We start from the raw sequence: 55,574 nt of genomic DNA, 5'->3' as shown, positions 1-55,574 counted from the left end.
GGCGGAGGACTTCCGCCCGCGCCATCTCAATGGCGCTGCGCTGGTGTTTTCCGCCCGCGAGGATGAGGTGCTGGACCGTGCCGTGGTGCAGGCGGCCCGCATTCTCGGCGTGCCTGCCAATGCGGTGGACAAGCCGGAACTCTGCGATTTCTACACGGGCGCACTGGTGAACCGTGCGCCGATTGCCGTTGCCATCACCTCCACCGGTGTCGGCCCGGTGCTGGCGCGCCACATCCGCGCCCGCATCGAAGGCATGCTGCCGCGTGCCACGGGCGACCTTGCCCGTCTGGCCGAAAGCCTGCGCGACACGGCAGCGAAGGTGCTGACCGATGGCGCGCTGCGCCGCCGCTTCTGGGCGCGGTTCTTTTCCGGTTCCGTCGCCACCAATCTCTACGCCGGGCGCGCTGATGCCGCCCGTGCCGAGGCGCAGCGCCTGCTCAACAGCGCCACGGATGACTGCGGCTTCGTCTGGCTGGTGGGGGCTGGCCCCGGCGCCGAGGATCTTCTGACCCTGCGCGCCCAGCGGCTGCTGCAGGAAGCGGACGTGATCGTGCATGATGCGCTGGTGCCGGACCCGGTGGTTGCCATGGGCCGGCGCGATGCGCAGCGCATTTCCGTCGGCAAGCGGAAGGGCGCCCATTCGGTGCCGCAGGGCGAAATCAACAAGGTGCTGGTGCAACTGGCTGAAGCCGGGCACAAGGTGGTGCGGCTGAAGGCGGGTGATCCGCTGGTGTTCGGCCGTGCGGGCGAGGAAATGGCAGCGCTGCGCGAGGCCGGGATCGGCTTCGAGGTGGTGCCGGGCGTGACGGCGGCCTTCGCGGCGGCTGCCTCAGCGCAGATCCCGCTGACCCTGCGCGGTGTTGCATCCACGCTGGTGTTTGCGACAGGACACAATGCCGAGAGCGAAACTCTGCCAGACTGGGCCAATCTTGCCCTGCGCGGCTCCACCGTTGCGGTCTATATGGGGCGCAGCGTGGCGGCGGCCGTGTCGGTGCGGCTGATGGCGGCGGGGCTGAAGCCCACAACGCCGGTGGCGATCATCGAGAACGCCGCTCACCCTGACGAGCGCCAGTTCGCCGGAACGCTGGCCGACCTGCCGCAGCTTGCCGGGCGCAAGGATGTGAATGGCGCTGTGCTGATGGTAATCGGCGAGGCTGTGGGCCATGGCGTGATGGAAAAGGCCGAGCCGATTGCGGCGGCGGCACGAGAGGTCAAGGCGGCCTGACGCGGGCCTGCCGGAATTTTGCAGGCAGCGGGCCCGCCCGCGCCTGATGAGGAGAGAGGCATGAAGGTGATCACCGCCAACCGTCTGATCGACGGCGAGGTCGTGTTTCAGGGCGAAAACGGCGCCTGGGTCGAGCTGATCGGCGAGGCGCGCCTGCTCGAGGGCAAGGACGCGGTGGCCGAGGCGCTGGCGCTGGCGGCAAAATCGGTCGCCTCGCGCGAGATCGTTGACCCGTACGACATCGAGATCAAGGACGAGGACGGCAAGCGGGTGCCGGAGCGCCTGCGCGAGAAGATCCGCGCCGCCGGCCCCACCACCCATCCCGCCCTCGGCAAGCAGGCCCGCGCCTGAATAGAACGGCCTGACCAGAGTTAAGGGGCCGGTGCACCGGCATCCGCCTTGCCAGATGACAGATTTTCGGCGCAGCCCGGCTGCCGCCCTGGAGACGCAACATGTACCGCTACGATGAATTTGATCAGGCTTTCGTCAAGGAGCGCACCGCACAGTTTGCCGATCAGGTGCGCCGCCGTCTGTCCGGTGAGCTGACCGAGGACGAGTTCAAACCGCTGCGCCTGATGAACGGGCTGTATCTGCAGCTTCACGCCTACATGCTGCGCGTCGCCATTCCCTATGGCACGCTCAACAGCCGCCAGATGCGCCGGCTGGCACACATCGCCCGCACCTATGACAAGGGCTATGGCCACTTCACCACGCGCCAGAACATCCAGTTCAACTGGCCGAGCCTGAAGGACACGCCGCGCATTCTGGAAGAGCTGGCGGAAGTGGAGATGCACGCCATCCAGACCTCCGGCAACTGCATCCGCAATGTCACGGCCGATCATTTCGCCGGTGCAGCCGCCGACGAGATTGCCGATCCGCGCCCCTATGCGGAGATCCTGCGCCAGTGGTCGTCGCTCCATCCGGAGTTCTCGTTCCTGCCGCGCAAGTTCAAGGTGGCCATCACCGGCGCCCCGCATGACCGTGCGGCGGTGCAGGTGCATGACATCGGCCTGCAGCTGACTCGCAATGACAAGGGTGAGATTGGCTTCACCGTCTTCGTCGGTGGCGGGCTGGGCCGCACGCCGATGATCGGCCGCAAGGTGCGTGACTTCCTGCCCGAAGAGGATCTGCTGGCCTATTCGGAAGCGATCCTGCGCGTCTACAATCTCTATGGCCGCCGCGACAACAAGTACAAGGCGCGCATCAAGATCCTCGTGCACGAGACCGGCCTTGAAGAGCTGAAGGCCGATATCGAGGCTGAGTTCGAGAAGATCCGTTATGGCGTGCTGCGCCTGCCCGATGAGGAAGTGCGCCGCATCGAGACCTATTTCGCCCCTCCTGCACTGGAGCCGCGCAGCGCGGTCAGCGCCAAGGTGGAAGCCCGCGTGGCGGGCGATGCTGCCTTCGCACGCTTTGTTGCGCATAACCTCAACCCGCACCGTGTGCCGGGCTACACCAGCATCACCATCTCCATGAAGCCGATTGGCGGCATTCCGGGTGATGCGACGGACGCGCAGATGGATGTGGTGGCGAACCTTGCCGAGGCCTATGCCTTTGACGAGATCCGCATCAGCCACGAGCAGAACGTCATCCTGCCGCATGTGGCGCTGGATGATCTGCCGGAAATCTTCGACGTGCTGGTGAAGAACGGCTTGGCCGAAGGCAATGCCGGGCTCATCACCGACATCATCGCCTGCCCGGGCATGGATTACTGCGCGCTGGCAACGGCCCGGTCGATCCCGGTGGCGCAGCGCATTTCCGAGCGCTTCGGCGCGCCGGAGCGGCAGAGCGAGATTGGCGAGCTGAAGATCAAGATCTCCGGCTGCATCAACGCCTGCGGCCACCACCACGTGGGCCACATCGGCATTCTCGGCCTTGAAAAGAAGGGCGAGGAATTCTATCAGATCACCCTCGGCGGTTCGGCCAATGAAAGCTCGTCGATTGGCGAGATCATCGGCCGCGGCTTCTCCTCCGACGAGGTGGTCGATGCCATCGAGACGCTGGTGGATGCCTATCTCGGCCTGCGCCAGTCGCCGCAGGAGACCTTCCTGGAGGTCTACCGCCGCGTTGGCGAGGATCCGTTCAAGGAGGCCCTTTATGGCTCTGACTGAGTTGAGCGGCCTTGCCTTCGATCCGGAGCTGGGGCTGGGTGCGGAAGCGCTGGCCTTTGCCCGGCAGTATGAAGGCGAGAGCCCGCAGACGGTCCTGCGCGATGCCATCCGCAATCACTATGCGGGGCGCATTGCGCTTGTCTCCAGCTTCGGGGCGGATTCGGCTGTGCTCTTGCACATGGTGTCGGAGATCGATCCGTCAGCGCCGGTGATCTTCGTCGATACGGGCAAGCACTTCCCGCAGACCCTGCGCTACCGCGACCTGCTGGTGGACCTGCTCGGCCTCACCGGCGTGCTTGATGTCCGCCCGGATCCCGAGGCATTGTCGGCGGCAGATCCCGGCGGCATGCTGTGGATGGTGGATACGGATGCCTGCTGCCACGCCCGCAAGGTCGTGCCGCTGGCCACCGCGCTGAAGGGCTTTGATGCCTGGATTTCCGGCCGCAAGCGCTTCCAGAGCAGCACCCGTGCCGCGCTGCCGGTGTTCGAGGTGGAAGAGGGCCGGGTGAAGGTCAATCCGCTGGCCAGCTGGACGGCTTCGGATATTCTGGCCTATGCCAAGGAACATGATCTGCCGCCGCATCCGCTGGTGGCCGAGGGTTACCCTTCCATCGGCTGCCTGCCCTGCACCAGCAAGGTGGCGCCGGGCGAGGACCCGCGCTCCGGCCGCTGGCGCGGCATGGACAAGACCGAATGCGGCATCCACCTGTCTCTGGGCTCCTCCGGCCTCTGAAGTCGGCAGGAGTACCAAGGGCCGGATGCCTGATGAATTTTGCGAAGGACGCAATTGATGACCTCGATCTACGCCAACGGCGGCTTCACGCAGGAAAGCTGGGAACGCCTCGACAAGGACGCCGGGCTGCCGGCCCATCCCTTTGCGGAGGGCGTGAAGCTGCTGGTGCCGCATGCGCGCTTTCTGGCCGGTCCCGATGCCTTTCTGGCGCTGGCCGGTGATATCGCCGTTCTGGTGAGCCCGGGTGATGACGTTGAGGCGCTGGCGCCCTTCGCCGCGCGCCTGCCGCGCATTGCCGTGGAGTTCCCCAAGTTCAGCGATGGCCGGGGCTTTTCCTCCGCCCGCATCCTGCGCGAGCAGATGGGATACGAGGGCGACATCCGCGCCATCGGCGACTTCATCCTCGACCAGATCCCCCTGATGCTCCGCTGCGGCGTCTCCAGCTTCGAGATCACCAAGCCGCATGTGGAAGCCGCGCTCAAGGCAGGCATCTGGCCGGAAGTGACGCACTACCTGCAGCCGGTCTGCACCGTCACCGAAATCCCCGCAGGCACCCGCCCCTGGGCCCGCCGCCCCAACAGCGAGCGCAAACTCACCACGGGCGCCGTGGTGGAATAAGGGCTTTTAGCCCCGCATCCCAACCTCTCCGATGTCATCCCGGATCTCCGCTCCGCTGCGTCCGGGATGACCAGATTGAGGTTTTCCCGTTCCCTCACCCCGGCCTATCCATCGTCGCAGCTGCCGATTTGACGGAGAGGGTGACAAGGGCGATGGCAGGGTCGTCGGGGGAGGTGGACATGGTGAAGCCGAGGTCTTCGCACATGGTCAGCATGCTGGTGTTTTCCTTCAGCACCTCGCCCTTGATGGTGTCGATGCCATCCACCTCCGCATAGCGGATGATCAGCTTCATCAGCGCCCAGCCAAGTCCCCGGCCCTTCAGGTCCGAGCGCACCATCACCGCATATTCGCCGGTCTTGTGGTCCGGGTCCGCATGCAGGCGCACGACGCCGAGAAGATCGCCCGTCTCCGGATCAATCGCCGCCAGCGCCATGGCACGGGCATAGTCGAGCTGGGTCAGCCGCGACAGGAAGCGGTGGTCGAAGTCCTTCACCGGCGCAAAGAAGCGCAGGCGCAGATCTTCCGGCGACACCTGCTCGAAGAAGGCGCGGAACAGATCCTCGTCTTCCGGGCGGACGGGGCGGACGAAAACCTTCTCGCCCTCTCTAAGCGTCAGCGTCTGTTCCCACTCCTGCGGATAGGGCGCGATGGCAAGGCGGGAAGAGCCTGTGCGTCCGGCCTTCACCGGCGCTTCACCCACCACGATGCGCGCATCCAGCGCCAGCACGCCCTGCGGCAGGGCGACCAGCGGATTGATATCCAGCTCCCGCACCTGCGGCAGGTCGATGGTGATCTGCGACAGCTTCATCAGGGTGTGTGCAACGGCCTGCATGTCCCGCTCCGGATGGCCACGGAAGGCCGGGAACAGGCGCGAGACGCGGGTGCGGCGGATGAGCTGGTTGGCAAGATTGAGGTCCAGCGGCGGCAGTTCCAGCGACACATCGCCGGAGACTTCCACGGATGTTCCGCCCTGTCCGAAGGCGATGACCGGCCCGAAGGAAGGATCATCGCCAAGGCCTGCAAAAAGCTCCAGCCCGTGTTTTGCCTCCAGCATCGGTTGCAGGGTGATGCCCTCGATCAGCGCCTTGGGATGGGTGCGGCCGACCAGATCAATCAGTTCCTGTGCCGATTGCGCAGCGGCATCGGCGCTTTCGATGCCAAGACGCACGCCGTCGATATCGGATTTGAAGGGCAGGGCAGTGGACCAGGCCTTGACCACGCAGGCGGGATACCGCTCCAGCAGACTGCCCGCCATCTGCCGCACCTGATCGATGGTGCGGGCGAGATGGGTTTCGATCATCGGCACACGGTAGGCAAAGAGCAGGGCCGCCGTTTCCGCCGGGTCCAGCATGCTGCGGCCTTCCGTCAGGGCGGCGGTGACGATGGCGCGGGCATCCTCCACATCGGGCGAGAAGTCGGACGGCAGGCTCGGCGGGGCGGCCATCAGGGCTTCCTGTGCCTCCGCGCTGCGCTTCAGGTAAAGGATGCTGCGCACGGCTTCCGCCGGGCTGCCATAAACCGGCACCCGGGCGAAATCGAGGGCGGCACGCGGCAGCGGATCTTCGCCCACCATGGCGGCGACAACGGCCTTGCGGCGGCCAAGGCGGCGCTTGTCCTTGTCAGCGGCATTGGCAATGGCGCGGGCCACATCCTCCCCCGGCACAAAGGGATTGGGCGCCGCCAGAACCAGAACGCCGTCCACCGCCGTGCTTGCCAGCATGGCCGTGACCGCCTGTTCCACGGCCTCGGGCGCGGCGCCTTCGGGCAGGGTCAGCGGGTTGCCGGGCTGGGTGCCCGGACGGATCAGCGGCTGCAGGCTGGCCAGGGTTTCGCCGTCCAGTTCGGCCAGTTCCGCCCGGCCATCGTGCAGCCGGTCTGCCGCAAGCGTTGCAAGGCTACGGCCATTGGCGATGACGCCGAGCCTCTGGCATTTCGGCACCTTCAGCCGGGTCAGGGTTTCGACCGCTTCGAACAACTCATCAAGGTCTGCAATGCGCAGGATGCCGGCACGGCGCAGGGCGCTTTCATAAACCGCATCGGCGCGCGTCAGCCTTCCTGCATGGGTGTTGCCGCTGGCCGCCGCATCGCGGCTGCGCCCTGAACGGATGAGGATGATCGGCTTGCTGCGCGCTGCGGCCCTTGCGGCAGAGAGAAACTTGCGCGGATTGTGCACCGCTTCCACATGCAGCAGAATGGCGCGGGTGCGGTAGTCGGAGGCGAAATAGTCGATCAGGTCGCCGCCATCCACATCGCTGCGCTGGCCGAGCGAGGCAACCCCGGAAAATCCGATCTTGCGGGACGAGGCCCAGGACAGGATGCTGTTGACCACGGCACCGGATCGGGCGATGAGCGCCAGGTCCCCGGCTTGCGGGGCCTCGCGGGTGGCCAGAAGATTGAGCCCGGAGTGAGGGGCAGCAACGCCGAGGCTGCCGGGGCCGATGAGACGCACCGCGTGGCTGCGGGCTGCCTGCATGGCTGCGGAAACCGTTGTTTCGGGCCAGGATTCATAGCCTGCCGACTGCAGCGCCACGGCCTTTATCCCGCGCGCCGCCGCTTCGGCGATCGTGGCCGGGGCTGCTTCGGCTGACCCGAGATAGATCAGCAGGTCCGGCGTGAATGTCAGGTCTGCAATGCTGGCAAACATGGGCCAGCTGTCGGCCTCATCCGGGGCTTCCAGATTGATCAGCGCGGTGCGGCCCCGGAAGCCTGAGGCCTGCAAGCGGCTGATGATCAGGCCGGGCAATCCGGCGGCCTGGGCATTGGGCCCGTGGATGGCAAGACTGCCGGGTGCGAAGAGGCCTTCCAGATTACGGATGGTCATGGTCTGAACACTCCGGCAGGACGTGTGATCGGGCTGCGCGGCCGAAGGGTGCCGGGTGCAGCCTCAACAGTCAACAGGGCCCGGCGCAGGCACGGCCTTTCAGTTCCGCTTCCACTTGAGCTATTGCATGCACGCGTCGTGCTTGAAGCCGGAGGCGGCTTGAGGAAAGCCTGCAATCTGGCCACTCCGGCACAGCGGTTCAGCTCCCCTCCCCCTCGTGGGGAGGGGCAAGGGGGTGGGGGGAAAGCCTCTCCGTCTGGCAGGGTATCCATTGATCACAGACAGCTCCCCTCCTGATGTCTCTCCAGGAAAAGGTCCACTTTTCAAATCCTTGCAGGCTCAGAGCCCCCCACCCCTTACCCCTCCCCACGAGGGGGAGGGGGGCGGAGATCTCTTGCCGGACAGCAACTACATCATTGCGGATGATGTCCGAACTTGATGTGTGAATCCGGTATTCCTCAAAGGGGGAGAGGGGGCTGCGGTCAAGCGGAAGCCCTTCAGCCAGAGGCCCCCGCCCCCTCAATGCGCCATCAGCACCGGCACGGTCATGGCGGCGAGGATGTCGCGGGTGGCGCCGCCGAAGAGGAATTCGCGCACGCGGCTGTGGCCGTAGCCGCCCATCACCACCAGATCCTTGCCGTTGTCGCTGACATAGTTGAGCAGCGTTTCGGCGACGGTGGTCTGGGTGTTGGTGATCACGTCCACGGTGACGTTGAGACCGTGGCGGGCCAGATACGTGGCCATGTCGGCGCCCGGCTCACCGGCCATCTTCGAGCCCTTGTTGATGATCAGCACGGTCACCTTCTTGGCGAGCGCGAGGATCGGCAGGGCCGCTTGAACGGCGCGGGTGGCGGTGGAGCTGCCATCCCAGGCAACCAGCACATTTTCGAATTTCGGTGCCGGGGCGCCGATGTAGGGGATGATCAGCACCGGCACGCCGCTTTCAAACAGGGCCGTTTCGATCAGCAGTTCGCGCATGGGTTCCGGCTGGTCCGGGTTGTCCTGGCCGACGACGATCAGGTCCGTCAGGCGGCAGTGGCGCAGCACCGGTTCCATCGGGCCGCCGGTGATGACTTCGGCCAGCCGGCCTTCCGACTTCACCCCGCCAAGGCGGGCCAGCTCGTTGAAGGTTTCCAGAGACTTCTGGGCAGCGGCGAGCGCGTGCTGGCGGCTCTGCTCGATGAAGTCGACCGGAACGGGCGCTGCGGCAAAGGCAGGCACCACGGGTTCATAGGAAAGGGCAAGGCCGGTCGCATGGGCGTCGCAGCGGGCAGCAAGCTCGATGCCGTATTTCACGGCCTGCTGTTCGCCCGACAGATCGGTCACCATCAGAATGTCTCTCAAAGCCATTTCAAGTCTCCCGTCGCTTGGCCCCTCATGAGCCCTTCAGCTCACAAGCTAGGCCGGCAAGCATGACCGGACATTGACACGGGTCAATTCCGGTCTTGTCAACGCCTGGTCAGGTGTTGCTGCCCCAAAATGAAAATGCCGTTCAACGGGCGATTGTTCCATGGTGCGGCAATACGCAGAGACGAAATGTCTCAGCCCTTTGCGGCCTCTGCGGCGGCGCGGATCTGGCTGAGCGAGGCCGCTGGCGTCAGGGCTTCAGGATCAAGTTTCAGATGCAGCAGCGACAGCCTGCCGCTGGCCCGTGCCCGCTCGAAGGCCGGGCCGAACTCCTCCGTTGCCGTCACGGTTTCCGCATGGGCGCCATAGGCGTGGGCGAGGGCGGCGAAGTCCGGGTTCTCCAGCTTCGTGGCCGAGATGCGGCCGGGATAGTGCCGCTCCTGATGCATGCGGATGGTGCCATACATGCCGTTGTCGATGACGAGAACGATAACAGCCGCCCCTTCCTGCGCGGCGGTGCCCAGTTCCTGAATGGTCATCTGCAGGCAGCCGTCACCGGCAAAACAGACCACATCCTGCTGCGGGAAGGCGAGCTTGGCAGCAATTGCCCCCGGCAGGCCATAGCCCATGGAGCCGGAGGTGGGAGCGGCCTGCGTGCCGAACTGGCGGAAACGGTGGAAACGGTGCAGCCAGGTGGCATAATTGCCCGCGCCATTGGTGAAGATGGTGCCCGGCGCGGAGTTGGCCTCCAGATAGTCCATGACACCAGCCATCTGCAGCGCACCCGGCGTCTGCGGCCTCGCGCCCGACCATGCGAGATAATCCGCGTGAGCCTCGGAAGCGGTGCCCGCGCATTTGTTGCTCACCGGCGGCTGCAGCCCTTCGGCCGCCTTGCAGAAGGCGGTGGGGGAGGCGTTGATGGCAAGGCTGGGGCGGTAGACGCGGCCCAGCTCGTCAGGGTCCGGATAGACGTGGATGAACTGCTGCGAGGGCTGGGGAATGTCCAGCAGCGTGTAGGACTGGCTCGGCATTTCGGACAGGCGCCCGCCCACCAGAAGCACGAGGTCGCTGGCCTTGATGCGGGCCAGCAGCTTCGGATTGGCGCCAATGCCGACGTCACCGGCGTAATTGGGATGCAGGTTGTCGAACAGCATCTGGCGGCGGAAGGAACAGGCGACCGGCAGCTCGAAGCGCTCTGCAAAGCGGGTGAAGGCGGCGACTGCCTCCGCCGTCCAGCGGCTGCCGCCGAGAATGGCGATGGGGCGCTCTGCCGCCCACAGGCGCTTTTGCAGATCGGCCATCTGGGTCAGGCCCGGATGGGTCTCCACCTGCTTCCACGGCTCGGGCTGTGTCACATCGGCCAGTTCCACCAGCGTGTCTTCCGGCAGGGCGAGAACCACGGGGCCGGGGCGGCCGGAGGTGGCCACGTGATAGGCGCGAGAGATGAACTCCGGCACCCGGTCCGCGTGGTCAATCTCAGCCACCCACTTGGCGATGCCGCCGAACATCTGCCGGTAATCGACTTCCTGAAACGCCTCACGCTCGCGCATGCCGCGTTCGATCTGGCCGATGAAGAGGATCATCGGGGTGGAATCCTGCGCCGCCACATGCACGCCCGCCGAAGCATTGGTGGCGCCGGGGCCTCGGGTGACCATGCAGATGCCGGGCCGGCCCGTCAGCTTGCCATGGGCCTCGGCCATCATCGCCGCACCGCCCTCCTGACGGCAGACGGTGACCGGGATATCAGCGTCATGCAGGGCATCGAGAACGGCGAGATAGCTCTCTCCCGGCACACAGAACACCCGCTCCGCGCCATGGGTTTCCAGAGCTTCCACGAGGAGCTGACCGCCGGTCTTCTGTGCCATATCCGTTTTCCCGCTGTTGGTGCAGATGCGCAAGTCTGCCTGCTCTATAGCGCAGGTGAGCAGTGATTGGCACCGGACATGACACCAGCCCCGCACGGCTTTTTGCAATGACTTCATTCTGTTTAGGAATGAAGAACCGCGCGGAGCCGGAATTTCATCAAGGATCAGACGGGAAGAACGGTGACCACCTGGAATGTGTGCAATTCACCATCCTCGTCGCGGATCGACACATATTCTCCGGGCTCGAAGGCATGGGAGCCGAAGCGGTAACCGGCCTCATCGTCATCATCGCCGTCAATGTCATAGCGGAAAGCCCAGGAGCCGCCGGGGCGGTGGACCAGATGGCCGATCTCGTCTTCCTCGCTGCCCCAGAAGCGGCGGACACGGCAATGGTCGCGCGCGGCTTTCCATGCCACGGCATCGATATGGCCCGTGCCGTCCAGCGGCGCGGTGAATTCATAGCCATGATGTGCCGAGCCATTGGGGAACTCTTTGGTCCGGGCGAGGTTCAGTCTTATCTTCTTCAGGCCGTGGCTTGCGGTCATGGGCGGGTCCCTCCTTGCTTCCCCCGGCGTTCTGCCGGTTCTTCTGGCCCCAGACTGGCACAGGACGGCGGCGGGTCATTGAGCAGGATCAATTCGGCAGACCGGTATCTGCCGCATGGTGAAAGCTGCTGCCGCAGCGGAAAATGGGAGATGCACATGCCCCCGTCCGAAAGCCATCACCCCGGTGATCAGAGCGAAGCCTACGCCTTTCTCGATGCGCTGGCGCGGTTGGAGCCCGGGTCGCGGCGGATCGACACCCACGCCAACACCGTGTTTCTGATCGGTGGTGACGCCTACAAGATGAAGCGGGCCGTGCGCTTTCCCTTTCTGGATTATTCAACGCTTCCCCTGCGCCGCCGTGCGGTGACGGCGGAACTGAGCCGCAACCGCCTGTTTGCGCCGGAGCTTTATCCGGGCGAGACAGCGGTGGTGCGGCGCGCGGACGGAACGCTGGCGCTGGGCGGAGATGGCGAGCTTGTGGAGCCGCTGGTGCACATGCGCCGCTTTGATGAAAGCGCCACGCTGGACCATGTGGCGGCCAGAGGGCTGCTGCCGCAAGGCCTCACCTCGGCACTGGCGAAAACCTTTGCCGCTGCCCATGCGGTGGCGCCGGTGCGGGACGCGGCGGAGTGGTTTGCCGGGCTTTCCAGCTACGCCGTGCAGAACGAGGCCGCCTTCCGCGCCGCGCCGGAACTGTTTCCTGCCCATGAGGCCGGGGCGCTGGTCTCCGCCACCCGTGCCGCGCTGGCCCGTATCGAGGATCTGGTGCTCCAGCGCGGGCGCAAGGGGCTGGTGCGGCTGGCGCATGGGGATGCGCATCTCGCCAATGTGGTGCTGATTGACGGCGCGCCGGTGCTCTTCGATGCGGTGGAATTTGATGACGGCATTGCCACAGGCGACGTGCTCTATGATCTGGGGTTTGCGCTGATGGACCTGATCGAACGCGGCCAATCACCTGCCGCCTGCCATCTGCTCAACCGCTATCTCGATCTGACGCCGCTGCCGGAGAAGGGCGAGGGGCTGGCGGCGCTGCCGCTTTACATCTCCATGCGCGCTGCCATCCGGGCCAAGATCGCGGCGGCCAGCATCGCCACCCAGCAGGATGCGGCACTGGCTGAGGTGCAGCGCGAGGCGGCGCGGGCCTATTTTGCGCTGGCCTGCCGGGCGCTGGAACCGGCAACGCCCCGCCTTGTTGCCATCGGCGGGCTCTCCGGCACGGGCAAGTCCACGCTGGCGGGGCTGATTGCGCCGCATCTGCTGCCGCTGCCGGGGGCACGGGTGCTGCGCAGCGATGTGCTGCGCAAGCGCATGCTGGGCCTAGAGGAAACGAGCCGCGCCCCCGCCTGCGCCTACACGCCGGAGGCGAGCGATGCGGTCTATGCGGCGATGATGGCGGAGGCGCGGGCAGCGCTTGCCGCCGGGCATAGCGTCATTCTCGATGCCGTCCACGCCAGGCCGGGCGAGCGGCAGGCGGTGGCGGATCTGGCGGCGGTGATGGAACTGCCTTTCACCGGGCTCTGGCTGGAGGCTGAGGAAGCCACGCTCAAGGCCCGCGTCAGCGCCCGAAAGGGGGATGCGTCGGATGCAACTGTTGAGGTTGTGTCCCGCCAGCTTGCCTATGATCTGGGGCCGGTGGACTGGCAGGTGATCGGGGCCGGCGCAGCCATCGAGGACACAGTGGCCGGTGCGCTCAAGGCGCTGGGTTTAGAGCCCTAGGGCACGTGCGCCAGCTGCTGCGGCGATAGCCAGCACGACGGCGGCAATATCCTTGCGCAGCACTGCCATGACGGCGGCGGCCACCAGAAGGCAGAGGGCGGCGGGTATGCCGCCTTTCAGCGCGATGGGCAGGATGGTGGAAACGATGATCGCCCCCGGCAAGGCCTCCAGCCCCCGGCGGATGCGCGGGGTCAACGGCACCTGGCCCATGATCCAGTATCCTGCGGCGCGCATCAGATAGGTCACGCCGGTCATGGCCATGACCGTCAGGAAAAACAGGAGATCGACGGAGAAGGGGCTCTCAGCCATTCGGCTTCTCCGGTGCGGCTTCAGCGGCATTCGGGTCGCTGGCATAGGCCCCGGCGATGGCGCCCGCAATGGCACCCGTCAGCACGAACCAGTAGCCGCCGATCAACTGCCAGCTGGCGAGGGCCACAACAGCGGCAACGCCCCAGCTCAGTGTCTGGCGGCGGCCCTTCCACAAGGGCACCAGCATGGTGATGAAGAGGGCTGGCATCACCAGATCAAGGCCCCAGCGCTGTGGCTCGGCAAACAGTTGGCCGAGGAAATAGCCCGGAATGACGGCCACCGCCCACAGCACCCAGAGCAGCAGCCCGCTGCCGAGATAAATGCCCCAGTCTCTGCCCCCGCCGGCGCGGTAGCGCAGGGCGAGCAGCCAGTTCATGTCGGTGAGGAAATAGAGTGAGGGATAGACCTGCCAGCCGGGCGCTGCCCCCAGCCAGGGCCGCAGCGAGGCGCCCAGCAGCAGCATGCGCAGATTGACCGCAGCGGCAATGCCCGTCATCGCCAGCAGCACGGCAGGGGTGACCGGATCGCGGTAAAGCTCCATCGCCACGAACTGCGAGGCGCCAGCGAAGACGAAGGCGTTGATCAGCAGCGTTTCAGCCAGCGTCAGCCCCTTCTGGGCGCAGACCGTGCCGAACACGGCGGCAAATGTGACGACGCCCGGAACGAGCGGCAATGTCTGCCGCACGCCGAGCATCATGCCGCTTTGGGTAATGGGGGCGCTGTTGTCCGTCATCCTGCCAGTACGCTGTAGATCATCCTGGCTCCGGTGAAGGCAAGAAATGCGGCGAAGACAAGCCTCAGCTTGGCTGGCGGCAAGGTGTGCGCCAGCTTCGCGCCCACGGGGGCCATGAGAAGCGAGCCAGGGATGATCAGAATAAAGCCAAGCAGATTGATATAGCCGAGTGAAAACGGCGGCAAGTCCGGATTGCCATAGCCGAAATAGATGGAGCTGAGCGTGCCGGGCACCGCGATGATGAGGCCGATGGCCGCCGCCGTGCCGACAGCCTTGCGGATCGGATAGGAGAACAGCGTCAGGATCGGCACACCCAGCGTGCCGCCGCCGATGCCCATCATCACGGAGACGCCGCCGATGAGGGCGCCCAGCATCTCGCGCACAGGCGCGCCGGGCAGCTTGTCTGCAATGCCGCTGCCTTCCTTGCGCAGCACCATGTTGGCCGAAACCAGCAGCGCCACCGTGCCGAAGACGAGCGACAGCGCGCCGCCGCTGAGATTGCCGGCCAGCGTTGCTCCAGCGATCACGCCGGCCGAAATCGGCAGCCACCAGCGCTTCAGCAGGTCCATGTCAACGCTGCCGCGCAGCCAGTGCGCCCGTGCGGAGGAGTAGCCGGTGGCAACGATGGTGGCGAGCGAGGTGCCCACCGCCAGATGCATCACGACTTCCCGCTCCACGCCCACCAGCGGGAAGACATAGTAGAGCACCGGCACGATGACGATGCCGCCGCCGACACCCAGCAAGCCTGCCGCAATGCCGGCGATGGCGCCGGTGGCCAGCAGGGCGGCGGCCAGGGACGCCAGTTCCATGATGTTCGCATTGTCCATGAGTGTTCTGTCCGATTGAAAAAAAAAGCGTGCCTGGCCGCGTCCGTCTTGTCGGCAATTCTATTTGAGAGAAGTTTATTGTATACAATATTGGGGCGCCGTCATCCCTTTTTTCCATGGCCTCGAAATGTGGCTGGGAATGTCCGGCGCGATCTCCCCGGACTGCTGAAAATCGCACGCGCGCCAGAAGGTCTCCGGTCAGATGACCGGATTTCAATCCGCAGCCAGCGGAGCTGTGATGGAGAAGCAGAATGCTGCCACCCTGGAGATTGCGCGCGATGTGCAGCAGGTTTTGGCCGGTACAGCCGAAGTCTCCGCCAGCATCACCGGCTTCCCCCGGGCGGCGGAAGCGACAGAGGGGCTGCCGCGCGGGCTCTGGTGTTGGCGGGCGGTTCTGCCCGCGATGCGGAGATGCTGAGGATGGAAGTGGCCCGCTTCACCGTGCGGGTGCGGGCGGTTTAAGGCTCACGGACCGCAGGATACGCCGCAAGGGCCGCCGCAGCAGCCTTGGGGCCTTTGCGTGCGGCCGGACGCTGTCCCGGCCGCTCAGGCGTTCAGCAGGAAGTCGTGCCGCCGGGAGGGCTGGGTAACCACCGCCAGCAGAGTTTCCAGTTCGCGGGTGTGAAGATGGAGCAGGGCCAGCGTGTCAACGGCGTGGCTGAGTTCCTGCAGCACTTCGGAGGCGAGCTGAAGACAGCAGTCAGGGGCGGTGACGGTTGTTCCGGCGAAGGCTCTTTCCGGAATATAACCCTCGCTCAGAACGCGCAGGTTCTTGTGCCGGCTGTCCCTGGAAATACGGCCGAACGTATCCTCAACGTCTTCCGTTTCACCTTCGAGGGTCTGGAAGAATTTCCCACCTGTGAAGAACAAGCATCCTGTGAGCCCAAGCCTTGCGTTGTTTCTGAGGCATTGCTGCCCGATCGCACGAATGCTTCCGCATACATCGGGACCGAGTGCTTGAGGCTTGGCGTCACTCATGTAAGAGATGTGATAAAGCTGCGGCATGCTATTTCCTCCGCTCAATCGCGAGCGAAACTTACGCAGGGGAAATTCAGCCTGAGTTAACTGTGGAACTAAAACTTAAATTTTCGCGAAAGATGTATTTCGGAATAATACAACCTATATACAGCTAAGACTAGAAGGTACTGTAAAGCGCAGAGTTCTGCTAGGGCGCCGTCCCGGACGGAGCCCCGCCTGCGGAGAGGCGGGGTCGCCTCCCGGTTTACCCCGCCAGAAGCGCGTCCTGCTTGCGGCTCGTCTGGGTGATGACGGACAGCAGCGTGCGGATCTCGCGGATATGGAGCTGATGCTGGGGGAAATCCAGCACGGCACTGATTTCCGTAAGCGCCTCAGCCGTCAGGCTCTGGCCGCCATCGCAGCTGACGGCCATCTCGGGGAACTCGCGCGCCTCAATGGGCCCCTCGCTGAGAACACGGACATCCGTATGCCGGGTATCGCGCGAAATCCGGCCGAATGTGTCTTCCACGTCGTCCTGCAATCCTTCGAGAACCTGAAGGAAATGCTGCCCCGTAAAGATGATGCAACCTGTCAGTCCCGAAGCGGCATTGGCCTTGAGCGCTGCTGCCGTGATGGCCTCGAAGCCCTGTTCAGGCGTGGGCTGAAGGGCAGACAGCTTTGCAACGCTCAGATAGCAGATGTGATAGAGCCCCGGCATGGAAACCTCCGTGTTCCCGTCGATATCAGGAGCTTACACGCAGGTCTCTCTTCTTCGATTAAGCTTTCAGATAAAATTTAAGGAATTTTCTTTGTGGAAGATTTCAGAATTCGCGCGCCTCGCCGGTCCAGCGGAAGAAGCGTCCCGTTCGTGTAATATCAAAATTCTCGATGAGGCCAACAATGCCGCTGGCCACTTCTTCCGCCGTCAGGTCAGCCTCGCCGCCGCCCATGTCCGTACGCACCCAGCCCGGATCGATCAGGCCGACGGCGATGTTCTCGGGCTCCAGATCGGTGGCAAGGCATTGCATCACCTTGTTCACCGCTGCCTTGGACGCCCGGTAGGCAACCCGGTCGGACTTGGCATAGCCCATCCAGGACATCTGGCTGGAGATGGTCAGGATCCGCGGCTGGGCCGCCTTGCGCAGGCGTGGCAGAAAAGCCTGCGCCACGGCGAGAGGGGCGAGGGTGTTGATCTCCAGCGTGCGCAGGAAACCGTCAAAATCCATGTGGAGGGAGCTTTGATCCTGCCCGTCCGGCCCTATGATCCCGGCGTTGTTGAGCAGAACGTCAATCGCCTGCGGGCTGGAGGCGGCCGATGCGGCAAGGGCGTCCCGGTCCGCCACATCAAACAGTTGAGGGCGGAACAGAGGCCCGAGTTCTGCGGCAAGCCGGTCGGCATCCTCTTCCCGCCGCATGCTGCCGAGCACCGTCCAGCCGCGCGCGAGGGCAACCCGTGCAACAGCCAGGCCGATCCCTCTGTTGGCACCTGTGATGAGCATGACCGGCATGGGCAAAACATCTCCTGCACGTGAAAGAAAACGCCGCCGGAAATGACCGGCGGCGATCCGTTGCATGTCAACCTAGGGCGGCCCAGGCCACCCGGCAACGGCACAGATCAAATCTGGATCTGTCAGCTCTGCCGCTGAGATGGCCGGCGTCAGTCTCCGGGAAACAGGATGTCCTCATAGTCCTGCGCTCCGTTGAGGATGTGAAGAACATCGATCCGCTCTGCCGCAACCCGGTAGAAAATCAGGTAACGCCCATGCGGGCGGCGGCGTATGCCGCTTGCGGCATGGCGCGGCACGAGCGGAAAGGCGTGCGGCATGGCGGAGAGAGAGCGGCAGCCTTCCAGAAGCTCCTGTACGAAGCTGACAGCGCGGACCGGGTTGTCCTGCGCGATGTAGCCCGCGATCCGGTCAAGGTCTTCCCGTGCCTCATTGGTGATGAGGACGATCACTTGCCCCGGTCTTCTGCCCGGTCTTCGGCTTGGTCTTCTGCCTGGACTTCCGTCATGCGCTGATATTTCGCCAGAAGGTCACGCTCGACCTCGTCCACCGGCTGGCTGCGCCCGGCATCGGCATCGGAAAGACCGCGGTTGAGGGCGGCATCAAGGGCGGCCAGTCTCTTTTCCCGCTCTTCAACGAGGCGCACGCCTTCACGCAGAACCTCGCTGCGCGAGTTGTAGCGGCCCTGCTTCACGAGGCTCGTGACATAGGCTTCCAGCCTGTCACCAAGATTTGCGCTGCTTGCCATGCCGGTTCCTTCACATGATCCCGGACCATATCATGGGCTGATAACAGTTATCAACGCAGCGGAGGAAGCCCGGACGGCAAGGGGCGCGATACACCTTGCCGTCCGGAGTGATGCGGATTTCTTGCCGCCGCTCAGAGCGTGATGCGGTAGCGGGCGAAGCCGTCGGCGCCGTCGCCTGCCGGTTCGATCTTCACGCCCTTGACGGAAGCCGCATGGGCCTTGCCGCCGGGGCCGGTGTCGAACAGGACCGTGGTGCCGGGCATGGGCTTGAAGGTCCAGTTGTCATCGGCGCTCGGGCTGATCGTGCCCTTCTCGACGATGTAGCGGACCAGCGCATCGCGGTTGGTGTCGGGACCGGCGAAGATGACGACGCTGTCGTTGATGCCCGGGAAGCTGCCGCCGCCGCTGGCACGGTAGTTGTTGGTCACGACAACGAACTTCTGCTCCGGATCAACCGGTGCGCCGTTGTAGGCGAGGTTGACGATGCGGTTCGCTTCCGCATTGAGCACCTCGCCCTTTTCGCCATACTTCGACGGCTGCGACAGGTCGACCTGATAGGTGACGCCATCGATGATGTCGAAGTTGTAGCTCGGGAAGGTGGGCTCGATCAGCATCTCGTCGCTCGCGCCCGGCGTGATCTGGCGGAAGATGCCGGCAGAGCGCTCCAGCCACTCCTTCACATCCTTGCCGGTGATCGCCACGGCCTGAACCGTGTTGGGATAGAGGTAGAGATCGGCAACGTTCTTGATGGCCACATCGCCCACCGGCACATCGGTGTAATACTCGGGGCCGCCGCGTCCGCCTGCCTTGAAGGGGGCGGCTGCGGAGAGGACCGGCAGGCTTTCCCACTCGGTGCCCTTGAGCATTTCGGTGATGTACCAGATCTGCGCCTGCGAGACGATCTGCACGCTGGGATCATCGGCCACCAGCGCGAAATAGGAATGCAGCGGCGCGTCGGTCTTGCCGACCGGGCGGCGCACATAGGCAAGCGTCGCCTCATGCTCGGCCTTCACGGCGTCCAGCACGTCGTCCTGGCTGTCCACGGTTGGGGTGACCGTGCGGCCTTCCTTCGTGTAGATCGGCCGCGCTTCGGTGCTGAAGCCGGTGATGCGCCAGCTGTTGCCGTCCCGCGCCAGCATCAGGTCGATGACGCCCAGATGCGAGCCCCAGAAGCCGCCCATGGCAGCGGGCTTGCCGAAGAGCGTGCCCTTGGCCGTGTCCACACCTTCCTGGCCGTCAAAGGCGGTGCCGGGGAAGACGAGATGCTGGTGGCCGGTGAAGATGGCATCGATGCCCTCGACAGCGGCCAGGTGCAGCGAGGCGTTTTCCATGCCGCCGGCATAGGTCTCGGCCGAGATGCCGGAGTGGGAGAGGGCGATCACGATGTCGCAGCCCTGCTCGCGCATTTCCGGCACGAAGGCCTTGGCCGTCTCCACGATGTCGCGGGCGTTGACATTGCCTTCCAGATGCTTGCGGTCCCAGTTCATGACCTGGGGCGGCACGAAGCCGATGAAGCCGATGCGGATCGGATAGTCCTTGCCCGAGCCGTCCCGGATGGTCTTGTCGACGATGACATAGGGCTTCAGCAGCGTGGTGTCGCTGCGTGGACCGGCGGAAAGCTGACCCTTGGCAAGGTTGGCGCAGACGACCGGGAAATTGGCACCGGCCAGAACCTTGTCGAGGAACTCGAGGCCGTAGTTGAACTCGTGGTTGCCCAAGGTCGCCGCGTCATAATCCAGCACATTCATGCCCTGGATCACCGGATGCAGATCACCGGCCTTCATGCCGCGCTCATAGGCAATGTAGTCGCCCATCGGATTGCCCTGCAGGAAGTCGCCATTGTCGACCAGTACAGAGTTGGTGGCTTCATTGCGGATGGCGCGGATCAGAGAGGCCGTGCGGGCAAGGCCTGCGGTGTCCACCGGCTTGTCGGCGTAATAGTCGTAAGGAAAGACGTGGACATGCAGGTCGGTCGTCTCCATCAGGCGCAGGTGCGCCGTGCCTTCCTGCGCACGCAGGGAATAGGGATGAAGGGCGGCGGCAAAGCCGGTGGCAGCTGCACCCAGCAGCAGGCCGCGCCGGGTGAGACGGGGGGAAAGCAACTCGTTCATGCCGTAATCTCTTCGCAAGGCCGAAGCCTGTGGAACGGGGAAGGGCAGGCCGCTCAGTGCCTGCAGGGCCAAGTTGTAGGCCCGCAATCTTGTCGGTGCAATGACGGTAGCGGCATCGGGCGCGATTGACGGGGGCGGGTGAGAGGCTAAGTTACGGCACAAGGAGAGCGGGGTGCTTCGCACAAGCCCGCAAGCAGACAGGACGCCTTCAGCATGAGCGAACAGATCAAGGCGGCAGTGCATCAGGCGCTGTCGCGCATTCCCGGCCCGGACGGAACCAGTGACATCGTATCGCTTGGCCTCGTGTCCGATGTGTTTGTGTCCGATGGCCGCGTGGCCTTTTCCATCACGGTGCCGGCCGAAAAGGCCCGCCAGCTGGAGCCGCTGCGCCAGGCGGCCGAGACTGCGGTGAAGGCCGTGCCCGGCGTTGAAAAGGCGATGGTGGCGCTGACGGCAGAGCGCACCTCCGGTTCAGCTTCTGCCTCTGCTCCGGCGCCGCAGCCGCACAGCCATGCTCACGGTCACTCTCATGGCCACTCCCATGCCCAGCCGGCTGCTCAGCCGCGCGCGCCGCAGCCGCAAGGCGCAGGGCCTGCCAAGGCAGGCGTGCCGGGCGTGGCGCATATTATTGCCGTGGCTTCCGGCAAGGGCGGCGTCGGCAAGTCCACCACCACGGCCAACCTTGCGCTGGCGATGAAGGCCAATGGCCTGAAGGTTGGCGTGCTGGATGCGGATATTTACGGCCCTTCCGTGCCGCGTCTCTTTGGCGTTTCCGGCCGGCCGGAGCCGGTGAGCGGGCGCATCATCAAGCCGCTGGAGGGTCATGGGCTCAAGGTCATGTCCATCGGCTTCATGGTCGAGGAAGATACGCCGATGATCTGGCGCGGGCCGATGGTCATGTCGGCGCTGACGCAGATGCTGCGGGAAGTGGCCTGGGGCGAGCTGGATGTGCTGGTGGTCGACATGCCCCCCGGTACTGGCGATGCCCAGCTGACCATGGCCCAGCAGGTGCCGCTGTCGGGCGCGGTCATCGTTTCCACGCCGCAGGATCTGGCGCTGATCGACGCGCGCAAGGGGCTGAACATGTTCCGCCGCGTCGATGTGCCGGTGCTCGGCATCATCGAGAACATGAGCTATTTCGTCGCCCCGGATACAGGCAAGCGCTACGACATCTTCGGCCATGGCGGCGCCAAGGCGGAGGCGGAGCGGCTGAACCTGCCGTTCCTTGGCGAAGTGCCGCTCGACATGGACATCCGCATCAACTCCGACGCAGGCACGCCGATTGTTGTGGCAGACCCGCAAGGTGCACATGCCGCCGTCTACCGGGACATTGCCGCGAAGGTCTGGGCCAGTGTGACGGGAGAAACAGGCGAGGTCCGCCGCGCCCCGCCGCGCATCGTCATCGACTGACGCCGTTTTCCGCCTGTGCTGCCGTGCTTCCCGCACTGCGGCACAGGTGGATGGTTGACCTTTGCATATAAAGGCGGGAAAGATTTCCCACGTCTTCCGCTTGTGGCACCTGTTCCGTGCCCGGCGCTCCCGGATCAGGATTGTCACGTGGATCTTCGAGAAAACAGCAAGGCCATCACGGCAATGTTGCTGGCTATGGCTGCATTCCTCACCAATGACGCCGTCGTCAAATTCGTTCATGACGAACTGCCGCTCGGCCAGATCATCGTCATGCGCAGCGTCTTTGCCTGCGTACTGATTTATGCCGCATCGGTTGCCACTGGGGTGCACCGGGAATTCCGGCATCTGGCGCATCCCACCGTGGGCTGGCGGACACTGGGCGAGCTGGGGGCAACCTTCTTCTATCTGCTGGCTCTCATCCATCTGCCGATTGCCAACATCACCGCTGTTCTGCAGTCCCTGCCGCTGCTGGTGACGGCGGCCGCCGCCATCTTCCTCGGTGCGGCGGTCGGCTGGCGGCGCTGGACGGCCATCGGCATCGGCTTTGCCGGTGTGCTGATCATCATCCGGCCCGGTGTCTCCGGCTTCAACGAATGGTCGCTCGTCGCCCTGTGCGGCGTGTTCTGCATGGTGCTGCGCGATCTTTCGACACGGCGGATGCCGCAGGCCATTCCCACCTTCGGCGTCACGCTCGTCACCTGCTTCGGTGTCATGGCGCTGGGCGGGGTAATGGTGCTGTTCGAGGGCTGGCAGCCGATGACGGTCCGCCAGCTCGGCATCATTGCCGCTGGCTCCCTGTTCCTGCTCGCGGGCTATATCTTCATCATCATCGCCATGCGGCTGGGGGATATCGCTGTCGTGTCCCCCTTCCGTTACTCCAGCATTCTCTGGGCCATTCTGATTGGCTACATGGTCTGGAGCGAAGTGCCGGATGCGCTGACGCTGTTTGGCACATCCATCGTGGTGGCAACGGGCGTCTACACCTTCATCCGCGAGCGCAAGCTGGCGCAGCAGGGGCAGGGCTGAACCATGGATGCGGCCGCGAACGCGCAGGTGCAAGGTGCCGGGCAGACGCCCTCCGGCGGGCGCCGTCCTCCGGTGGCAATCCTGATTGCCATCTCCACGATCAGCCCGCTGGCGATGAACATCTATCTGCCGTCCCTGCCGGGCATGATCAAGGCGCTGGAGAGCACGGCCGCAGAGGTGCAGCTCACCATGTCGCTTTATCTGGCGGCGGTGGGCCTGTCGCAGCTTGTGCTGGGGCCCATATCCGACCGCTATGGCCGCCGTCCGGTGGTGGTGACCGGCATGGCCGTCTTTGTGATCGGCACGCTCATCTGCCTGGCGGCGACGACGGTCGAAACCGTCATTTTCGGCCGCATCGTGCAGGCTGCGGGCGGCTGTGCCGGGCTGGTGCTCGGGCGGGCTATCGTGCGCGATCTTTATGAGCGCGAACAGGCCGCCAGCATGATCGGCTACGTCACCATGGGCCTTGCGGTGGGCCCCATGCTCGCCCCCGCCATGGGCGGGGCGCTGGATGGTGTCGCCGGGTGGAAGGGTGGCTTCTATCTGATGCTGGCCATCGGCATCGCGGTCACGCTCGCGGCCTGGGCCTGCCTGCATGAAACTCATCACGACCGCAGCCAGTCCGCCAGCATCACCAGCCTTCTGGCCAGCTACAGGGCGCTGAGCCGGGAGCGGCTGTTCTGGGCCTTCGCCTGCACCTCCATGTTCACCTCGGCGGTCTATTTCGCCTTCCTCGGTGGGGCTCCTTTCATCGCCTCGGAAGTGCTGGAGATGACACCGCTGACCATGGGCCTCTATTTCATGATGGTGGCAGGCGGCTATATCGCGGGCAACGGCCTGTCAGGCCGCTTCGCGGCGCGCATTGGTGTGCTGCGCATGATCACCATCGGCTCGCTGATGCCCGTCGCCACGGTGGTGCTGGCTGCTGCCCTCTTCAGCGCAGGCATCTATCATCCGTTCTCGCTGTTCCTGCCCATGTGCATTCTGGGCCTCGGCAACGGCATCTGCCTGCCCAGTGCCCTGTCCGGCGCCGTCAGTGTGCGCCCGGATCTGGCTGGTGCCGCATCAGGCCTTGCCGGCAGCATGCAGATCGGCCTTGGCGCCGGTGTTTCGGCGCTGGTGGCCTGGATGCTGTCTCAGAGCATGTATCCCGGCACGGTCTGGCCGCTGCTGGTGGTCATGGGCGGCTGTGTGACGCTGACACTCGTGTCCGTCGTCGCCTGCTACCGCAGCGAAGGGGGATAGGGCGGGGACAGACCCCGCTCAGCCGCCGGTGACGCTCATGTGCCGGGAAACAGACGGGCGGTTGGTGCGCCGGTCGATGACGAAATCATGCCCCTTCGGCTTGCGGCCGATGGCCTCATCAATGGTGCGCGACAGAAGCTCATCCCCTTCCGAGGCACGTAAGGGCGCGCGCAGGTCGGCACTGTCGTCCTGTCCGAGGCACATGTAGAGCATGCCCGTGCAGGTGATGCGCACCCGGTTGCAGCTTTCGCAGAAATTATGCGTCATCGGCGTGATGAAGCCGATGCGCCCGCCGGTTTCCTCGATCCGCATGTAGCGGGCCGGGCCGCCGGTCTTGTAGGGAATGCCGGTGAGCGTGAAGCGCTCCGAGAGCCGCGCCCGCACTTCGCTCAAGGGTAGATACTGGTCCGTGCGGTCGCCGTCGATCTCGCCCATGGGCATAGTCTCGATCAGCGTCAGGTCATGGCCTTCGCCATGGGCCCATTCCAGCATCGGGACAATTTCGTCCTCGTTGATGCCCTTCAGCGCCACCATGTTGATCTTGACGGACAGGCCAGCGGCCTTGGCGGCCTTGATGCCTTCCATCACCTTCGGCAGATCGCCCCAGCGGGTGATGGCGCGGAAACGGTCCGTATCCAGCGTATCGACGGAGACATTGAGACGCCGCACGCCTGCGTCCGCCAGTTCGGCGGCATAGCGGGCGAGCTGCGAGCCATTGGTTGTCAGCGTCAGCTCGTCCAGCGCGCCCGACTGCAGATGCCGGGAGAGGGAGCGGATCAGCCCCATGATGCCCTTGCGCACCAGCGGCTCGCCGCCGGTCAGCCGCAGGCGGCGCACGCCCTTGCCGATGAAGGCGCTGCACAGGCGGTCCAGTTCCTCCAGCGACAGCACCTCGCGCTTGGGCAGAAAGGTCATGTCCTCCGCCATGCAATAGACACAGCGGAAATCGCAGCGGTCCGTCACCGAGACGCGCAGATAGGAAATGTCGCGGCCGAACGGGTCGGTCATGCGCGGGAAGGCCGCGGCGTCATTCATCTGTCTCTCCCTCATCAGCAATCTCTGGCCGTGTCTGTGACGATGTTTCGTTCTGTTCGTTGGGGAATAACGTAGTCGGTTTTTTCGCGAGGGCAAGATGGCATCCGGCAATGTGATCTCACAGACGGGGAATGACGTACAAACAACCACTTGATATTTATCCCGGACAGCCTTGCCATGCCCTCTCAGCCACGTGACCGCACGACGATCGTCTGGTTCCGCCAGGACCTGCGCCTTGCCGACAATCCGGCCCTGTTCGAGGCTGCAAAGGCAGGCGCCGTGGTGCCGGTGTTCATTCTGGAAGAACCGAAGGACTGCGGCGAAACCCACCCGATGGGCGGGGCAAGCCGCTGGTGGCTGCATCACGCGCTGGCGGCACTGGGCGAAAGCCTGGGTGGCAGGCTGGTGCTGATGCGCGGATCCGCCGGCAAGGCGCTGGATGCGCTGGTCAAGGAAACGGGGGCTTCTGCCGTTCACTGGAACCGCTGCTACGAGCCGCATGCGATTGCCCGCGACAAGCGGCTGAAGGCGGATCTCATGGCCGCCGGTGTCGAGGTGCGCAGTTTCAACGGCGCGCTGCTGCATGAGCCCTGGGAGCTGGAGACGAAGACCGGCGGCCCCTTCAAGGTCTATTCGCCCTTCTGGCGTGCAGCGCTGGCCAAGCCCGTGGCAGCGCCTTTGCCGGTGCCGGAGGCGCTGGACATTCCGCAGGTCAGCCTGTCTCTCCCGCTTTCAGACTTCGCGCTGCTGCCGGTGAAGCCGGACTGGGCGGCGGGCTGGCTCGATCTCTGGCAGCCGGGCGAAAGGGGCGCGGCAGCGCGGCTTGCGGCTTTTCTGGAGGAAGGGCTCGATGGCTATGGCGAGCTGCGCAACCGGCCGGACCTGCCCAATGTCTCGCGCCTGTCGCCGCATCTGCATTTCGGCGAAATCTCCCCCCGGCAGATCTGGACGGCCACCCGCTTTCACACGGAGCAGCACGGCCACCTGCAGAAGGATGGCGACAAGTTCCTGTCGGAAATCGGCTGGCGGGAGTTCTCCTATCATCTGCTCTACCATTTCCCGCATCTGCCCGAGCGCAACTGGAAGCCCGCCTTCGATGCCTATCCCTGGGCTGAGGATGCTGCGGCGCTGAAGGCCTGGCAGAAGGGGCTGACCGGCTACCCCATGGTGGATGCGGGCATGCGCGAGCTGTGGGCCACCGGCTACATGCACAACCGGGTGCGGATGCTGGTGGCGTCCTTCCTCGTCAAGCATCTGCGCCTGCACTGGCACCATGGCGAGGCCTGGTTCCGTGACACGCTGCTGGATGCGGATCTCGCCAACAACTCCGCCAGCTGGCAGTGGGTGACGGGCAGCGGCGCCGATGCCGCGCCCTATTTCCGCATCTTCAATCCGGTGGGGCAGGGGCAGAAATTCGATCCCGATGGTGCCTATGTGTGCCGCTGGTGCCCGGAGCTGGCCAAGCTGCCGGACGAATTCCTCCACTGCCCGCACGAAGCGCCCGAGCGCATCCTGAAGGCGGCAGGTGTCGTTCTGGGGCGCACCTATCCCCGTCCCATCGTCGACCACACGGCTGCCCGCAATGCGGCACTTTCCGGCTATGATGCTGTGAAGCAGGCGGGGCTTGAAGCGGCGGGGTGAGGCGGTTCAGCAAGTCCGTCCTTCTCCGCAGTCATCCCGGCCAAGCGCAGCGCGTGCCGGGACCGGAGGGCCAGGGTGTACGTTGGGTGAAAGAGGGAAGCGGGCCGAAAGTCCTTGGCTCACCGGTACCGGATCTCGGCTTCGCTCTCGTCCGGTATGACGAAGGAGGGGTTCCATGCGGTCATGCCGCAGCAGGTGCCCCGCCACCAGCCTTGACCTTTATAGCCACAGGGCTATCGTCCGGCGCGAACCGTCATCCATCAGGACAAGCTCGAATGACCGCCGCATGGCCCACCGAACTGCGCCTTTCCAGCGACAAGCGCACCCTTACCGTCAGTTTCGATAATGGCGAGACGCATGCCTTTCCGGCGGAATACCTGCGCGTCTGCTCGCCTTCGGCGGAGGTGCAGGGCCATGGTCCGGGGCAGAAGAAGACCGTGCCGGGCAAGCGCAATGTGCTGATCTATCAGGTGGAGCCGGTCGGCAACTACGCCGTCCGCCTGCATTTCGACGACATGCATGACACCGGCATCTTCACCTGGCCCTACTTCCTTGAGCTCGCCCATGAGGAAGACCGCCACTGGGGCAAATACCTGCGCGAACTCGAAGAAAAAGGCCTCAGCCGCGACCGGTGAGGCCAATCCCCCCTCAGCGCTTCACGACCACCGTCGCGCCGACGCCGACGTTGTCATAGAGGTGCTTCACATCCTCATTGGCCATGCGGATGCAGCCGGAGGAGACGGCGGTGCCGATGGTCCAGGGCTGGTTGGTGCCGTGGATGCGGTAGAGCGTCGAGCCGATGTAGAGCGCCCTTGCGCCCAGCGGGTTGTTCGGCCCGCCTTCCATATGCACCGGCAGGATGCGGCCCTTGGCGCGCTCGCGGGCGCGCATCTGCGGCGGCGGTGTCCAGCCCGGCCATTCGGCCTTGCGGGTGATGCGGTGGGTACCGGCCCACTGCATGCCTTCCAGCCCCACGCCGACGCCATATTTCATGGCCTTGCCGCCTTCCTGCACATGATAGAGGCGGCGCTCGGTGGTATCGACGATGATCGTGCCCGGCTTGTGCGGGCCGTCGTAACGCACGGTTTCACGCTTGATCGGGGACTTGTCGGAACTGTGCAGGCCCGGTCCGTATTCAACCCAGCTCTTGGTTGCCGGGTCAAAAAAACGCCCTGCCTGAGCCGCAGCAGAACTCGCAGCTGCGACGATCATAAAGGCCGCCAGAGCGCCCGTAAATCTTCTCATTTCTGTCCCCTCCGTGCCGGGTTGGCTGGTTCATCACTCCACTCCAGTGATGACGCTATGTCACATCACATTTCCGCGCGCTTAATGCCGCGGCGAAGACATGAGAAAAACATAGAGAAGACTTCAAAGGCATCTGTGCCGCCCGTCACATGCTGGACGGTTGTGCGGACGGGGCTCTCCCGGAACTGAAAAAGGGGCCGCAGGGGCCCCTTTCCCGGTGTCTGTGTGGACGCGCGGCAGGCTCAGGAGTAGAATTCCGGGGCCTTCTTGAAGTTGGCCCAGGCGTCCGGGTCATGGCCGGTGACGACCAGGGCGCCGGTGCGCTCCGCCAGGGTGCGCAGCTTCTGCACCGAACGCACCGTGTCGACGGTGGAGGCAAGGAAGCCCGGCAGCGCCTTCTCTTCCCAGTGATCCACCGTATAGGCGGCGTCAATGGTCAAGAGGATCGGCTTGCTGTTCGGCAAGCGCACGAGGAAGGACTGATGCCCCGGCGCATGGCCCGGCGTGAACACCGTGGTCAGCGTGCCGTCGCCGTAGATGTCGTAATAGTCGTCCTGGGTGCCATTGAGGAACTGCCACTTCAGGCCCGGGCGGTCGAAGTCCTTGCGGATGTAGCCGCCGCCGGCAAACCAGTCCGGCGTGAAGGCATATTCATACTCGCAGCGCTGCACGATGTGCGTGGCGTTGGGGAAGCGGCCGATGGCACCGGTGTGGTCGAGATGCAGGTGCGACTGCACCACGTATTTCACATCTGCCGGATCGAAGCCGAGCGCCTTCACCTGATCGACGCAGCCCTTGTCCTTGTCCAGAACCGGCATGTAGACGTCGCAGATCGAGCCCCAGTGGCCGTAAGGATCGGTCGCCACCTCGATGGCATTGCCGCCGTCAATGATGGTGTGGCCCTGCGGATGGGTGATCAGGAAGAAGGGCACGGGGATCTCGTAATCCGCGCCATTGCCCTGGTTCATCTTGATGTTGTGCACCTTGCATTTCAGGGTGCCGGACTGGAGCATGTACAGTCTGATATCGGTCACGTGGATCCTCCCATGGGTTGTGACTGATTGACAGGAAACGATCAGCGCGGATCAGTAGGCCTCGCGGTAGAGGGCGAGCGCGTCTTCCTCGCGGACTTCGACGGGATTGTTGACCAGAAGGCGCGTCTGCTTCATGGCATCGGCAGCCAGCATGGCGAGGCTGTTGTCCGTGACGCCGACATCGCGCAGACGGCGGGGGGCGCCGCTGGCGTCCATCAGCTTCTCCATATGGGCGACGAAGTCAGCGGAGCGCTTCTCCGCATCGCCCGTGCCTGCAACACCCAGAACATCGGCGAGTTCCGCATAGAGCGGCGCGGCGGCCTTGGCGTTGAAGCGCAGGACCGGTCCGAGCATCAGCGCGTTGGAAAGGCCATGCGGCACGTGATAGTGCCCGCCCAGCGGATAGGCGAGGGCGTGAACGGCGGCCACCGGCGAGTTGGCAAAAGCCTGACCGGCCAGCGTTGCCCCCAGCAGCATGCCTTCGCGCGCGGCGCGGTTGCTGCCGTCTTCGCAGGCGGCAATGAGATTGGCGCCGAGCAGACGCAGCGCCTCGCGGGCAAGCGCATCGGACAGCGGGTTCTTCTTGTGGCGGCTGGTATAGGCCTCGATGGCATGCACCATGGCATCAATGCCCGTCGCTGCCGTATGCACCTTCGGCAGGCCCACTGTCGTTTCCGCATCCAGCAGCACATAGTCGGCGTAAAGCTGCGGGGAGACGACGCCCATCTTGGTGGTCTCGCCCGTGGTGATGATGGAAATGTTGGTCACTTCCGAGCCGGTTCCGGCCGTCGTCGGAACCAGAACCAGAGGCAGGCGGCTGCCCTTGACGTTGCCGATGCCATACATCTCCGGCAGCGGCTGATCGGACTGCAGCAGCACCGCCACCAGCTTGGCAATGTCGAGCGACGAGCCGCCGCCAAGACCCACGACGATGTTGACGCCAGCCTTCCGGGCCTCATCAACGCAGCCATGCACCACATGCTCCGGCGGATCGGCGACCACCTTGTCGAAGATGGTGACGCCGAGCCCGGCGGCCTTGATGTTCTCAGCAATCGGCGCGATCAGCCCGGCCTTCACCAGTCCGGCATCGGTGACCAGCAGCACGTTCTGCGCGGAGAAGCGGGCCTTCAGGATCTCGCCCAGCCGCTGCGCACCGCCCCAGGCCACTTCCATGGCCGGAACCGTCCGGAATTCAAAGGGGGTCATGGTCATCTCGTTTCCTCCATTGCCCCTGACGGCTGCCGGGCAGGCCGGGACATATTTTTGCTTTCAGAATGGTCTTTGCTGCAGCCGGAGCGCCGCAGCGCAGGGCTGAAGATTCAGATTGACCACTTCCTCTTCCCTGTAGTAAGTTCAATATATTGAACCAGTATCAATGTGTTGAACTTATGATGACGGGATGTGCTGAAAATTGTCAAGGCCGTTAAATGCAGCTGCTGAGGCCGTCTCAGACCAGCCCTCCGCCGACACGGTGCCTGCGCTGCGCAGGACCGTGATGGTGATGGACCTCGTTGCAAGCTCCACAACCCCCTTGACCGCAGCCGATATCACCCGCGCCCTGAAGCTGCCGAAGAGCACCGCGCACGGGCTTTTCGCCGTGATGCAGGAGCTGAACCTTCTGGTGAAAAAGCCGGACGGCACATTCCGGCTGGGCCCGCATCCGCTGCGCTGGGCCAACAGTTTCCTGTCGGAACTGGATGTTCTGACCGTCTTCCGCTCCTATTTTGCCAAGGACACGGCCTTTGCCAGCTACACGCTGACCCTGACGGTGCTGGACGGGCAGGAGGTCGTCTATATCGGCTGCCGCAACTCCGACCAGCCGCTGGGCCACACGTTCCGCATCGGCATGCGCCTGCCTGCGCCCTTCACGGCTACGGGCAAGATGCTGCTGTCCGAGCTTTCTCCCGAAGAGTTGCAGCGCCTGTTCGGATCAGGCTTCCCGGAGCCGATGACGCAGCACAGCGTCAAAGACCTTGCCGCCCTGCGGCAGGAGCTGGCCGAAACCGCAGCACGCGGTTACTCGATTGACGACGGGCAGATCCGCGAAGGCATGATCTGCCTTGGCGCCGCCCTGCGCGATCACTCGGGCGAGGCCATCGCGGGCATCGCCATCAGCCTGCTGCGCAGCGAAGCAACGGCGGAAGCCATCGCAGATCTCGGCGAGCGCATCCGCACCACCGCCGCAGACGTCTCCCGCCATCTCGGCCATCACGGCAGGTGAGGGGGAGCCAGCGGCCACATAATTTGGGCTGGCGCGGCTGGGGTAGCCCTGCTGCTGATCGTTTGAAAACCCCTCCATCGTCATCCCGGCCGAGCAGCGCGAGAGCCGGGACCGGTGAGCCGGGGCGCGAGTTGTTTGGCATCAAGACATGGGGCCGATGCACCTTGGCTCACCGGTCCCCGATCTCCGCTTCGCTGCGCCGGGGATGACGATGGCGAGTGTTTGCCAAAAGGTACGGGCGGCCCAATGAGCCGCCCGTTTTCATGCCAGAAATAGTGCCGGTGATCCGGTGGTCCGGATTACCCCAGGTTCAGTTCCTGGAAGAAATCGTTGCCCTTGTCGTCGACGACGATGAAGGCGGGGAAGTCTTCGACTTCGATCTTCCAGATGGCTTCCATGCCGAGTTCCGGATAGGCGACCACTTCCACCTTCTTGATGCAGTCCTGTGCAAGGCGTGCAGCCGGGCCGCCGATGGAGCCGAGGTAGAAACCGCCGTGGGCCTGGCAGGCGCGGCGCACCGCCGGGGAGCGGTTGCCCTTGGCCAGCATCACCATGGAGCCGCCCACGGCCTGGAACTGGTCCACATAGGCATCCATGCGCCCGGCCGTGGTGGGGCCGAAGGAGCCGGAGGGCATGCCTTCCGGGGTCTTGGCGGGGCCGGCGTAATAGATCGGGTGGTTCTTGAAATAGTCCGGCAGCGGCTCGCCCGCTTCCAGCCGCTCGCGCAGCTTGGCATGGGCAAGGTCACGGGCCACGATCAGCGGGCCGGTCAGCGACAGGCGGGTCTTGATCGGGTGGCGCGACAGTTCGGCCAGAATCTCCGGCATCGGACGGGTCAGGTCGATTTTGACCACGTTGTCCGAGAGGTTCTCATCCGTGACTTCCGGCATGTAGGTCTCCGGATGCATCTCCAGCTGCTCAAGGTAGATGCCATCCTTCGTGATCTTGCCGGTGGCCTGACGGTCAGCCGAGCAGGAGACGCCAAGGCCGATGGGCAGCGACGCGCCATGGCGCGGCAGACGGATGACGCGCACGTCGTGGCAGAAATACTTGCCGCCGAACTGGGCGCCGACGCCGGTGGCCTGGGTCAGCTTGTGGATCTCGGCTTCCATTTCAAGGTCACGGAAGGCGTGGCCAAGTTCGGAGCCTTGCGTGGGCAGGTTGTCGAGATAGCGGGCGGAGGCGAGCTTCACGGCCTTGAGGCACATTTCCGCCGATGTGCCGCCGATGACGATGGCAAGGTGATAGGGCGGGCAGGCGGCGGTGCCAAGCGTCAGGATCTTTTCCTTGAGGAAATCGATCATGCGGTCATGGGTCAGCAGCGAGGGCGTGCCTTGGAACAGGAAGGTCTTGTTGGCCGAGCCGCCGCCTTTAGCCATGAACAGGAACTTGTAGGCGTCATCGCCTTCCGCATAGAGCTCGATCTGCGCGGGCATGTTGTTGGAGGTGTTCTTCTCCTGGAACATGGAGATCGGCGCCAGCTGGGAATAGCGCAGGTTGCGCTTGAAATAGGCGTCGCGCGCGCCTTCGCCGAGGGCCTTCTCATCGGAACCGTCGGTCCACACGCGGCGGCCCTTCTTGCCCATGACGATGGCGGTGCCGGTGTCCTGGCACATGGGCAGCACGCCGCCTGCAGCGATGCTGGCGTTCTTCAAGAGGTCGAAGGCAACGAACTTGTCGTTTTCGGTCGCTTCCGGATCATCGAGAATGGCGCGAAGCTGGGCGAGATGGCCCGGGCGCAGATAGTGGTTGATGTCGATGAAGGCCTGCTCTGCCAGAAGGCGCAAGCCCTCGGGCTCCACCATCAGCATCTCCTGGCCGTTGAAGGTGGTGGTGGAGACGTAGTCGGATGTCAGCTTGCGGTAAGGCGTCTTGTCCTCGCCCAGCGGGAACATGGCGCTGTGCTGGTAGTCCGGCGGCGTGACGGGAGCATTCATGGCGGTCTCTCGCATCAGGGTCTTGGAAAACGTCCACCCGTGGGCATGGCCCCGGGCAGCTCTGTCTTTGGCTGGCTCTTCTTTACGGCAAAAGGGCCGGTGGCAACAAGCGCCCCGGCCCCTTCACGCATCGCAATTTTGGATGAGGCTCAGCGCGTGGCGGTGAGGTCGATCGTGACCGCGACGGCGTCCTTCAGATTGTCCTGTCCGACACTGGCGCCGATGCCATAGGCGCTGCGCGACAGGGTGGCCGTGCCCTTGGCAACGGCGGTATCGCCGGTGATGTCGAGGGTGAAGGCCAGCGTTACCGGCTTTTCCTCGCCGCGCAGCGACAGGGTGCCTTCCGCCTCATAGGCGTTGCCGCCCTTGGCCGTGACGGAGGTGGAGGTGAAGCGGGCTTCCGGGAAGGCTTCCGTGGCCAGCCAGTCAGCGCCCGGCAGCATGCCGGCAAACTGGGCATTGGCCATCTGGGCGCTGCCGGTGGCAATGGTGGCCTCGATCTTTGCGGCGGAGACATTCTCCGGGTCGAAGTCGATCTGCGCGGTCCATGTACCGAAGCTGCCGGAGACCGGCGCGCCGCCCTGCTCGACGGTAAAGCCGATGCTGCTGTTGGCCGGATCCACCGTCCACTCGGCGGCATATGCCGCGCCGGACGCGAGGATCAGGCTGGCGGCGGTAAAGGCGGCTGCAAAAGTCTTGCGCATGGGAAGCTCCATGAGGACAGAATGCGGGGCGGTGAGCCTCTGCTCAGCCCCTGACCGGATGGACGATGCGCTTGAGCACGCCGTCCCGGGCGATGAAATGATGCTTGAGGGCCGCGCCGATATGGGCGGCGAGCAGAGCGACGAGCGCCCAGGCAAACAGGCTGTGCAGGGCCTTGAACAGGCCTTCGGCCTCTTCCTTGGTGCCAAGAGCGGCCGGCACCGGCAGATGCGGCACGTTCACGGTGTTGAAGAGAATGGTCGGGATGTTCCAGGGCGACGCGGACACCATCAGCCAGCCGCTGAGCGGAATGGCGAGGATAAGCGCATAGAGCCCGATGTGGCCAAGATGCGCGGCAGCCTTTTCCCAGGCCGCCATGCTGTCCGGCAGGGCCGGGGTGGGGTTCATGAACCGCCAGACAAGCCGCAGCACGGCAAGGGCGAGCACCACGAAGCCGATGGACTTGTGCAGCTGGAAAATGGCGAAGGTCGAAGGATCGGACATCGGCAGGCCATCCATGTAGAGCCCCAGACCGATCATGCCGACGATGAGCACGGCCATGGTCCAGTGGAATGCAATGGCCACCCAGCCGTAGCCTGCGGTGCTGTTGCGTATCATGGAAATTCTCCCTGCAGCATGCGCGCGGGACGGCACGTCACCGCCCCGCGTTTTCAATGCTTACTGAGCGATAGCGGCTTCAGCGTGCAGCACGATGGACACGTCGTCACCCACATACGGGGTGTACATGTCCATGCCGAAGTCCGAACGCTTGATGGTGGTGGTGGCGGCAAAGCCAACCCACGGCTTCTTTTCCATTGGGTGTTCGCCCATGGCGGTCACGGTCACGTCCAGCGTGGCCGGCTTGGTGATGCCCTTGATGGTCAGGTCGCCTTCGATCTGCAGCGTCTGCTCACCGGTCTTGGTCACCCTGGTGCTCTTGAAGGTGGCTTCCGGGAACTGGGCGACATCGAAGAAATCGGCGCTCTTGAAGTGGGTGTCACGGTCAGCCCAGAAGGTGTCGAGGCTGTTGGTGTCGATCGTCATCTCGATCGAGGAATTCTCCGGCTGATCGGCATCGATCATCAGCTTGGCATCCCAGGTGCCGAAACGGCCGTCGGTGGTGGAATAGCCAAGGTGGTTGTAGGAGAACGAGAGGTTGGAATGGCTCTTGTCGAATTCATAGGCCACAGGGGCGGCCAGAACCGGCGCAGTCAGCAGGCCGAGAGCAAGGGCAGAGGCGGCAAGACGGATCATCAGAAATCTCCGAACAGCAAAGTGTCTGAACAGGGCGCTTTGTCGCAGCCCAAAGGACTATGTAATGATTTTTCCGCACTGCACAACTTGACGCACCGTTTCTGATGAATGAACAGTGATCAAATCGAAGCGTGGACAGGTAAAATATTGTTGATCAATTGATCGTCCATGAAACCACTTTTTTCAAGCGGAAAAATGGCAGCTTGACCCGTTTCTCTCCCGGTCCCATATGGGGGCAACAGAGGACGGCCTCTTCACCCGCTCATGGGTGCCTGCATTCCGGGACGGCCCGCAACGAGGTCATCATGTCCTGGATCTATCTGCTATCTGCCGGAATTCTCGAAGTTGTCTGGGCCTTTGCGATGAAGCTGTCAGACGGCTTCACCCGGCCTCTTCCAACCCTCGTCATGATTGTTAGCATGATCGGCTCATTCGCCCTGCTGGCGCTGGCCATGCGCGATCTGCCGCTTGGCACGGCCTACACCATCTGGACCGGGATTGGCGCGGTCGGGGCCTTTGCGCTCGGCGTCGTCATGCTGGGAGAGGTGATCTCGCCTGCGCGTGTGACGGCCGCGCTTCTCATCATCAGCGGTATCGTGCTGATGAAAGTATCCTCCTGATGTGAGGAGCCTTTGGGCCGGAGCATCTGCCCCGGCCCAAAGGCAACTTCAAATCACTTCAGCGCCTGCAGGATCGACACATAATTGGCGACCGCAGCGCCGCCCATGTTGAAGATGCCGCCGACTTCCGCATTCTTCACCTGAATGCCACCGGCTTCCCCGGTCAGCTGCATGGCCGTGAGGACATGCATGGACACGCCGGTGGCGCCGATCGGATGGCCCTTGGCCTTCAGGCCGCCGGACGGGTTGACCGGCAGCTTGCCGTCCATTTCGGTCCAGCCTTCAAGGATGGCACGCGCGCCCTGGCCTTCCGGCGCAAGCCCCATGGCTTCGTATTCGATCAGCTCGGCGATGGTGAAGCAGTCATGGGTCTCAACGAAGGAAAGATCCTCCAGTCCCATCCGCGCCTGCGTCAGCGCCTGCCCCCAGGCATGGCGGCAGCCATCGAACTTCAGGATGTCGCGCTTCGACATGGGCAGATAATCCTGCACATGGGCGAGCGAGCGGAAGGCGACGGCCTTCTTCATGCCGAGTGCTGTGGCCGTATCCGTCAGCACCAGCGCGGCCGCGCCGTCCGAGACGAGCGAGCAGTCCGTGCGCTTCAGCGGGCCCGCCACGAAGGGGTTCTTCTCGCCTTCCGTGCGGCAGAACTCATAGCCGAGGTCCTTGCGCATCTGGGCGTAAGGGTTGTTGACGCCGTTCTTGTGGTTCTTGGCGGCAATGCGGGCGAGTGCGTCCGACTGGTCGCCGTGGCGCTGGAAATAGGTCTCGGCGATCTTGCCGAAGACACCGGCAAAGCCTGCGGGAATGTCACCTTCTTCCGGCAGATAGGAGGCCTTCAGCAGGTTGCGGCCGATTTCCGGCCCCGGCGTCGTGGTCATCTGTTCGACGCCCACCACAAGCACGAAACGGGCTGCGCCCGAGCTGACGGCGCGCACGCCCTGATGCACGGCGGAAGAGCCTGTGGCGCAGGCGTTCTCGACGCGGGTTGCCGGGGTGAAGCGCAGGGCAGGGTCTGCCTGCAGCACCAGCGAGGCGGTGAAATCCTGCGGGGAGAAGCCCGCGTTGAAGTGGCCGAGGTAGATCTCGCCGATATCCTTCGGCTCAAGCCCGGCGTCGCTGATGGCATCAACAGCCACCTTGACGATCATGCTCTCGACGGTTTCCTCCGCGTGCCGCCCAAAAGGCAGGTGCGCCCATCCAACGATTGCCGCTGTCATTCCGGGATCCTCCACTGGCATCCGGCAGCTCCGGGCTGCGGATGTCCTTTCCTGTCACGGGACAAAGCCTCAATTGACTTTAACGTAACATATGCCGGTCCCGCGCCGCATGGCCAGCGGGTTTTGCCTCCTCTGTTTGGGGGAGTGGCCGGCACCGTCAGAACCCGGTCGCGGGCGGAAAATGTATCTGAACTGTTCCCCAGGTCATACGCCTGTCATCAAAAGCCCCGATAAGAGCGTCATTCCATACGTAAAAATTACTTAAAGTGTTGCCGAAAGTTTTGAGGCCGGGCCCTGACGGGTCCGGCCTTTTTATTCGTAAGGCTGGTGGCGAGCCAGACCGGTTGCCAGCCCTGTGGCCAAATGGTATCTGCGGCCTGACTGCGTCCCGGTGATGGCTTTGCGCAAGCCCCGGCGGAGCGTTCCTTCTGCGCGCAAGTGAGGCTGGCAAATCCGATGACTGCTGCGGTCGAAATTCCCGGAACTGTCACGATCTGCGTCACCAGCTGCGGGCGGCTGGATCTGCTGGCCGAGACGCTTGCCTCCTTCCGCCGCTTCAACACGGGCGGTACCTTTCTGATCCATGAGGATTCCCGGGACGAAGCCATCATCGATGAGGTTCGCCGGACCTATCCTTGGGCGGAGGTCATCTCCAGCCCCGAGCGCATGGGCCTGATGGCCTCCATCGACAGGCTCTATTCGACGGCCACAACGCCCTATATCTTCCATCTGGAAGATGACTGGCAATTCGATGGCCCGGTCAACTGGGAAGCTGCGATCCGCGCATTGGAGACCCATCCGGAAATCGCCAATGTGTCGCTGCGCGCCTATGACGAGATCAAGGAAAAGTTCCGGGAAAAGTCCGATCCGCTGACGGTGGAGGGCGTTGATTTCCGCCTGATGCGGGCCGATGCCCATCCCGAATTTTTCGGCTGGTCCAGCAATCCGGGGCTGATCACCAAGGCGCTGTACGAGTCCTATGCGCCCTTCGCCCAGCATTTTCATGACAAGATGTCGGCCGTCATCAAGCAGGACGGCAAGCGCGTTGCCTATCTGCTGCCGGGTGTTGCGCGCCACATCGGCCAGAAGCGCAATGTCACTGACCCGACGATGCCTCCGCGGCCGAAAAGCAAGCTCGGCAAGCTGATGCGCTCCATCCGCAAGAAGCTCTATTACGCGGGCCTGCGCAAGGATCCGTTCTGACGCGGGCGCAAGAGCCGGAACGGCGGGTTAGTCGGTCTTCACGTGATTGGAGATGAAGCGTGACAGACGCAGGCGCATGCCCTTCAGGAATGTGCCCTTCTTGGTCCGCTTCACGTTGTAGAAGTAGCGGTGCCGGTAGCCGAAGTCCTGATGCTCGCAGACGAATGTCCCGTAAAGCTCGTATTCCGAGAAGTGGTCTGCCCTGTCCTTCACCAGGGACTGGAGCGCTTCCAGCCAGGGCTGGTTGAAGCGCTGCTCAATGTGAGCCTGCAGGGCGGCCATGGCCCCGCGCCGGAAAATCATCGTGTGCGCCACCAGTGACCAGGGAAACTGTTTCGGGCGGCCGAGGGCTTTCTCGACAAAACTGTTCCAGCCAGGGTTTTCATCGTCGGCCGTGAACAGCCAGTAGTGTCCTTCGGCGCTGATATAGCTGGCCGGGCGGTTGATGAAGGTGTCCGCATCCAGAACGATGCAGCTTTCTGAACGGATGTAGGACGGCCAGCTGAGCTTGATGATCTGCTGGGTGATCCAGCCGCTGCGTTTCTTGCCCGCACTGTCGGTGAAGCCGTGTGCGGAGAAGTCTGCGGGCAGCACCTGCGCTTCCGGGATGATGCGTACCGGGCAACCGTCCACCGAGAAGCCTTCCAGCTCAGCGCAGGCTTTCGCCGTGCCAACAAGGACGAGCTCATCAACAGGCTGTACGAGGTTTTTCAGCGTCGTGCCGATATGCTCGCGGAAGAAGGGCAGGTCCTTTTCATGCAAGGGGATCAGCAGCGTGCTGGCAAAGGGAGAGGGCTTGTCGCCGCGCAGGAACCAGATCAGCACATAGTTGCACAGATTATGCCGCAGCCTGCGGAAGCGTCTGAGAAATGCGCCTTGCATCATGTGCCTGCCGTCCTGTCACTCGGAGGGGTGCCCTCTCGCGGGCTTCGCCGTGAGGGCCTGTTTATCCATCCCGCTTGATCCGATCAAACTTTTCCGCAATACCTCGCAGCCGGGCAGCCCGTGACGCAGTGCTTCCGGCTTGCGTCTGTCCGCCTGCTTTCAAGCCCGTTTCTCCGGTCTGGTGGTTGCATGTCCGACGTTCCTGCCCCGATCTCCGTCCTGATCCGCTGCTTCAACGAAGGAGACCGTATCGGCCGCACCTTGCAGAGCGTGCAGGGCCTGGGGCGGGAAATCGTCGTCATCGACTCCGGCTCGACCGATGACACGGTGGCGGTCTGCGAGTCTTTCGGGGCGCGGGTGATCAGCAATCCGTGGGCCGGCTTCGGGCCGCAGCGGAGCTTTGGTGAAAAGCAGTGCCGCAGTGACTGGGTCTTCTACATCGATGCCGATGAAGTGGTGACGCCGGAGCTGCGGCAGGAGATTGTTGGCCTGTTCCGGAACGGGGAACCGCAGCACGCCTGCTATCTGGTGCGCAACACCATGGTTCTGCCGGGCGATGAGCGGCCGCGCCCCTTTGCCGACTACCGCAAGGTGCCCCGGCTCTACAATCTGAAACACGCCCGCATCCGGCTGGAGCCGTCCTATGACCGGATGGATGTGGATGAAGGCTTCACCACCGGCATCCTGAAGGGCCGCCAGCATCACTTCTCGTTCCGCACCTGGGGCCACGCGATTGCCAAGCTGAACTACACGTCAGATCTTGCGGCTGCCACGCAGAAGAAAAAGAACGGGCTGCTGCTGCGCCTGCGTCTCGTCACCGAATTTCCGGTCGAGATGCTGAAGTACCTGATCATGCGGCGCTTCATCTTCGCAGGCTGGAAGGGCTATGCCTTTGCGACGATCCAGTCCTTTGGCCGGTTCGTGCGCATCCTCAAGATGCTCGACAAGCAGCGGTCCTCCAACTGAGCAGGGCTTGAGCAATTTCAAGGTTTGATGCTGGGCATCTCAGCGCCTTCGCATGAGGACGTGCCTAGCCAATGGCGTTTTCTGTCAGCGAACCCGCGCCCTGCTGCTGGGAACCATCCAGCTGGGCGTGGACCTGCTGCTGCCCCTGTCCTGCCGGTGAGGCCTTGTTGCGGTCCGTGTTCGAAGGCGCGGAAGTTGCACCAGACGCAGGATCTGCGAACAGCACCTCCTGACGCCGCACGCGGATGGGCTGGCGCAGGCCGGTCAGCCGGTCGAACTGCGACAGGCGCTTGATGGTCGTTTCCGTCAGCTGGTGCCCGCGCGACAGAACCAGTTCATGGCTGCCGTCGGTGATGATGTCGTCGATCAGAATGTCGCCCGGACGCAGGGCCCGGATATGACAGGCAACGGTCTGGAAGCGCTCCGAGAGGTCCTTGTCCGTTAGCAGGCAGGCTCTGACGACCTTCAGCAGCGCCGGATCATATTGCCGCCGGTTGATGCTCAATGCTTCAAAGGCAGCCAGATCCACGCCCGTGTCCGGGCAGGCGTACCACAGGTCGATCAGGATCTTCAAAATGCGCGAATGCAGCGGAATGTCCTTGCCGGTCGGACCATCCGTGGGAAAGCCCGAGCCGTCAAAGCCTCTGCCCGAGTAATACAGCACCTCGGCAATCCGCTCGAACTGCGGAATGTTGCGTAAAAGATCCCGGCTCTGTTCCGGGGCACGGGCCAGCAGTTCACGCTGAGGGTCCGTCAGCGTCTTGGCCGAGCGGTAGCGGGACAGGATTTCCCGTGGCAGCAGGGCCTCGCCGAGCGGCGAGAACATGACGGCCATCTCCAGTTCCCAGACCTTCTTGAGCCCGAGCGCCTTGGCCACCTTCAGCGCCTGCTGGCGCATGACGGTCGTCTTGCGGAAGGCGTCCGTGTGGAACAGGGCCAGCATGTCGATCAGCAGCTTCACCGAACCGGAGAGCGTCTTCTCCAGCAGGCTTTTCTCCTTGACCACCCGGTTGTGATAGGCAAGGCCGGAGCGGATGGCGTTTTCGATCTCGTCGGCCGGGCATGGCTTCAGCAGATGCATGAGGACATTCGCCTCATTGACCGCACGCCGGGCGACTTCCAGAGACCGGTCAGCCGTCAGCATGATGCGGGCCGCGACAGGCGCAAAATCGGTGACGGACTTCAGAAACTCGACGCCGTCGATGTCGGGCAGATTCAGACTGGAAATGACGACGGCGACAGACGGGTTGCGCTCGATCCAGGCGACCGCCTCGACGGCGCTGCGGGCCGTAACGATCTGGAACTTGCTGCCAAGCAGCTGCTGAAACGCTGTCAGCACCTTGACGTCCGCATCGACAACAAGAATAAGCTTCTGTGTCTCCGCCATGCTCCAATCTCCATGCGCCGGGCAGGAGCTCCGGATGGGGTTGCGCTCCAAGCTGATTCCCGCCGATCGTGCTCCTGACATCAGCAAGCAGCCTTATTTGCTAATAAAACCCTGTTTGCTGCAAATTTTTAGGGGTAACCAAAGGGAAAAGTGAATCTTTTTCGTAAACTTGTCCTGTCCCGCAAGGTTTTGGTTCGAAAAATCAGGGTAAACTGGTAAAATGACGGATGTGGTAATCGTAGGGTCTGGCCCTGCGGGTTTGGCGGCTGCGGATAAGCTTTCGGCGGCCGGGCATAAAGTAATGATCCTCGACCGTATGGCCTCACCTGCGCGCAAGTTTTTGCTGGCCGGCCGGGGCGGGCTGAATCTGACCCATTCCGAAGACATCGGGATCTTTCTGGAACGCTACGGCAGCGGCCGTTCCTTTCTTGAGCCTTTGATCCACCGGTTTGACCCTCAGGCGCTGCGCCGCTTTGCCGAAGATCTGGGGCAGGAAACCTTTGTAGGCTCCAGCGGCCGTGTGTTTCCGAAGGCGATGAAGGCCTCGCCGCTGCTGCGTGCCTGGCTCGCACGGCTGGAGAAGCAGGGCGTCACATTCCGTCTGCGTCAAACCTGGGAGGGGCAGGACGCTGAAGGCCGCAACCTCTTCCGCGCACAGGACGGTTCACTGGAAGCTCTGCCTGCCCGTGCCACGCTTCTGGCGCTGGGCGGCGGCAGCTGGCCCCGCCTTGGCTCGCGCGGGGACTGGCTCTCCGTGCTGGAAGGCTGGGGTGTGGATGTGGCGCCGCTGCGCCCGTCCAATTGCGGCTTCCTGTGCGGCTGGTCGCCTTTCTTTGCGGAGCGTTTTGCCGGCCAGCCGCTGAAGCGTATCGAACTGGCCCATGGAGATATCCGCCAGCGCGGAGAGGCGATGATCAGCCGCACGGGCATCGAAGGCGGCGCGGTCTATGCCCTGTCCGCTCCCCTGCGTGAGGCGATCGCCAGCGAAGGGGAGACTGTGCTCTCCATCGACCTGCGCCCGGACATGGACGTGGCAACGCTCGCCAGCCGCCTGTCGAGGCCGCGGGCCAAGCAGTCGCTTTCCACCTTCCTGCGCAAGTCCGCGGGGCTGTTGCCTGTGGAAGTGGCGCTCCTGCGGGAATCCCTCACGCCTCAGGATGGTTCGCCAGAGGCGCTTGCCGCCGCCATCAAGCAGGTGCAGCTGAAGCTGACGGGTACGAGCGGCATGGAGCGGGCGATTTCGACGGCAGGCGGCATCCGGCTTGAGGCACTGGATGACGGCCTGATGCTGCGCCAGCGTCCCGGCGTCTTTGCGGCCGGTGAAATGCTCGATTGGGAAGCGCCCACCGGCGGCTACCTGCTGCAGGCCTGCTTTGCGACGGGCATGGTGGCGGCCGATGGCATTCTGGCTTATCTGGCTGCCGGAAAGGCTTCTGCATGACGGTCATCTACATCGATGCGGATGCCTGCCCGGTGAAGGAAGAGGTGGTGCGCGTTGGAGAACGGCATGGCCTGCGGATGATCTTTGTCTCCAACGCCTTCATGCGTCTGCCGGAGAGCGAACTGGTGCAGCGGGTGGTCGTGTCCGAGGGGCTGGATGTCGCTGATGACTGGATCGCGGAACGCGCCGCCCCCGGTGATGTTGTGGTAACGGCCGATGTGCCGCTGGCAGCCCGCTGTGTGAAGGCGGGAGCCAGCGTGCTCGGTCCTTCGGGCAAGCCGTTCCGGGATGTGGGCCTTGCGCTGGCCATGCGGGACCTGAGAACGCATCTGCGCGAGATTGGCGAAATCCGGGAAAGCGGCCCGTCCTTCTCCCGGCAGGACCGGTCCCGCTTTCTGCAGGCGCTGGAAAGCGCCGTGCGCGGCGCCTTGAGAGCAGCACCGGGCGGCCAGTCCTGAAAGACATAGCGCATTGAAAAAAGCCCCCGTCCTGAAGGACGAGGGCTGATTGGGCTGGCGGGAGCTTGCCAGACAGTGTTCTGGGCAAACCGGAAGCCGGTTCTCACGCCTCCTGACGGCGCAGAGGGCCTGCAATAAGGCCACCCTTTTCGAAATTTGAAGTCAAAAGGTCTGGTGCCGGGACGGCGGACCGTCCAGGCCAAAGGTCTGCTGAAAACAACGATGCCTACTGGCAGAAAACGTAGCGGCCCGAATAGCTGCGGAAATAACCGGTTCTCGGATCAAACGAGCGGTACCGCGACGAGCAGTACTGATACCAGGCCGGGCTCCAGGGCGCAGGGCGGTAATGGACCGGTGCCGGCTGCTGGTAATAGACGCGGGGCGCCGGACGGTGATGGTAGACCGGTGGCGGCGGCGGGGCCATGTAGACCGGTGCAGGATATCGCGGCGCAGACAGCGCCGAGCCGATGAGCGCCCCGGCAGCAAGTCCGCCGACAATGGCAGCCCCTGTTTCCCAGCCATGACCGTGATGGCGGTGGTGATGGCGGCGGCCTGCCTCCGCCGTAGACACGGCTGCAAGCACGACGGCTGCCGACAGAAGCGACGCTGACGCTATTCTGGTAGCCCGGTTCAACATGGCGAAGCCTCCTTCTCCGGAACATTCTGCCTTGCTGGCCGGGCCAGACTGGCAGTGCTGCCTTGAGTTCATGGTGACAACGTAGCCGAAGCCGTGTTGTTCCACTGTGATGGCGGTCACGTTACAGAATGGTAAGGTTCAACAGGTTTGTGGCAGGAGATGGGCGCGCTGTGAAATGTGCCCTGAATGCAAAATCCCCCACAGGGCGGCGGCCTTGCGGGGGACCATGCGATCTTGCGGCGTTAGCCGTTTTCAGGCGGCGACCTTGCCCTGACGCTTCAGCTCGGCCCAGGTGTCGTCCAGCGTCTTGCGGGCGAGGGCGACGAGCTGGTCGGCCTCGTCGTGGCTGATGACCAGCGGCGGGGAGATGATCATGCTGTCGCGCACGGCACGCATGATCAAACCGTTGCCGAAGGAAATGTCGCGGCACAGGGTGCCGACGGTACCCGTATCGGCAAAGGCCATCTTGCGGTTGCCCTTTTCCGGCACCAGTTCCAGCGCGCCGACAAGGCCGGTCATGCGGGCCTCACCCACCAGCGGATGATCGCCAAGCGCACGCCAGCGGGCCTGCAGATAGGGGCCGATGTCATTGGCCACCCGCTCCACCAGCTTCTCGCGCTGGATGATCTCAAGATTGACCAGAGCCGCAGCCGCGCAGGCCGGGTGACCGGAGTAGGTGTAGCCGTGATAGAACTCACCGCCCTTGCCGATGACGCCTTCTGCTACCTTGTCCGACACCAGCACGCCGCCCATGGGCAGGTAGCCGGAGGTCAGGCCCTTGGCGATGGGCATCAGGTCCGGCTCGATGCCGAAATACTCCGAGCCGAACCAGGTGCCGAGGCGGCCAAAGCCGCAGATCACCTCGTCGGCGACGAAAAGAATGTCGCGTTCCTTGAGGATGCGGGAGATTTCCGGCCAGTAGGTCGAGGGCGGAATGATAACGCCGCCCGCGCCCTGAATGGGCTCGGCGATGAAGGCAGCCACCTTGTCCTCGCCGATCTCGTCGATGGCGCGCTCCAGCTGCCGGGCGACGGCGATGCCGAAGTCCTCCGGAGACATGTCGCCGCCTTCACCGAACCAGTAGGGCTGGTCGATGTGGCGCACGCCCGGCACCGGCAGGTCGCCCTGCTCGTGCATCGCCTTCATGCCGCCAAGGCTGGTGCCGGCCAGCGTCGAGCCGTGATAGCCGTTCCAGCGGCCGATGATCACCTTCTTCTCGGGCTTGCCCATCTGGTCCCAGTAGAAGCGGACCATGCGGAACACGGTGTCGTTGGCCTCGGAACCGGACGAACAGAAGAAGGTGCGGTTGAACTGCGGCGGTGAGATCTCCGCCAGCTTCTCGGAGAGGGCAATGACCGGCGGATGGGTCGTCTTGAAGAAGGTGTTGTAATAGGGCAGTTCCAGCATCTGCTTGTATACCGCCTCGGCCACTTCCTCGCGGCCATGGCCGATCTGGGCGCACCACAGGCCCGCCATGCCGTCCAGAATGCGGTTGCCTTCTGAATCGGTCAGCCACACGCCCTTGGCATTGGTGATCACCCGGCTGCCTTCCGCATTGAGCTGGAGCGTATCCGTGAAGGGATGGAAATGATGTGCCGCATCAAGGGCACGCAGCTCTGCGGTCGGATAGCGGTTGGATGCACCGTTCATTTCAGGCTCCGTCGGGCGTTAAGGCCGGGCAGGGGCTGGAGTTGCGTCCTTGCCCGGCGGGATTTCAGACATTGAGCAGGAGGTATTCCCGCTCCCAGGGGCTGATCACGGACATGAAGGTTTCAAACTCTTCCTGCTTGATCGCCCGGTAGGTGGCGACGAACTTCTCGCCGAATACCTCGGTCAGTTCCTCGCATTCCTCGAACAGCGCCACGGCCTCGATCAGGCCGCGCGGCAGGGAATGCTGGATGTTGCTGGCATCGGACATGCGCGGCTCGTCCGGCTGCAGCCTGCCCTCGATGCCGAGATAGCCGCAGGCGAGCGAAGCGGCGATGGCAAGATAAGGATTGGCGTCCGAGCCGGGCACCCGGTTTTCAAGGCGGCGGGCATCGGGCTTGGAATAGGGCACGCGCAGGCCGACCGTGCGGTTGTCATAGCCCCAGTAAACGTTGACCGGCGCCGCCGTGTTGCGGGAGAAGCGGCGGTAGGAGTTCACGTAAGGGGCCATCAGGCAGGTGACGTTCGGCAGGTACTGCTGGTGGCCGGCAATGAAGGACAGGAACTCGCGTGTCGCCTCGCCATCCTCGTTGGAGAAGATGTTGCGGCCGGTTTCCATGTCCGTCAGCGACTGGTGGATGTGCATGGCCGAGCCCGGCTGGTTCGACATGGGCTTGGCCATGAAGGTGGCATACATGTCATGCCGCAGCGCTGCTTCGCGGATGGTGCGCTTGAACAGGAACACCTGATCGGCCAGCTCCAGCGGATGACCATGGCGCAGGTTGATCTCCATCTGCGCCGCGCCTTCCTCGTGGATCAGCGTGTCGATCTCCAGCCCCTGCTTTTCGGACAGGTCATAGATATCGTCGATGAGATCGTCGAATTCGTTCAGCGCCGAGATGGAATAGGACTGGCGGCCTGCCTCCGGGCGGCCCGAGCGGCCGGTCGGCGGCTCCAGCGGATAATCGGGATCGGTGTTGGGCCGCACCAGATAGAACTCGATTTCCGGCGCGATCACCGGCTGCCAGCCCTTTTCCTCATAAAGGCCGAGCACGCGCTTGAGCACGTTGCGCGGGGCCGTCTCTACCGGAATGCCGTCACGGGTATAGGCGTCATGGATCAGCTGCGCCGTCGGGTCGGTTTCCCACGGAACGGTGGTCAGCGTCGAATAGTCGGGACGGAAATAGAGGTCGCCGTCGATCGGATTGTGCTGGAAGCGGTCGTCATCCTCCGGATAGTCGCCGGAAATCGTCTGGGCGAAGATCGAGGACGGCATGGTCATGACCGGGCCGGAGAGGAACTTCTCCGTCGGCATCATCTTGCCGCGGGCAACGCCGGCAAGGTCCGGGGCAATGCATTCGATGTCTTCGATGCCACGCTCGGCAAGCCAGGTCTGGGCCGCCGCCATATCCGCCACGCCGCGCGGGCTCGTCACGGGCTGGGCTTTCTTCTTCTTGCTCACGCTGGGCTCCTGCATATCGGTGTCAGCCCGGATTGGCGCATGCCGCATTGCAACGCCGGGCGCAGGCATCTTGCGCCCGGATGGCGTTCCGTCAAGCAGATGCAGTTTCCCGGTTCCTCTTGCCGGTTGATGAGCTGCATCCTCGTCCGTCCAGTTGTCCTGATTTTGTGATCACAAAATGCGCCCGGTCAACTGTTTTCTGTGTGCCCGGCTGTTCAGCCGGTCCTCAGGCCTGTTCGATGAAGTCCATTCCGTCCTGGATGTCGGCGGAAATGGCGGCGACGAGCGCCTCGCCGTTGCGCTGGCGGATGGCGGCTATGGCCTCCTTGTGATGGTCCACCAGAACTGCCGTTCCAAGACGGCCATAGACGGTGCGCATGAAGGGGGCGAACTGCAGCCACAGGCTCTCCACCAGCGGCAGCAGTACCGTGGAGCGGGCGGCGGAATAGATGCGGAAGTGGAAGGCATGGTTGAGCCGCATGTAGCCTTCCGCGTCGCCGCTGGCGATGCTGACATCCATGCGGTTGTCGATGTCTTCAAGCTCCTTTGCATCGGCCTTGCCGAGGGCGGGAAGGGCGCGGCGGGCCAGTTCCGGCTCCAGCAGCAGGCGGGCGCGCAGGATCTCGTCAAAGCGCTCGGGTGTCATGTCCGGCACCTGCACCCGGCCGCTGGCGCGAATCGACAGGGCGTTTTCGGCAGCCAGCCGCTGGATCACCTCGCGCACCGGCATGGGGCTGACGCCCAGTTCGGCGGCAAGGCCGCGCAAGGTCACGGCCTTGCCGGGGATGAAGCGGCCCGTGATCAAGGCGTGGCGGATGCTGCGGTCCACATGGCCGCGCGCCACACCACGCTCGGCGCTTTTTTCCTGGCCCTTTTCCTGGGGGCGTTGTGCTGCCGCGCCCGCTGGCGGGGGCTCGTTCGAAGCTCCGGTCTTTGCCACTGTGGCTGATCCTTTCGATCTTGCATTTCTGGCAGGCATGCTTGCCGCTTGGGCAGATGCGCTTGACAGCCTTCCTGCAACGTGATCACAATTTGCCTCACGGTGCAACTGCTGGCCACAAGGCCGGACGGACACCGCTGACGCCGGAAGGAGAGCCATCATGCATACGATTCCCCGCCAGACCTGGGTGCGCCCGGAGGATGAGGGTTGGGAGGAGGTGCTGGAGCGCTTTCTGGCTGAGCATCCGGACATCGACACTTTCGAGGTGATCCTGCCAGACACCAATGGCGTGCTGCGCGGCAAGTGGCTGCCCGGCACGGCGATCCGCAAGGTGTTCGAGGAAGGCGTTGCGCTGCCCTTCGCGCTGTTTGGCGTTGACGTCTGGGGGCGTGAGGTGGAGGAGACCGGCCTTCACATCGAAACGGGCGATATGGACGGCGTGTGCTGGCCGATTGCCCGCACGCTGACGCTGGTGCCCTGGGCCGCCCGCAAGACGGCGCAGGTGCTGATGCACATGTATGACCGGGAGGGCAAACCCTTCCTCATTGATCCGCGCCACGTGCTGGACCGGATGAACGGCAAGCTCGCCAGCCACGGCCTGTCGGCAACGGCGGCCTTCGAGCTGGAATTCTATCTCTTCGAGGAGAGCGAAGGTGACTGGAGCGGCCCGCCCAAGCCGGTCTTCGCCACCCATCTCGGCCCGGCCCGGCAGAACATGTATGCCCTGTCGGATCTTGAATCGCTGATGACGCTGGTGGATGAAATCCGGCGCGGGGCGGAAATGCAGGACATTCCGGCCGATGCGGCCGTGTCTGAAGCGGCTCCCGGCCAGTTCGAGCTCAACCTGCATCACCGGCGCGATGCGCTGATGGCCGCAGATGATGCTGTTCTCCTGCGCCGCCTCGTGGCGGGCGTTGCCCGCAAGCACAATCTCAAGGCCTCCTTCATGGCCAAGCCCTTCGTGGACTGGCCCGGCAACGGCATGCATGTGCACGTGTCGCTGGAGAACGAACTGGGCAATATCTTTGCCGACCCTGTGGAAGGGGAGACGCGCCTCCAGCACGCCATCGCCGGTCTGCTCGACACCATGCCCCAGTCGCTGCTGCTTTACATTTCGACCTTCAACGGCTTCCGCCGCATGCAGCCGGGCTCCTATGCGCCGACATCGATCTGCTGGGGCTATGACAACCGCTCGGTGGCCCTGCGCGTTCCGGCCAGCAAGCCGGCGGCCTCCCGCATCGAACACCGGATCGCGGGCGCCGATGCCAACCCCTATCTGGTGCTGACCGGCGTCATTTCCGGCATGCTGGACGGCATCAGTGCCGGTGTCATGCCGCCCCCGCCGGTCGAGGGCAATGCCTATGAAAAAGGCTACAAGCGCCTGACGCCGTGGATGGACGAGGCGATCGACGCCTTTGAAGCCTCCGCCCGGATGAAGGAGGCAGTGGGCCACCACATGCACAAGGTCCTGACGGATATCAAGCGCGAGGAACTCAACGCCTTTGGCCGCGAGATTTCCAGCCTGGAGCGGCAGACATATTTGTGACGTGCAACCGTGCTGAAAGGGAAGGCGGAAGTGTGCCGCAAAAATGATCGTCCGGGACCTATCAAGCTGTTGAGCCTTTGAGATTTCGCTTCTAGTCTCAATGGCAATGGCATAGACGCTGGCCGGTCGCGGCCTCGCCTCCGGCACGGCGGCTATGTGAGAAAACCGGGCGCAGGCCCGCTGCAATCAGTGGAGACGGAACAGATGTTGAAGGCCATTCTTTCGGGTGTCGCGGCCGCCGCGCTTGTGGCGGGCTCTGCAGCAGCCCAGCAGCGCGTGGTGAATGTCTACAACTGGTCGGATTATATCGACGAATCGATCTTGGCCGACTTCACCCAGGAAACCGGCATCCGCGTGGTCTATGACGTCTTTGACAGCAACGAGACGCTTGAGACCAAGCTGCTGGCAGGCGGCACCGGCTACGACATCGTGGTGCCGACGGGCACCTTCCTCGGCCGTCAGATCCAGGCCGGCGTGTTCCAGAAGCTCGACAAGTCGAAGCTGCCGAACCTCGTGCACATGTGGCCGGAAATTTCCGAGCGCCTGACCAAATATGACCCGGGCAACGAATACGCCATCAACTACATGTGGGGCACCACCGGCATCGGCTACAACGTCGACAAGATCAAGGAACGCATGCCGGACGCTCCGACCGGCAGCTGGGAGATGGTGTTCAAGCCGGAAGTGATCTCCAAGTTCGCTGATTGCGGCATCTTCATGCTCGATACGCCTGAAGAAATGATCCCCGCTGCCCTGAACTATCTGGGCCTCAACCCGGACAGCGACAGCGCCGAGGACATTGAAAAGGCCGGCGAACTGCTTGCGACGATCAAGCCCTATATCACCAAGTTCCATTCGTCGGAGTATATCAACGCGCTCGCCAATGGCGATGCCTGCATGGCGATCGGCTGGTCGGGCGACATCCTGCAGGCGCGTGACCGTGCGGCAGAAGCCAACAACGGCGTCACCGTCGAGTACTCCATCCCGAAGGAAGGTGCGCTGATGTGGTTCGACAACATGGCGATCCCCTCGGATGCCAAGAACGTCGCCGAGGCGCACGAGTTCCTGAACTACATCATGCGGCCTGAGGTGATCGCCAAGGCGTCCAACTACGTGTTCTATGCCAATGGCAACAAGGACAGTAAGCCGCTGCTGAACAAGGATGTCTACGAAGACACCGCAATCTACCCGGATGAAGAGACGATCCAGAAGCTCTACACCGTGTCGACCAAGAATGCGCAGATCAGCCGCATTCAGAACCGCGTCTGGACCAAGGTCAAGAGCGGCCGCTGACAGGCTCTGGTCCGGCGCAGCCTTGGCTGCGCCGGGCTTCTGATCAGGCATCCCAAGGGGTGGGACGCCGGACATTTTCCGGTAGCGTTGGGGGTGGAATTTGGCCAAGAAACCGATCGGACCGGTACGGCGGTCCTTTGCACCCTGGGAAAATCCCCAGTCGGTCCCTTTCATCGAATTCCGAAATGTAACCAAGCGCTTCGGTGATTTTACCGCCGTCGATAACCTCAGTCTCAAGATCTATGAGCGCGAGTTCTTCGCCCTGCTCGGTGGTTCGGGCTGCGGCAAGACGACGATGATGCGCATGCTGGCCGGCTTCGAAACGCCGACCGAGGGCGAGATCCTGCTGGATGGCCAGAACCTGTCCGGCGTGCCGCCCTACCGCCGTCCCGTCAACATGATGTTCCAGTCCTATGCGCTGTTCCCGCATATGAGCGTCGAGGCCAATATCGCCTTCGGCCTGAAGCAGGACGGCATGGCCAAGGCGGACATCGAGGCGCGCGTGGCCGAAATGCTGCGCCTGACCAAGCTGGAGAAATTCGGCAAGCGCAAGCCGCACCAGCTCTCCGGCGGCCAGCGCCAGCGTGTGGCTCTGGCCCGCTCACTCGCCAAGCGGCCCAAGGTGCTGCTGCTGGACGAGCCGCTGGGCGCGCTGGACCGCAAGCTGCGCGAGGAAACCCAGTTCGAGCTGATGGCTCTTCAGGAGGAGCTGAAGATGACCTTCCTGGTCGTCACGCATGATCAGGAAGAGGCCATGACCATGGCTGACCGTATCGCCGTCATGGATGCGGGCGAGATCATTCAGGTGGCAACACCGGCCGAGATCTATGAAACGCCGAACAGCCGCTTCGTGGCCGATTTCATCGGCGACATCAATCTGATCGAGGCCACTGTTGCCGAGCGCGGCGAAGGCGGAACGAAGCTGTCGGTGAGCGGAGATCATGGCGGCTTCCTCATCGATACGCTGCAGGACACCAGCGCCGCCGTCGGGGAGACGGTCTGGTATGCGGTCCGTCCCGAAAAGATCACTATCGAACACGGCACGCAGGAGCCGGGCGCGGTCAACAAGGTGGGTGCGGAGGTCTGGGACATCGCCTATCTGGGCGACATGTCCGTCTATCACTCGCGCGCCGGAGAGGGCATGACCATGCGCTCGACCGTGACCAACCGCACCCGTCTCGTCGAACGGCCGATCGGCTGGGATGACAAGGTGGTCCTGTCCTGGGGACGGGACGCAGGGGTGATCCTCACAAACTGAGGCTGACGCACGGGGGGCCGGGCGTCACGCGCCGCAGATCCTGCAACCCTCTGCAGGCGGCTTCTTGGAAGGGACGGGGACGATGGAAGAAACCGGTCTTGAGAAACTCAAAGGCAAGCTGGGGAAATGGCTGGTCATCAGCATTCCCTATGCCTGGCTGATGCTGTTCTTCCTCGTTCCCTTCTTCATCGTCTTCAAGATCTCGCTGTCGCATGTCGCGGTCTCGATCCCGCCCTATGCGCCGGTGTTCGACTGGTCGGCCGGCTGGGACGGCTTCAAGGAAGCCTTCTCCGAACTCAGCTTCGAGAACTATGTCTGGCTGATCGAGGATGATCTTTACTGGCGCTCCTATCTGTCGAGCGTCACCATTGCTGCGGTTTCCACCTTCATCACGCTGCTGGTGGGCTACCCGATCGCCTATGGCATGGCCCGCAGCCCGAAATCCTGGCGGCCGACCCTGCTGATGCTGGTCATCCTGCCGTTCTGGACCTCTTTCCTGATCCGCGTCTACGCCTGGATCGGCATCCTGAAGAATGAAGGCCTGCTCAATCAGCTGCTGCTGTGGGTTGGCGTCATTGACCAGCCTTTGTCGATCCTGAACACCAATACGGCCGTCTATATCGGCATCGTCTATTCCTATCTGCCGTTCCTCGTCCTGCCGCTTTATGCCAGCCTTGAAAAGCTGGACGAGAGCCTGCTCGAGGCGGCGCAGGATCTGGGCTGTCCGCCGTGGAAGGCCTTCTGGACAATCACCTTCCCGCTGTCGATTCCCGGTGTCATTGCCGGCTGTTTCCTGGTGTTCATTCCTGCCGTCGGTGAGTTCGTCATCCCCGATCTTCTCGGCGGATCGCAGACGCTGATGATCGGCAAGACCCTGTGGCTGGAGTTCTTCAACAACCGTGACTGGCCGGTTTCCTCCGCGGTGGCGGTGGTGCTGCTGCTCATTCTGGTCATCCCCATCGTGCTGTTCCAGCGGCAGCAGCAGAAGGCATCGGAGAAGGCGGCATGAAAAACGGTCCCTCCTGGTTCAACGTCACGTCGCTGGTTCTGGGGTTCTCCTTCCTCTACCTGCCGATCGTCATTCTGGTGGTCTTTTCCTTCAACGAGTCGCGTCTTGTGACCGTGTGGGGCGGGTTTTCGACCAAGTGGTACGTGGAGCTGATGAACAATCAGCAGCTTCTGGAGGCAGCTGGTGTCACCTTGCGGGTGGCCTTCCTCTCCGCCACCCTGGCCACCGTTATCGGCACGCTGGCCGCCCTGGTTCTGGTGCGCTTCGGCCGGTTCCCGGGCCGCACCCTGTTCTCGGGCATGATCTTCGCCCCGCTGGTGATGCCGGAAGTCATCCTCGGCCTGTCGCTGCTGCTGCTCTTCGTGGCCATCGATCAGGCGCGCGGCTTCTGGACGATCATGCTGGCCCACACCACGTTCGCCGCCTGCTATGTGGCGGTGGTGGTGCAGTCGCGCCTTGTCGGCTTTGACCGTTCGCTGGAGGAAGCCGCGCAGGATCTCGGCTGCCCGCCCGCGCGCACCTTCTTCGTCATCACCCTGCCGCTGATCCTGCCGGGCGTCATTGCCGGCTGGATGCTGGCCTTCACCCTGTCGCTGGATGATCTGGTGATCGCCAGCTTCACCACAGGCCCCGGCGCGACGACGCTACCCATGAAGATCTATTCGCAGGTGCGCCTGGGCGTGACGCCGGAAATCAACGCGGCCTGTACGATCCTTGTGGGCATTGTGACGGTCGTCGTCATCGCCACATCGATCCTGACGCGGCGCAGCCAGCTGCAGCGCGAGAGCGATCAGCGCCGGGCAATCGCGGCCGCCGGGTGATCCCGGCGCAAATGCCGCAGAGCCGGCTTCCAGAATTGCATGCAAGCTGCCCTGCGCATGAAGGGTTGCTTTAGATTTCCCCGTTAGACTGATGCGCACTTGGACCCTTGTTATGGGTCCGGCCTGTTTCATGTGTTTGCGTATCAGGAGTCTCCGGTGGAAAGCGTTTCTGCGGAACCGCAGGTTCTGGGTTCGGCGGCTGTCGAGGCTGCCAGCGGCATCCGCGGCATACTTCACCAGGAGGTGTCGCGCCCGCTGCTTGGGCGTCTCTGGGCCGCGCTGCCAGGCAATGCGGTGGCAACAGCATTCCAGCGGCCGGATGTCCTTGATGCGCTCAACCGCCATGTCGCTGCAACAGCGGGCGCCCAGATGCGTCTTCTGGAAGTGCGTGATGCTGCGACCGGCCGTACCCGGATGCTTGTGCCCCTGATGGTCACCCGCCGCGGCCCGTTGCGTATCGGCGGCATGCCGGATTTTGACCTCGCCGATCTTTGCGCTCCCGTGCTTGCCAGCGAAGCGCCGTTCCAGCCTTTTGAGGGCGGGGCGGTCTGGCCTTTGATCGACGAAGCGCTGCAGGATGTGGATCTGATCCGCTTTGCCAAGATGCCGCCGCGCATCAGCGGCTTTCCGAACCCGCTGTTTCATGTGGTGCGCCAGCCTGAAGCCGAGCCGACATATGTTCTGGATCTTGAGGGCGGCTATGGTGCCGGCGGCTGGCGCAAGCGGTCGGTCTACAAGGAGGCGCGGGGCAAATACCGCAAGCTGCAGGCGGAGGGGGTAAGCTTCGTACAGGCCGAGGGTGTGGAGCAGAAGGCTGCCTTCCTGCGGCAATTGCGCCGCCAGAGGGCGCAGCGCTTTGCGGAAAAGGGCTGGGCCAATCTGCTGGAGCAGGACGCCTCGCAAGGGCGCTATTATGATGACCTGCTGGAAGGGCCTGTCGAGGTCTTTGCCCTGCAGGCGCAGGATGGTGAAATCGCCGGAGCCATCTGCGTGCTGTGCCACAACAGCATGGTCAGCGCGACGCTCATTTCCATGGGGGATGCGAAATGGCACCGGTTCTCGCCGGGTCTTGTGCTCTTTGCCAAGCTGATCGAATGGGCGGAAGCCTCCGGCTACAACGAGCTGTGCTTTGGCGCGGGCGTCCAGTTCTACAAGCAGCGCTTCGGCGGCGATCCTGTCGAGACGCTGTCGTTTGAACGGGCGCTCACCGCGGCAGGCAGCGCCTATCTCGCTCTTCGGCGGCTGAAACGCATCGCCCGGCGGCTGCGTTCGGAGCGCCGGCTCCTGACCGCGGCTGAAGAGTGAACCGTTTAGTTTTTTACCTGAAGCGTTTGAAACGCCGTTCCCGCCTTTCTGGCAGTTGACGCCTGCCGAAAATCTTAGTCTTGTTGCGTTGCAACCTGGCCAGAGGGCCGGACCGGACTGTCCGGTGCGGCTGGGGCTGCGGGAGGACTGCCGCGAGCGCGCGCATGCTGTGCCGGGCAGGGCTTGAGGGCCATGGCCGGATTTGAGGAGACAACGATGAACAAGGTGTACCCGAACGCAAAGGCCGCCCTCGAGGGGCTTGTGTTTGACGGAATGACCATCATGGCCGGTGGTTTCGGCCTCTGCGGTATCCCGGAAAATCTCATCACGGCGCTGCGCGACAGCGGCACGAAGGACATCACCGCCATTTCCAACAATGCGGGCGTGGATGACTTCGGCCTTGGCCTGCTGCTGCAGACCCGCCAGATCCGCAAGATGATCTCCTCCTACGTGGGCGAGAATGCCACCTTCGAGCGCCAGTATCTCAATGGCGAACTGGAACTGGAGTTCAACCCGCAGGGCACCCTGGCCGAGCGCATCCGTGCGGGCGGGGCT

53 protein-coding genes (2 of these 53 running past the window's edge) are annotated in these 55,574 nt (G+C 63.7%); 25 read left to right on the top strand and 28 right to left on the bottom strand.

The window, feature by feature from the left end; all coding sequences use genetic code 11:
- The 5 genes from cysG to AC0CMF_RS21065 form a co-directional block, all read left to right on the top strand.
- Positions 1–1,225, top strand: the 3' portion of a protein-coding gene (gene cysG, locus AC0CMF_RS21085; protein WP_472482449.1) for a siroheme synthase CysG. 242 nt of this gene lie to the left of the window's left edge; the window shows 1,225 of its 1,467 coding nt (coding positions 243–1,467); its start codon lies off the left edge, out of view; it ends in the stop codon at positions 1,223–1,225.
- A 60-nt stretch (positions 1,226–1,285) separates the two neighbouring features.
- Positions 1,286–1,576, top strand: coding sequence for a DUF2849 domain-containing protein (locus tag AC0CMF_RS21080; RefSeq protein ID WP_472482448.1), 291 nt, complete (start codon positions 1,286–1,288; stop codon positions 1,574–1,576).
- A 101-nt stretch (positions 1,577–1,677) separates the two neighbouring features.
- Positions 1,678–3,336 (top strand): nitrite/sulfite reductase, encoded by a 1,659-nt coding sequence (locus AC0CMF_RS21075; protein WP_472482447.1) that lies wholly within the window; start codon positions 1,678–1,680, stop codon positions 3,334–3,336.
- Positions 3,323–4,069: a phosphoadenylyl-sulfate reductase gene (locus AC0CMF_RS21070; protein WP_374630239.1), complete on the top strand. Its 747-nt coding sequence runs from the start codon at positions 3,323–3,325 to the stop codon at positions 4,067–4,069. Before AC0CMF_RS21075 ends, AC0CMF_RS21070 begins: the two co-directional genes overlap by 14 nt.
- Before the next feature lie 57 nt (positions 4,070–4,126).
- A complete protein-coding gene (locus tag AC0CMF_RS21065) occupies positions 4,127–4,687 on the top strand; it encodes a DUF934 domain-containing protein (protein WP_374630240.1) in 561 nt (186 codons plus the stop codon).
- A 94-nt stretch (positions 4,688–4,781) separates the two neighbouring features.
- Here the strand turns inward: AC0CMF_RS21065 and AC0CMF_RS21060 are convergent, their stop codons facing one another.
- The 4 genes from AC0CMF_RS21060 to AC0CMF_RS21045 form a co-directional block, all read right to left on the bottom strand.
- Positions 4,782–7,508, bottom strand: coding sequence for a bifunctional acetate--CoA ligase family protein/GNAT family N-acetyltransferase (locus AC0CMF_RS21060; RefSeq protein ID WP_374630241.1), 2,727 nt, complete (start codon positions 7,506–7,508; stop codon positions 4,782–4,784).
- A 519-nt stretch (positions 7,509–8,027) separates the two neighbouring features.
- Positions 8,028–8,858 carry a universal stress protein gene (locus AC0CMF_RS21055; protein WP_050472108.1) on the bottom strand — a complete coding sequence of 277 codons (831 nt, stop codon included), beginning with the start codon at positions 8,856–8,858 and terminating at the stop codon, positions 8,028–8,030.
- 191 nt (positions 8,859–9,049) lie between these two features.
- Positions 9,050–10,720, bottom strand: a complete 1,671-nt coding sequence (locus AC0CMF_RS21050) for a thiamine pyrophosphate-binding protein (protein WP_374629727.1) — start codon at positions 10,718–10,720, stop codon at positions 9,050–9,052.
- Positions 10,721–10,884: 164 nt separating this feature from the next.
- Positions 10,885–11,265 (bottom strand): hypothetical protein, encoded by a 381-nt coding sequence (locus AC0CMF_RS21045; RefSeq protein WP_019963286.1) that lies wholly within the window; start codon positions 11,263–11,265, stop codon positions 10,885–10,887.
- Between the two features lie 156 nt (positions 11,266–11,421).
- Between AC0CMF_RS21045 and AC0CMF_RS21040 the strand changes: the two genes are divergently transcribed.
- Complete coding sequence (locus tag AC0CMF_RS21040; protein ID WP_374629728.1) at positions 11,422–12,981, top strand: bifunctional aminoglycoside phosphotransferase/ATP-binding protein; 1,560 nt, start codon at positions 11,422–11,424, stop codon at positions 12,979–12,981.
- Here AC0CMF_RS21040 and AC0CMF_RS21035 read toward each other — a convergent pair.
- The 3 genes from AC0CMF_RS21035 to AC0CMF_RS21025 are packed head-to-tail and all read right to left on the bottom strand — an operon-like array spanning position 12,970 to position 14,850.
- A complete protein-coding gene (locus AC0CMF_RS21035) occupies positions 12,970–13,290 on the bottom strand; it encodes an AzlD family protein (protein ID WP_019963284.1) in 321 nt (106 codons plus the stop codon). The two genes, AC0CMF_RS21040 and AC0CMF_RS21035, sit on opposite strands and share 12 nt — an antisense overlap.
- Positions 13,283–14,023: an AzlC family ABC transporter permease gene (locus tag AC0CMF_RS21030; protein WP_374629729.1), complete on the bottom strand. Its 741-nt coding sequence runs from the start codon at positions 14,021–14,023 to the stop codon at positions 13,283–13,285. The genes AC0CMF_RS21035 and AC0CMF_RS21030 overlap by 8 nt, the downstream gene beginning before the upstream one ends.
- Entirely contained in the window at positions 14,020–14,850 is an 831-nt protein-coding gene (locus AC0CMF_RS21025; protein WP_374629730.1) for a sulfite exporter TauE/SafE family protein, read from the bottom strand. Before AC0CMF_RS21025 ends, AC0CMF_RS21030 begins: the two co-directional genes overlap by 4 nt.
- A gap of 238 nt (positions 14,851–15,088) precedes the next feature.
- Here AC0CMF_RS21025 and AC0CMF_RS21020 point away from each other — a divergent pair, with 238 nt between their 5' ends.
- Positions 15,089–15,268 carry a hypothetical protein gene (locus tag AC0CMF_RS21020; protein ID WP_374629731.1) on the top strand — a complete coding sequence of 60 codons (180 nt, stop codon included), beginning with the start codon at positions 15,089–15,091 and terminating at the stop codon, positions 15,266–15,268.
- Between the two features lie 128 nt (positions 15,269–15,396).
- Here the strand turns inward: AC0CMF_RS21020 and AC0CMF_RS21015 are convergent, their stop codons facing one another.
- The 6 genes from AC0CMF_RS21015 to AC0CMF_RS20990 form a co-directional block, all read right to left on the bottom strand.
- Positions 15,397–15,855 (bottom strand): BLUF domain-containing protein, encoded by a 459-nt coding sequence (locus AC0CMF_RS21015; protein ID WP_082205849.1) that lies wholly within the window; start codon positions 15,853–15,855, stop codon positions 15,397–15,399.
- A gap of 217 nt (positions 15,856–16,072) precedes the next feature.
- Positions 16,073–16,525 (bottom strand): BLUF domain-containing protein, encoded by a 453-nt coding sequence (locus AC0CMF_RS21010; protein ID WP_050472102.1) that lies wholly within the window; start codon positions 16,523–16,525, stop codon positions 16,073–16,075.
- 103 nt (positions 16,526–16,628) lie between these two features.
- Entirely contained in the window at positions 16,629–17,315 is a 687-nt protein-coding gene (locus AC0CMF_RS21005; RefSeq protein WP_050472101.1) for an SDR family oxidoreductase, read from the bottom strand.
- 149 nt (positions 17,316–17,464) lie between these two features.
- Positions 17,465–17,764 carry a type II toxin-antitoxin system RelE/ParE family toxin gene (locus AC0CMF_RS21000; RefSeq protein WP_050472100.1) on the bottom strand — a complete coding sequence of 100 codons (300 nt, stop codon included), beginning with the start codon at positions 17,762–17,764 and terminating at the stop codon, positions 17,465–17,467.
- Complete coding sequence (locus AC0CMF_RS20995; RefSeq protein ID WP_058897918.1) at positions 17,761–18,060, bottom strand: type II toxin-antitoxin system ParD family antitoxin; 300 nt, start codon at positions 18,058–18,060, stop codon at positions 17,761–17,763. The genes AC0CMF_RS21000 and AC0CMF_RS20995 overlap by 4 nt, the downstream gene beginning before the upstream one ends.
- 131 nt (positions 18,061–18,191) lie before the next feature.
- The gene (locus tag AC0CMF_RS20990; RefSeq protein ID WP_123193575.1) at positions 18,192–20,171 is read right to left on the bottom strand and encodes a bifunctional 2',3'-cyclic-nucleotide 2'-phosphodiesterase/3'-nucleotidase; all 1,980 of its coding nucleotides are present in this window, start codon (positions 20,169–20,171) and stop codon (positions 18,192–18,194) included.
- A gap of 213 nt (positions 20,172–20,384) precedes the next feature.
- Between AC0CMF_RS20990 and AC0CMF_RS20985 the strand changes: the two genes are divergently transcribed.
- From AC0CMF_RS20985 to AC0CMF_RS20975, 3 genes are all read left to right on the top strand, one after another.
- On the top strand, positions 20,385–21,581 hold the full coding sequence (locus AC0CMF_RS20985; RefSeq protein ID WP_058897916.1) for an Mrp/NBP35 family ATP-binding protein: 1,197 nt from the start codon (positions 20,385–20,387) through the stop codon (positions 21,579–21,581).
- Between the two features lie 147 nt (positions 21,582–21,728).
- Entirely contained in the window at positions 21,729–22,607 is an 879-nt protein-coding gene (locus AC0CMF_RS20980) for a DMT family transporter (RefSeq protein WP_374629732.1), read from the top strand.
- 3 nt (positions 22,608–22,610) lie between these two features.
- Positions 22,611–23,852 (top strand): multidrug effflux MFS transporter, encoded by a 1,242-nt coding sequence (locus tag AC0CMF_RS20975; protein WP_123193577.1) that lies wholly within the window; start codon positions 22,611–22,613, stop codon positions 23,850–23,852.
- Between the two features lie 18 nt (positions 23,853–23,870).
- Here the strand turns inward: AC0CMF_RS20975 and moaA are convergent, their stop codons facing one another.
- A complete protein-coding gene (gene moaA / locus AC0CMF_RS20970; protein WP_374629733.1) occupies positions 23,871–24,887 on the bottom strand; it encodes a GTP 3',8-cyclase MoaA in 1,017 nt (338 codons plus the stop codon).
- A gap of 177 nt (positions 24,888–25,064) precedes the next feature.
- Between moaA and AC0CMF_RS20965 the strand changes: the two genes are divergently transcribed.
- Both AC0CMF_RS20965 and AC0CMF_RS20960 read left to right on the top strand, forming a co-directional pair.
- Positions 25,065–26,528, top strand: coding sequence for a cryptochrome/photolyase family protein (locus tag AC0CMF_RS20965; RefSeq protein WP_374629734.1), 1,464 nt, complete (start codon positions 25,065–25,067; stop codon positions 26,526–26,528).
- 275 nt (positions 26,529–26,803) lie between these two features.
- Positions 26,804–27,163: a gamma-butyrobetaine hydroxylase family protein gene (locus AC0CMF_RS20960; RefSeq protein WP_050472094.1), complete on the top strand. Its 360-nt coding sequence runs from the start codon at positions 26,804–26,806 to the stop codon at positions 27,161–27,163.
- Between the two features lie 13 nt (positions 27,164–27,176).
- Here AC0CMF_RS20960 and AC0CMF_RS20955 read toward each other — a convergent pair whose 3' ends face one another.
- From AC0CMF_RS20955 to AC0CMF_RS20945, 3 genes are all read right to left on the bottom strand, one after another.
- Positions 27,177–27,773: a L,D-transpeptidase gene (locus AC0CMF_RS20955; protein ID WP_050472093.1), complete on the bottom strand. Its 597-nt coding sequence runs from the start codon at positions 27,771–27,773 to the stop codon at positions 27,177–27,179.
- 242 nt (positions 27,774–28,015) lie between these two features.
- On the bottom strand, positions 28,016–28,807 hold the full coding sequence (gene attM / locus AC0CMF_RS20950; protein ID WP_082675846.1) for an AttM family quorum-quenching N-acyl homoserine lactonase: 792 nt from the start codon (positions 28,805–28,807) through the stop codon (positions 28,016–28,018).
- A gap of 51 nt (positions 28,808–28,858) precedes the next feature.
- On the bottom strand, positions 28,859–30,019 hold the full coding sequence (locus AC0CMF_RS20945) for an iron-containing alcohol dehydrogenase (protein WP_374629735.1): 1,161 nt from the start codon (positions 30,017–30,019) through the stop codon (positions 28,859–28,861).
- 259 nt (positions 30,020–30,278) lie between these two features.
- Here AC0CMF_RS20945 and AC0CMF_RS20940 point away from each other — a divergent pair, with 259 nt between their 5' ends.
- On the top strand, positions 30,279–31,028 hold the full coding sequence (locus AC0CMF_RS20940) for an IclR family transcriptional regulator (RefSeq protein WP_374629780.1): 750 nt from the start codon (positions 30,279–30,281) through the stop codon (positions 31,026–31,028).
- A 299-nt stretch (positions 31,029–31,327) separates the two neighbouring features.
- On the opposite strand, the gene AC0CMF_RS20935 is transcribed toward AC0CMF_RS20940, so the two are convergent.
- From AC0CMF_RS20935 to AC0CMF_RS20920, 4 genes are all read right to left on the bottom strand, one after another.
- The gene (locus AC0CMF_RS20935; RefSeq protein WP_371328552.1) at positions 31,328–32,923 is read right to left on the bottom strand and encodes a fumarate hydratase; all 1,596 of its coding nucleotides are present in this window, start codon (positions 32,921–32,923) and stop codon (positions 31,328–31,330) included.
- A gap of 191 nt (positions 32,924–33,114) precedes the next feature.
- Positions 33,115–33,669 (bottom strand): YceI family protein, encoded by a 555-nt coding sequence (locus AC0CMF_RS20930; RefSeq protein ID WP_208991417.1) that lies wholly within the window; start codon positions 33,667–33,669, stop codon positions 33,115–33,117.
- Between the two features lie 43 nt (positions 33,670–33,712).
- Positions 33,713–34,285, bottom strand: coding sequence for a cytochrome b (locus AC0CMF_RS20925; protein WP_374629736.1), 573 nt, complete (start codon positions 34,283–34,285; stop codon positions 33,713–33,715).
- A gap of 60 nt (positions 34,286–34,345) precedes the next feature.
- On the bottom strand, positions 34,346–34,921 hold the full coding sequence (locus tag AC0CMF_RS20920; RefSeq protein ID WP_374629737.1) for a YceI family protein: 576 nt from the start codon (positions 34,919–34,921) through the stop codon (positions 34,346–34,348).
- A 305-nt stretch (positions 34,922–35,226) separates the two neighbouring features.
- On the opposite strand from AC0CMF_RS20920, the gene AC0CMF_RS20915 reads away from it, so the two are divergent.
- On the top strand, positions 35,227–35,541 hold the full coding sequence (locus AC0CMF_RS20915) for a DMT family transporter (RefSeq protein WP_123193583.1): 315 nt from the start codon (positions 35,227–35,229) through the stop codon (positions 35,539–35,541).
- Between the two features lie 53 nt (positions 35,542–35,594).
- Here AC0CMF_RS20915 and AC0CMF_RS20910 read toward each other — a convergent pair whose 3' ends face one another.
- Positions 35,595–36,761, bottom strand: coding sequence for an acetyl-CoA acetyltransferase (locus tag AC0CMF_RS20910; protein ID WP_058897908.1), 1,167 nt, complete (start codon positions 36,759–36,761; stop codon positions 35,595–35,597).
- A gap of 456 nt (positions 36,762–37,217) precedes the next feature.
- Between AC0CMF_RS20910 and AC0CMF_RS20905 the strand changes: the two genes are divergently transcribed.
- Positions 37,218–37,964 (top strand): glycosyltransferase, encoded by a 747-nt coding sequence (locus AC0CMF_RS20905; RefSeq protein ID WP_374629738.1) that lies wholly within the window; start codon positions 37,218–37,220, stop codon positions 37,962–37,964.
- Between the two features lie 27 nt (positions 37,965–37,991).
- On the opposite strand, the gene AC0CMF_RS20900 is transcribed toward AC0CMF_RS20905, so the two are convergent.
- The gene (locus tag AC0CMF_RS20900; protein WP_058897906.1) at positions 37,992–38,849 is read right to left on the bottom strand and encodes a DUF6492 family protein; all 858 of its coding nucleotides are present in this window, start codon (positions 38,847–38,849) and stop codon (positions 37,992–37,994) included.
- 189 nt (positions 38,850–39,038) lie between these two features.
- On the opposite strand from AC0CMF_RS20900, the gene AC0CMF_RS20895 reads away from it, so the two are divergent.
- Positions 39,039–39,815: a glycosyltransferase family 2 protein gene (locus tag AC0CMF_RS20895; protein WP_058897905.1), complete on the top strand. Its 777-nt coding sequence runs from the start codon at positions 39,039–39,041 to the stop codon at positions 39,813–39,815.
- A gap of 64 nt (positions 39,816–39,879) precedes the next feature.
- Here AC0CMF_RS20895 and AC0CMF_RS20890 read toward each other — a convergent pair whose 3' ends face one another.
- On the bottom strand, positions 39,880–41,202 hold the full coding sequence (locus tag AC0CMF_RS20890; protein WP_058897904.1) for an HD domain-containing phosphohydrolase: 1,323 nt from the start codon (positions 41,200–41,202) through the stop codon (positions 39,880–39,882).
- Between the two features lie 220 nt (positions 41,203–41,422).
- On the opposite strand from AC0CMF_RS20890, the gene AC0CMF_RS20885 reads away from it, so the two are divergent.
- The gene (locus tag AC0CMF_RS20885; RefSeq protein WP_374629739.1) at positions 41,423–42,643 is read left to right on the top strand and encodes a BaiN/RdsA family NAD(P)/FAD-dependent oxidoreductase; all 1,221 of its coding nucleotides are present in this window, start codon (positions 41,423–41,425) and stop codon (positions 42,641–42,643) included.
- Positions 42,640–43,101: a YaiI/YqxD family protein gene (locus tag AC0CMF_RS20880; protein WP_050472078.1), complete on the top strand. Its 462-nt coding sequence runs from the start codon at positions 42,640–42,642 to the stop codon at positions 43,099–43,101. The genes AC0CMF_RS20885 and AC0CMF_RS20880 overlap by 4 nt, the downstream gene beginning before the upstream one ends.
- 226 nt (positions 43,102–43,327) lie before the next feature.
- Here AC0CMF_RS20880 and AC0CMF_RS20875 read toward each other — a convergent pair whose 3' ends face one another.
- The 4 genes from AC0CMF_RS20875 to AC0CMF_RS20860 all read right to left on the bottom strand — a co-directional run bounded on the left by AC0CMF_RS20875 (position 43,328) and on the right by AC0CMF_RS20860 (position 47,787).
- A complete protein-coding gene (locus AC0CMF_RS20875; protein ID WP_094462381.1) occupies positions 43,328–43,738 on the bottom strand; it encodes a BA14K family protein in 411 nt (136 codons plus the stop codon).
- Between the two features lie 252 nt (positions 43,739–43,990).
- Complete coding sequence (locus tag AC0CMF_RS20870; protein WP_123193589.1) at positions 43,991–45,388, bottom strand: aspartate aminotransferase family protein; 1,398 nt, start codon at positions 45,386–45,388, stop codon at positions 43,991–43,993.
- A 64-nt stretch (positions 45,389–45,452) separates the two neighbouring features.
- A complete protein-coding gene (locus tag AC0CMF_RS20865; RefSeq protein ID WP_050472261.1) occupies positions 45,453–46,862 on the bottom strand; it encodes a glutamine synthetase family protein in 1,410 nt (469 codons plus the stop codon).
- 211 nt (positions 46,863–47,073) lie between these two features.
- On the bottom strand, positions 47,074–47,787 hold the full coding sequence (locus tag AC0CMF_RS20860; RefSeq protein ID WP_374629740.1) for a GntR family transcriptional regulator: 714 nt from the start codon (positions 47,785–47,787) through the stop codon (positions 47,074–47,076).
- Between the two features lie 160 nt (positions 47,788–47,947).
- Between AC0CMF_RS20860 and AC0CMF_RS20855 the strand changes: the two genes are divergently transcribed.
- From AC0CMF_RS20855 to AC0CMF_RS20825, 7 genes are all read left to right on the top strand, one after another.
- Positions 47,948–49,333, top strand: a complete 1,386-nt coding sequence (locus tag AC0CMF_RS20855) for a glutamine synthetase family protein (RefSeq protein WP_050472075.1) — start codon at positions 47,948–47,950, stop codon at positions 49,331–49,333.
- A gap of 204 nt (positions 49,334–49,537) precedes the next feature.
- Entirely contained in the window at positions 49,538–50,626 is a 1,089-nt protein-coding gene (locus AC0CMF_RS20850) for a polyamine ABC transporter substrate-binding protein (protein WP_050472260.1), read from the top strand.
- A 100-nt stretch (positions 50,627–50,726) separates the two neighbouring features.
- Positions 50,727–51,884: an ABC transporter ATP-binding protein gene (locus tag AC0CMF_RS20845; RefSeq protein WP_050472074.1), complete on the top strand. Its 1,158-nt coding sequence runs from the start codon at positions 50,727–50,729 to the stop codon at positions 51,882–51,884.
- Between the two features lie 82 nt (positions 51,885–51,966).
- Positions 51,967–52,893 (top strand): ABC transporter permease subunit, encoded by a 927-nt coding sequence (locus AC0CMF_RS20840; RefSeq protein WP_050472073.1) that lies wholly within the window; start codon positions 51,967–51,969, stop codon positions 52,891–52,893.
- Positions 52,890–53,714, top strand: coding sequence for an ABC transporter permease (locus AC0CMF_RS20835; RefSeq protein WP_374629741.1), 825 nt, complete (start codon positions 52,890–52,892; stop codon positions 53,712–53,714). The genes AC0CMF_RS20840 and AC0CMF_RS20835 overlap by 4 nt, the downstream gene beginning before the upstream one ends.
- 156 nt (positions 53,715–53,870) lie before the next feature.
- Entirely contained in the window at positions 53,871–55,019 is a 1,149-nt protein-coding gene (locus AC0CMF_RS20830) for a GNAT family N-acetyltransferase (RefSeq protein ID WP_050472071.1), read from the top strand.
- A 216-nt stretch (positions 55,020–55,235) separates the two neighbouring features.
- Positions 55,236–55,574, top strand: the 5' end (the start) of a protein-coding gene (locus AC0CMF_RS20825) for a CoA transferase subunit A (RefSeq protein ID WP_050472070.1). 357 nt of this gene lie beyond the right edge of the window; only the first 339 of its 696 coding nucleotides appear in the window; its start codon is at positions 55,236–55,238; its stop codon lies off the right edge, out of view.

The sequence above is a fragment of the Pannonibacter sp. CBAS1226 genome, assembly GCF_055685825.1.
This window is presented reverse-complemented; position numbering and strand designations above follow the sequence as displayed.

Bases quoted from the DNA above. Each gene is read 5' to 3' on its own strand.
- AC0CMF_RS21080 (WP_472482448.1), top strand. From the start codon at position 1,286: ATGAAGGTGATCACCGCCAACCGTCTGATCGACGGCGAGGTCGTGTTT.
- AC0CMF_RS21075 (WP_472482447.1), top strand. From the start codon at position 1,678: ATGTACCGCTACGATGAATTTGATCAGGCTTTCGTCAAGGAGCGCACC.
- AC0CMF_RS21070 (WP_374630239.1), top strand. From the start codon at position 3,323: ATGGCTCTGACTGAGTTGAGCGGCCTTGCCTTCGATCCGGAGCTGGGG.
- AC0CMF_RS21065 (WP_374630240.1), top strand. From the start codon at position 4,127: ATGACCTCGATCTACGCCAACGGCGGCTTCACGCAGGAAAGCTGGGAA.
- AC0CMF_RS21060 (WP_374630241.1), bottom strand. From the start codon at position 7,508: ATGACCATCCGTAATCTGGAAGGCCTCTTCGCACCCGGCAGTCTTGCC.
- AC0CMF_RS21055 (WP_050472108.1), bottom strand. From the start codon at position 8,858: ATGGCTTTGAGAGACATTCTGATGGTGACCGATCTGTCGGGCGAACAG.
- AC0CMF_RS21050 (WP_374629727.1), bottom strand. From the start codon at position 10,720: ATGGCACAGAAGACCGGCGGTCAGCTCCTCGTGGAAGCTCTGGAAACC.
- AC0CMF_RS21045 (WP_019963286.1), bottom strand. From the start codon at position 11,265: ATGACCGCAAGCCACGGCCTGAAGAAGATAAGACTGAACCTCGCCCGG.
- AC0CMF_RS21040 (WP_374629728.1), top strand. From the start codon at position 11,422: ATGCCCCCGTCCGAAAGCCATCACCCCGGTGATCAGAGCGAAGCCTAC.
- AC0CMF_RS21035 (WP_019963284.1), bottom strand. From the start codon at position 13,290: ATGGCTGAGAGCCCCTTCTCCGTCGATCTCCTGTTTTTCCTGACGGTC.
- AC0CMF_RS21030 (WP_374629729.1), bottom strand. From the start codon at position 14,023: ATGACGGACAACAGCGCCCCCATTACCCAAAGCGGCATGATGCTCGGC.
- AC0CMF_RS21025 (WP_374629730.1), bottom strand. From the start codon at position 14,850: ATGGACAATGCGAACATCATGGAACTGGCGTCCCTGGCCGCCGCCCTG.
- AC0CMF_RS21020 (WP_374629731.1), top strand. From the start codon at position 15,089: ATGGAGAAGCAGAATGCTGCCACCCTGGAGATTGCGCGCGATGTGCAG.
- AC0CMF_RS21015 (WP_082205849.1), bottom strand. From the start codon at position 15,855: ATGCCGCAGCTTTATCACATCTCTTACATGAGTGACGCCAAGCCTCAA.
- AC0CMF_RS21010 (WP_050472102.1), bottom strand. From the start codon at position 16,525: ATGCCGGGGCTCTATCACATCTGCTATCTGAGCGTTGCAAAGCTGTCT.
- AC0CMF_RS21005 (WP_050472101.1), bottom strand. From the start codon at position 17,315: ATGCCGGTCATGCTCATCACAGGTGCCAACAGAGGGATCGGCCTGGCT.
- AC0CMF_RS20995 (WP_058897918.1), bottom strand. From the start codon at position 18,060: ATGGCAAGCAGCGCAAATCTTGGTGACAGGCTGGAAGCCTATGTCACG.
- AC0CMF_RS20990 (WP_123193575.1), bottom strand. From the start codon at position 20,171: ATGAACGAGTTGCTTTCCCCCCGTCTCACCCGGCGCGGCCTGCTGCTG.
- AC0CMF_RS20985 (WP_058897916.1), top strand. From the start codon at position 20,385: ATGAGCGAACAGATCAAGGCGGCAGTGCATCAGGCGCTGTCGCGCATT.
- AC0CMF_RS20975 (WP_123193577.1), top strand. From the start codon at position 22,611: ATGGATGCGGCCGCGAACGCGCAGGTGCAAGGTGCCGGGCAGACGCCC.
- moaA (WP_374629733.1), bottom strand. From the start codon at position 24,887: ATGAATGACGCCGCGGCCTTCCCGCGCATGACCGACCCGTTCGGCCGC.
- AC0CMF_RS20965 (WP_374629734.1), top strand. From the start codon at position 25,065: ATGCCCTCTCAGCCACGTGACCGCACGACGATCGTCTGGTTCCGCCAG.
- AC0CMF_RS20960 (WP_050472094.1), top strand. From the start codon at position 26,804: ATGACCGCCGCATGGCCCACCGAACTGCGCCTTTCCAGCGACAAGCGC.
- AC0CMF_RS20955 (WP_050472093.1), bottom strand. From the start codon at position 27,773: ATGAGAAGATTTACGGGCGCTCTGGCGGCCTTTATGATCGTCGCAGCT.
- AC0CMF_RS20945 (WP_374629735.1), bottom strand. From the start codon at position 30,019: ATGACCATGACCCCCTTTGAATTCCGGACGGTTCCGGCCATGGAAGTG.
- AC0CMF_RS20935 (WP_371328552.1), bottom strand. From the start codon at position 32,923: ATGTTCCCGCTGGGCGAGGACAAGACGCCTTACCGCAAGCTGACATCC.
- AC0CMF_RS20930 (WP_208991417.1), bottom strand. From the start codon at position 33,669: ATGCGCAAGACTTTTGCAGCCGCCTTTACCGCCGCCAGCCTGATCCTC.
- AC0CMF_RS20925 (WP_374629736.1), bottom strand. From the start codon at position 34,285: ATGATACGCAACAGCACCGCAGGCTACGGCTGGGTGGCCATTGCATTC.
- AC0CMF_RS20920 (WP_374629737.1), bottom strand. From the start codon at position 34,921: ATGATCCGTCTTGCCGCCTCTGCCCTTGCTCTCGGCCTGCTGACTGCG.
- AC0CMF_RS20915 (WP_123193583.1), top strand. From the start codon at position 35,227: ATGTCCTGGATCTATCTGCTATCTGCCGGAATTCTCGAAGTTGTCTGG.
- AC0CMF_RS20910 (WP_058897908.1), bottom strand. From the start codon at position 36,761: ATGACAGCGGCAATCGTTGGATGGGCGCACCTGCCTTTTGGGCGGCAC.
- AC0CMF_RS20905 (WP_374629738.1), top strand. From the start codon at position 37,218: ATGACTGCTGCGGTCGAAATTCCCGGAACTGTCACGATCTGCGTCACC.
- AC0CMF_RS20900 (WP_058897906.1), bottom strand. From the start codon at position 38,849: ATGATGCAAGGCGCATTTCTCAGACGCTTCCGCAGGCTGCGGCATAAT.
- AC0CMF_RS20895 (WP_058897905.1), top strand. From the start codon at position 39,039: ATGTCCGACGTTCCTGCCCCGATCTCCGTCCTGATCCGCTGCTTCAAC.
- AC0CMF_RS20890 (WP_058897904.1), bottom strand. From the start codon at position 41,202: ATGGCGGAGACACAGAAGCTTATTCTTGTTGTCGATGCGGACGTCAAG.
- AC0CMF_RS20885 (WP_374629739.1), top strand. From the start codon at position 41,423: ATGACGGATGTGGTAATCGTAGGGTCTGGCCCTGCGGGTTTGGCGGCT.
- AC0CMF_RS20880 (WP_050472078.1), top strand. From the start codon at position 42,640: ATGACGGTCATCTACATCGATGCGGATGCCTGCCCGGTGAAGGAAGAG.
- AC0CMF_RS20875 (WP_094462381.1), bottom strand. From the start codon at position 43,738: ATGTTGAACCGGGCTACCAGAATAGCGTCAGCGTCGCTTCTGTCGGCA.
- AC0CMF_RS20870 (WP_123193589.1), bottom strand. From the start codon at position 45,388: ATGAACGGTGCATCCAACCGCTATCCGACCGCAGAGCTGCGTGCCCTT.
- AC0CMF_RS20865 (WP_050472261.1), bottom strand. From the start codon at position 46,862: ATGCAGGAGCCCAGCGTGAGCAAGAAGAAGAAAGCCCAGCCCGTGACG.
- AC0CMF_RS20855 (WP_050472075.1), top strand. From the start codon at position 47,948: ATGCATACGATTCCCCGCCAGACCTGGGTGCGCCCGGAGGATGAGGGT.
- AC0CMF_RS20850 (WP_050472260.1), top strand. From the start codon at position 49,538: ATGTTGAAGGCCATTCTTTCGGGTGTCGCGGCCGCCGCGCTTGTGGCG.
- AC0CMF_RS20840 (WP_050472073.1), top strand. From the start codon at position 51,967: ATGGAAGAAACCGGTCTTGAGAAACTCAAAGGCAAGCTGGGGAAATGG.
- AC0CMF_RS20835 (WP_374629741.1), top strand. From the start codon at position 52,890: ATGAAAAACGGTCCCTCCTGGTTCAACGTCACGTCGCTGGTTCTGGGG.